Below are 57671 nucleotides of genomic sequence, written 5' to 3'. Positions count from 1 at the left end.
AGATAACGTAGTCACCTTGTAGCCAAATAACAAGGTCAGGACCAACAACAGGAATAGCACCAAATAGTGATACAATTACCTGCGCACCCCAGTAAGACATTTGTCCCCAAGGTAGAACGTAACCCATGAAAGCTTCTGCCATAAGCGCTAGGTAAATAAACATACCAAACACCCATAGAAGCTCACGAGGCTTCTGGTAAGAGCCGTAAATCATGCCACGGAACATGTGTAGATATACCACAATAAAGAACGCTGATGCGCCAGTACTGTGCATGTAACGAATGATCCAACCGTAGTCGATCTCACGCATGATGTATTCAACAGAAGCAAATGCGCCTTCTGAAGATGGAACGAAGTTCATGGTCAACCAAATACCAGTAACAATCTGGTTGACCAAAACGATAGTTGCTAGAAAACCGAACACATACCAGAAGTTCATGTTCTTTGGAGCAGGATATTGAAGAGCGTGCATATTCGCAACGCGCATCATTGGGATGCGTTCTTCAATCCAACCTAGGAAAGCATTCATATTACACGGCCTCCGCTTCTGAACCGATGATGATGTTATTGTCATCAACGAATTGATATGGCGGTACAACCAGGTTCAACGGTGCAGGAACGTTTTGGAATACACGTCCAGCCATGTCGAATTTCGAACCGTGGCACGGGCAGAAGAATCCATCTGGAACGCCTTCAACCACTTCTTCAAATGCACCGTCTTTAAGATGCTGTGGAGAACAACCCAGGTGAGTACAGATACCAACAAGGATAAGGTACTCTTCCTTCATTGAACGGAAACGGTTTTGAGCAAAGGCAGGCTGCTGCTCAGCTTCAGAGTTAGGATCTTTCAGCTTATCTTCGTGCGCGCCTAGTTCTTCAAGAATTTCAGGCGTACGACGTACAATCCACACAGGCTTGCTTCGCCACATCACACGTACTAACTGTCCAGGCTCAATCCCGCTGATATCTACTTCAACGTCAGCACCGGCGGCTTTCGCTTTGGCGCTTGGATTCCAGGACGCAATAAAAGGCACAGCAGCACCAACGACACCTACACCACCAACTACCGACGTGGCAACGGTCAAGAACCGACGACGAGTGTTGTTTTCTGGCTGGTTTTCATTGTGTGCAGACTCTGTTGCATCTACAGATACATTGCTCATCCACATTTCTCCAGGTTTGGATAATTATGATGTGTAACCCAAGCTTATACTGGTTTTATCACGCTTGCGTCATGCATCATATGGCTTGTCATGACAGCGACGTAACAGTAAAAATTTACTGGTTTACGAGGTCACGAAAGTTTTCAAAATTTTCGACCGCAAATGATAAAAGAAAAGCCCTTATAAACACAAGGTTTTACTGATATTTAAGCAATAAATTAATCTAGAGCTTAGATAAAGATTTAGCGAGTGATATGAGTAAAATCAAGAAATTGCCACATATCTAAGCAATTTCTTGATTCAATATTAAAACATTGTTAGCTATAAAAGTGTTTTAATCAGCGTTATTTAATTATTTCCTGTAGTCCAATGCAGGTGCTCTCTGTCCAATCATAGGTATGTAATTTGCGGTTGATGAGCGGGTTTTAAATTCATTTTTAGCATTCTTAAGGTGAACTGGCTCTTTAAGTAAAGAAATTGCCGTTTTTGTTAAAACCTCTGCTGCTTGATACATTCCTTTATGGCCTATTTCCATCCCACTCATTGATGACGCTTGCCAAGTATGAGGAGGCGTACCCTTAACCCATGTCGCAGCAGACAGGCCAACAGTAGGAATCTGCCAACTGACATCCCCAACATCTGTAGACGCAGACCATACCGCTACTTCTGAACTAAACTTCTGTGGAACGCCATGCTTTGAGCTATCAAACTCCATATTGCGGGTACTGCTAATTTTTTTACCAAACTCAATTTCGTCTTTGGTGAGTGGTATTTGAGGTGTTTCGGTGAGTAAATCATGCATTAGTGAAGAAAGATAAACGTTTGGAAGCACATTCCAAACACCTCCTGTAACTTCAGACTCTACTCTAGTTTGTGTTCCTAATGCTGCACCTTCGGCAGCTAGCTCAAGTCGCTCCCAAAGCGATAGAACAACATCTGGTTTCGCTGACCTGACGTAGTAGTATACTTCCGCATAATCGGGCACGATATTAGGGGCGGTGCCACCATGTGTAATCACGTAGTGAATTCTAGTCCCGTCTGGAACATGCTCTCGCATTAAGTTTACCATCATGTTCATCGCTTCAACGCCATCTAAGGCAGAGCGCCCTTTTTCAGGTGCCGCTGCAGCGTGTGCAGCTTCTCCGAAGAACCGAAACTTACCACTTTTGTTCGCAAGTGATGATGAAGGAGAAGCAGACGATGAATCGGAAGGGTGCCAATGCAACGCAACATCCACATCTTTAAACTTACCTGCTCTTGCGAGGTATACTTTTCCAGAGCCCCCCTCTTCTGCAGGTGTCCCATAAACTCTCACTGTACCCGTTGCTGAGGATTTATCTAAGAAGTCTGCAATATTCAAAGCTGCGCCTACTGCACCGCCTGCAAACAAATTATGACCACAAGCATGGCCAGACTGTACCAGACCGCGTTTCATTACAGGCTCTTTGTGCGTCTTCGCAGCTACTCCCATCCCTGGCAGCGCATCCATTTCAGCTAGCAGAGCAATTATCGGCTTCCCATTCCCATACTCCGCTATAAACGCTGTAGGCATGCCAGCAACGCTTTGTGTGACAGAGAAGCCGCGTTTAGATAGTAGTTCTTGCATCAAGCTAGTACTTTTGTCTTCTAAAAAACCAAGTTCAGGTTCACTCCACAAAGCTTGGGCCAACGTTTTCATCTCGCTCTCGTGAGAAAAAGAAACAGTCCCTACATTATGCTTTTTTGCTTCGAATTGTGCGCATAATGCAACGTTAGACAGAAGCATTAATGCGCCAACAAGAAATAGTTTACTCATTATTTTTCGAACCTTCCGTTGCTGTGTGTTTGATGTCAAAACCTTCTGGCGGGACAGAAAGTAAAGCGGGAATAAGGGCATTTGCGGCTTTTCTTGCTACATATCGCGTTTTTTCATTTGGCTCGTTATCCCCTACTTCGTAAGTTACACCATGGACATTGTATGTGTCAGCGATAAATTGCTTAAACACTCCCTTACCTGGTGACGTGCCGGGCTTATCAAGAACTTTGAATATACCTTTTGTTTTTTCTTGTAGCTCTTCTAACCAATCTACCACTAATTCACTAGGCGCTAGCGGCTCAGAGGAAGGAATGGTGTAAAAAACATTTCCGTGGGTAGAGTGAAAATCCATCCCAAACACAATTTTTCCACCTTTATCTGAAATCGTATCCAAAAATGTCTTTACTGAAGCGGTTTCAGGCTGAGAGAAGTCGTTCCAATCTCGATTAAGATCCTTATGGCCAAGACTATGGCGCCAATGACCATTAGCAACACCATCGGGGTTAATGTTTGGGACCACGAGTACATTAAATCGTGACAAAAATTGCTTTTCGCTAGCTGTTTGTTTTAAGAACTCTTCTAGAAAAGAGAACATTGCTACAGCCCCGGTAACTTCCGGTGGGTGTTGGCGTCCTACGAAAACAACCCATTCGCTATTACTAGGGCGTGAAAGTGTAAAAGCATCTATTACTCTGTTCTCGGTAGACTTGCCAATAGTAAATAGGTCAATATCAAACTCGCTTTGTTTCTCCTTCAACCATTTTTTATATTGCTCGTTTAAAATAGGTGGCTGAGCTGAAACAAAGAGGGGCTGTTTCGAGCTTTCTAAAGCTATAATCATCCCTCTTTTGTCCGTATCAAAAGGTATGGGCGTCCAGTGCTTTTTGTCTCTGCTCATTTTTGGAAGATATCTTGGCGAATAACCATCAAAACTAAGCACTATCTTTAGCTCTAATTCATTTTTTGATGTGACACTAAAATAGTACCAAGGGCTAGGGTTGATGGGTTTGTCTTCAGGTAAAAATGATAAAATATACTCTCCATTATCGGTGAGTTCACAACTATCTAAACGTCCGCCTTCAAAATCCGCTGCAAATTCAACGTCACTGAAATTACAAGCTGCCACAGGGAAGGACAAGCACGAAAAAGCGAATAATAAAACTCGAATCATAAATTTCTCCAAAGAAAAGGGCGCTCAGTGAGAACGCCCTTTTTAACTAGTAAGTATGTTTAGAATGAACGCAGGTTAGAACTTATGATTTAGAGTTACATAAGTGTATCTTCCCATTGATGAATGCAACGCACTATTGAAACCGAATGTCTCGTCTGAAAAAGGCGGTTCTTCGTTAGTTAAATTTCGCATACCTAAGGTTATCTTAGTGGTACCACTAAGAAGTGAATCCTCACTTAATGTAAAACTCAAAAAAGCATCAATCGTCGACCAATCATCTAACACATAAGTAACTAACTCACCTTCACCATTGGTGTAATTCAGGCTTGTATCTTCGACATCACTTACGAACCGATACTTCAATCCCGCTCTTACTGCACCTAGTGAATAAGTTAAAGCAAGGTTAGCTCGCCATTTTGGGCGTTCATTTTGCCTTATTAGAGAGCCATCACTCCCGAAAATAGAAACTAGTTCACCCTCATACAAAAGTGCTTCATTCCCTTCGTTTTGAGCTGCAACAACAATATCTGTAACAGAGTCAGAGCCCTGATCAAACTTCTTCAGATTTGCTGCATTTAAGTTGATTGAGAATTTTCCGATATCTGTTTCCAATCTGTAATCAATACTGTAGTCGATACCAGATATTTCTCGGGGGAGGAGGTTTGTATAGTCGTTACGAACAAACAATATCTCACCGTTCTCGTCACGCACAACGTTATTGTTTTGGCTTCCTTGAGACCGAAGTAATGCATCGTAGAGAATTTGAGTTTGGCTATTTAAAATCCCTACTGTGTTCTCCTGCTTTATTTCCCACCAATCGAGAGTGAACGTCAAGTTCTCAGTTGGTGTAATAACTACGCCAAACGAATAATTTTCACTTTCTTCAGGACTCAGCGTGTCACTTCCATTTCTTAGCTCTAAAGTACCTCTATTACTTTGAGTAACTGGATCTACTCGCGTATTTGATCTTGCAACATCAACTGCGGTAACTTGCGGTAACCCTGGCGCTTTGAAGCCGCCAGAATACGCACCTCGAAATAGCGCGTTCTCGTTGACCCTCCACGCTAGAGCAAACTTAGGTTTAAAAACGCTCCCTACATCAGAAAAATCTTCATAGCGCCCTGCAACCTGCAAATCTAAGCTCTCAATTAGAGGTAAATCAGCGATTAGTGGAATCGCAAATTCTGCAAAAGCGGATACAACGTTGCGGCTCCCGCTTGCATCCGGCGTAGGACTACTGCCCAGCACCTGACTTGCAATCTCTGTGGATGTTAGGCCTACCAGATCAGTAAAAAACAACGTGCCATTCAAGTCGTCACTACGTTTATCAAAAAAGCTTTCATAGCGATATTCCACTCCTGCGGCAAATCCAACTTCGCCAGCAGGCATAGAAAATAAATCTGGTCTGGAAACTTTGGCATCGATCGAAGCAAGCTCAGTTTCAGATTCGCGCTCAACATTTATCATAAAACTTTCAATTACACTCTGAGGGACATCAGTATCATCTACGGAGTTAGGATCGCTTAAACTTGCGCCACTAAAAATGTTGTATGCTGTTGATTCATCAGTGCTATTTACTGCTTCTTGAAAAAGGCTCGTGTTAATCCGATTTGCAGAATCAAGTGTGTTCGCTTTTGAGTACAATACTGCTGAGTCAAAATCCCAGCTTCCTAAATAGCCTCGTGTACCTGCTAAGAGGCGATAGCTATAATCGTCCACTTTTACATTTCTTGGTCCAGTATCTATTGGACGGTATCGACGAACAGTAACCTCTTCTCCAAATGGGTTGTAAAATGCATCAGCAGACACTGTAAACCGTTGAGCTGTTAAGTTTCCCGATTGTTCTCGAATACGCTTTGCAGTTGCTGAGTAATAAAGCGCTTCTGCATAGATTTCTACATCATCGTTCAAGTAATGATTGACAAGGGTGTATAAATTTAACCTATCAACTTCTGAACTTAAGCTACGTTGACTATTTGAGTCAAAACGAAGATCTCTAGGTGTGGACCCTGAGGCGGCGCATATATTGTTATTCAACACTGCAGCACATTCACCGAAAGAGGAAGGCTGAATATGAAAGGTTCCCAGTGAGTCTGATGAAAACTCTCCCCAAGGAGTTACCGTCGTGCGGTTATCTAATTGTGTATCTCCGACAAAATCTTCAGGAACTTCTGAGTAATCACGCAAATCTGATGTCGCGGAGTAATCTCGCTCATTAGCCATTACCATATCTCTATGGTAATACCCCCCACTAAAAGTTACATGGGTACTGTTGTCATTGAATAACCACCCAGCTGCACCAGAAAGATTTACCTGGTCTCTACCAGTACCTTGGCTACTCCCGTATTGCGCCTGAACTTCCGCACCGACATACTTTTCATCGAGAACGTAGTTAACAACGCCAGAAATTGCATCTGTACCGTAAATGGCTGCGGCACCGTCTCTTAAGACCTCTACTCGCTTCAAACCTTTAACTGGAAGCGTGTTAGAATTAACGGTTGTTACAGGAACTAAATTTTCAGCTTGGGTGCCTGGATGTAATACAAGACGGCGACCGTTTAATAAAGTAAGAGTGTAGCCCGTCCCTATTCCTCTAAGGTTCACAGATGATACATCACCACGGGCGTCATTGACGCCACCAACAACTCGCTCGCTATTAAAATTTACAGCGCCTTGTTGGGGTAGTTCGGCAAGAATTTCAGCGCCGCTGGTTAAGCCGAGACCATCAATGTCTTCAGAAGACATCGTAGTAACTGGAAGCGCTCCAGTGTCTTGCATCCCACGAATATTAGATCCCGTTACTTGGACTCTCTCAATACTGGCTTCTTGGTTGAGGGGCTCGTTTGGTGACCCATCGCTACTTTGTTTCTTCGCTGGAGTGTTAGGCGAGTTGTTTTGCGGTACAACAATAAACGTACTATCCGACGTCTTTTTATAGATGTAATCACTATCTTTAAGCAGTTGCGAAAGCGCATCCTCAACACTCATGTCACCCGATATACCAGAGACAGAAGTCCTCTTAATTTTTTCGTCTGAAAACAGTATTTGAATTTCACTCTTTTCTGCCAATAGCAACAATGCATTATCGAGTGTGGTGGCTTCTATGGACAGGCCTTCTATTGTTTTTGCGTTTGCGCCGTTCGATATTGCTAGCGCAATGCAAAGTGCGAGTGTACTTGTTGTTTTTGGCAACATCATGGCTGCTCCTTGTATATTTATTATGCGTCCTTTGATTAATACGCAGCCAGAATTAAAAGCCTCCGCTATTTTTTCACTATTTTTATATTTTTTTCAGTTTCTTCTATTTTTATCGGCAACGTTGCTTCCAACGCTGTCAAAATCGCATCGCCATCTGTTAGTTTAAACACACCGCTAATTTTGAGGTTTGCCGCACTTGCATCAATTGTAATTTTTTTGCTTCTATAACGATTAAAGTTATCAATTACATTCTCTAATTGTTCGTCGTCGAAACGTAAATATCCAGAACGCCAGCTATGCGCTTTTTCAACTTTTTCATCATTTTGCTTTGTAATAAGTGAACTAGACGCTTTAAAAGAAGCGACGGCTCCTGCCTCAAGATAAAGAGGCGCTTGATCGGGTAGGCTTGTGAGCGGATTTTCACTTTCGACAGCAACAATACCTTCAGCTACAGAAATGTCGAATCCGCTCTCAGATAGCTTTATATTGAATTTAGTCCCTACAACTCTAACAATCTTAGAGTTAGTATAAATAAGAAAGGGTCTAGATTTATCTTTGGCAATATCAAAAAAAGCTTCCCCTTTTTCTAGCCATAGCTCTCTTCTATTAGGCGTGAAGTTGACTTTAACTTCAGTCGCCGTGTTTAAGGTAATTTGAGAACCGTCGGAAAGACCTATATTGCTAACCTCGCCAATTGCGGTTGCGTAGCGCTGAACAAGATTCAATGAATGTTCAAGTACTGTATCTTCACCTTTCAAAAATAAAAATAAACATGCAGTGACCAAAAATAAACTGGCTGCAATATATCTAAAGTGATAAAAGCGTCTTTCAAGCTTATCTCGCCAACTACTTTTTTGAGGTAATTCAGGAGCAGCTTCCCATATTGCTAATGCTTGTTCGAACGCAGCCTGATTATCATTACTCGCTTCACACCAAGTAGTAATTTCTGTCTCTTCTTTGGCTGTCAGCTCTCCGCTATACAAGCGGATTACATATTCACTTGCCTGCTGACTGATTAAATTTTGCCTATTTAGCTCAGAACTCATTAGTCTAAAACCTTATTTCTGATTGCAGTCAGCGCCGCTGCTATGTATTTTTCTACTGTGCTAACGGATACACCTAACGTATCACTAATTTCGCGATAGGATTTCCCCTCTACACGACATAGTATAAAGGCTGATTTATGGTAAGGGTTGATACCATTTAAAACGTGCTCAATTTCAGAGAGTTTTTCGAATATTCCAGCCTGTTTTTCTGGCCCGTGGTCTTTTTCCCCATGGTCAGCTTCTGAAAAACTTTCATGAGCATCACGTGCTCGGACTTTTGCTCTTCGTTCTCGGTCAATAATCAAGTTGGCAACAACGGTGAAAAGAAAACTTCGAAAAGTATCTTGTCGCTCTTCTGACTTAGCCGCCAGTCCTTCCATTGAAAATAGCTTTGCGTACATTTCTTGTAAAATGTCTTCGATTTCATGCGTGCTAACCCGAGCACGAACGCGAATAAATCGACGAAGCGCAGACTCATGCTCTCGCACTAACGCATACAGTGAGGAATTGTCGTCTTGTTCTGAGACCGTTACTGGCGGCTGGGCTTTGAGGTAAACTACTTTCACATTTTCGACATAGTTGAATTTCAATAAGTACTTATACGCAGCTTAAACCAAAACCCTCCATCTTTTCTGCCTTTAGAAAATAAAAAACCCGGCATAAGCCGGGTTTTTGCAATACAAAAAACGTAAAAATTAACGCTTTGAGAATTGTGGACGCTTACGCGCTTTGTGTAGACCAACTTTCTTACGTTCAACGCGACGTGCGTCACGAGTAACGAAGCCAGCTTTACGAAGTGCTGGACGTAGTGCTTCATCATACTCCATAAGAGCACGAGTAAGACCGTGACGGATTGCACCCGCTTGACCGTTAGAACCACCGCCTTTAACAGTGATGTATACGTCAAACTTTTCAGTCATTTCAACAAGTTCAAGTGGCTGACGAACAACCATGCACTCTGTTTCACGACCAAAGTACTCGTCAAGAGCGCGTTGGTTTACTTTAATGCTACCTGTGCCTGGACGTAGGAACACACGAGCAGTAGAACTTTTGCGGCGGCCTGTGCCGTAGTATTGAGTATCTGCCATGTTAATAGCTCCTTAAATGTCCAAAACTTGTGGTTGCTGTGCGGTGTGCTTGTGCTCTGCACCTGCGTAAACTTTCATTTTACGGAACATTGCGCGACCTAGAGGGCCTTTTGGCAACATGCCTTTAACTGCTTTTTCAATAACCATTTCTGGCTTGTGAGCAATTAGTTTTTCAAAGTTTGTCTCTTTAAGACCACCTGGGTAACCAGAGTGCGCATAGTACATTTTGTCTTGCGCTTTACGGCCTGTTACCGCAACTTTCTCAGCATTGATTACTACGATGTAATCACCAGTGTCCACGTGAGGTGTGTACTCTGGCTTGTGCTTACCACGAAGGCGTAGTGCGATTTCAGAAGCCAAACGGCCTAGAGTTTTGTCTGTGGCGTCTACCACATACCAGTCACGTTGTACCGTTTCTGGCTTAGCAACAAAAGTTTTCATTTTCAAATTCACCCGAATAATATCGTCGTTACTGATTTCTGAACACCAGAAATCACCTTAAAATCAACACAATGACCCCTTCGAGCCGGCTGATTCTTCCACCTTCCCAAAGGTGGGCGTAACTGGGCAGGGCGCGAATTATACAGGAATTGAAGGAAATGCGAACCCCTAATAACAAAAAATATGGATAAAATTCCATCATCTGCCGATGACATAGAAACCGATTTGAGGTAACGTCAAAACGTTATATTTGGAACCGCTATAAAAACAAAATGAAAATGTCTCGCTTCGTAGCTTCAATGATGATGCTACACACGCTATTTATAGCCAGTGTAAATGCTGAGGAGTTAGTATATACACGTGCGTTTGCCGATGGTGATTATGGCAATTATCATGTAGCTGTGCTCAGTGCAGTTATCGCAGCAACACCAGAATACGGTGATGTTGCTTTAACCCCTCACCCCCATCCTATGAGTCAGAGTCGTCAGCTTGTTACTTTGCTAAAAGGCGATGCGGATGTAATGTGGAGTGTCACCAACAGTAACCGAGAGCAGCGTCTTCTGCCCGTTAAGTTACCACTGCTGAAAGGTTATTCAGGTTATCGCGTATTGGTGATTAACCCTTCTGAGCAGTCCAGTTTTGCCCAACAAACCGGCGAAGCATTAAAGCAATCAACCATGGTTCAAGGCGCAGACTGGCCAGATTTAAGTGTACTTAAAGCAAATGGCTATAACGTAAGTGGTGAAGATTGGAGCCTTTGGTTCCATTCTATGTACTCTATGGTAGATAAGGGGCTAGTTGACGCTTTCCCCAGAAATATCATAGAAGTACACCTCGATTTAGAACGCCATAAAGATAAGCATATCTCTTTAGAGCAGTTCCACCTATTAAAATACCCCAACTATGAGTACTTTTTTGTTAGCCCAGATAACCCTGCCCTCGCGAATAGATTGAGATTAGGTCTTATCAGAATTCTAGACGGTGGAGAACTCGAACGTATCTTCGATAGCTTCGAAGGGCACAGAAAAGCAGAAATGCTTGCCGATGCTGAAAGTAGAAAAATTCACGAACTCGGCAACCCAACAATACCTTATAAACTAGATTACGCGCGGTGGGATAAATACAAAGATTTAGCAATACGCGCGCTCGAAAAAGAGATGTCAGAGTAAAACACTAAACACTTAAGGTTTTCTTAAGGTCTCTCGTTTAGTGTTTTGATTTGTTTTTTATCAATGAGTTTTTTATGCGTGTACTGCTCGTAGAGGACGATAGGCCGTTGTCTGACGCCCTCGCCCTTTCACTAAAGAATGCCAACTTCACGGTAGACTGTGTTTATTCAGGCGCAGATGCCCTTGCAACGCTTCGAGCGGGCCAAAGTGACATCGTCATTCTTGACTTGGGTTTACCTGACACAGATGGCCTCGACGTACTAAAATCTATTCGAAAGAAAAACGCAACGCTTCCTGTGTTGATACTAACTGCACGGGATAAAACGCTAGACAAAATCTCTGGCTTAGATGCAGGCGCCGACGACTACTTACCAAAACCGTTTGAAATAGAAGAACTGTTAGCTAGGATTAGAGTACTTGAGCGTCGTCTGAGCACAGCATCTCACACCATTGTTAGCGTTAAGAATGTCAGCTTTGATACTGCCCATCATACGCTTACTATCGACAATCAAAACGTTCACTTACCTCGACGTGAACTCATGCTAGTAAAAGCGCTTATTGAAAACGCAGGGCGCATACTGAGTAAAGATCAGCTAGAGAATAAACTTTATGAGTGGGGAGAGGAAGTGGCAAGCAACACGATAGAAGTACACGTGAGTAATTTGCGTAAGAAAATGCCTCCTGAGTTTATTAAGACTATTAGAGGCGTCGGTTATTGCATTTCAAAATCGGGGGAGTGAATTGTCTTCAATTCGCCGCTTTCTAATTCTTACACTGATCAGCGCGCTTGTTTTAGTGATATTTAGTGCAGCACTTAAAGGCTACCGCGCAACGCTGGGTATATCGAATACCTTGTTAGATAACGAGTTAGTTGAGCTATCCCGCGCAATCTCTTACGTAGATAGCGGCACCCGCACACAGCAACAGACACTTTTCTTCCAGGTATGGAAACAAGGTAAGCTGGCCAGCTCATCTACTGACGCGCTAAGCACGCCGTTAACCAGCTTTTCCGAGGGCTTTTCTGAAGTAAACGCACTGGGCACACGCTGGCGGGTACATACCCGGTTTAACCCGAATAATGATAGCTGGTATATGGTGGCTCAACCCGTAAGTAGTCGCTTCACTTTAACTGACTCGCTAACTGTAGCCGCCATCACCCCTTTTATAATTAGTGTGCCAATTCTTGCACTCATTCTCTTTTTTGGCATAACTTGGGGACTATCGCCGTTAAAACACCTATCAAAACTCCTTGCCAGCCGACAGGGTAATGACTTTTCTACCATTGCGTTATCCCGTGAGCCCAGTGAACTTACACCTGTTGTTTCTACGTTAAACACCATGTTCACGCGACTGAATTCAGCGTTCGAACGAGAGCAGCAATTCGCATCCAATGCGGCGCATGAGCTTAGAACTCCGCTCAGCGTGATGAAAATAAACATTCACAATATAGCGAACGAGTTAGGTGAAAAAGGCCACGTATTGGCTCCCCTCAAAGCAGACACTGACAGAATGATCCACGCGGTAAACCAATTCCTTTTGCTTACTCGCACCAGTCCAGAAACGTTTGCAGAACAGCGAGAACCTGTAAATGTGCATGTGGTCTCGCAAGAGGTAATTAGTGACCTATACGGCGCTATAGAAAATAAAAACCAAGAAATAGCACTGGAAGGAGAAGAGGCCTGGTTGCTAAGTTCTCAATTTGTCCTTTACACCTTGCTTCAGAACTTAGTGAGCAATGCAAGTAAATACTCTCCTAGCGGTGCACAAATAATAATTAGGATTGAACGACGGAAAAACGAACTAGCTTTAAGCGTCTGTGATTCTGGGCCAGGCATTCCTGCTGACCAGCACGCTGTCGTGCTAAACCGATTCAAAAGAGCATCTAACAGCTCCCCTCATTCGGGAAGCGGCTTGGGGCTAGCAATTGTAGAACAAATCGTTGTATTACACGGGGCTGAACTCTCTTTACATGAAAGTTCGCTAGGGGGATTAGAAGTTAGGGTGGCATTTTCCAATGACTACATACTCTAAGATTTCTTTATTCTGCTTTTCAACCCTTTGTGCTTTTTATACGCCCCTTGCGTTCGCCTTACCTGAAGTGGTGGTGGAAATTAAAGAGCACTTATTCTTTCCTCAGGAAGTGATTGTGCCTGCTGGGCAAAAAGTAAAACTAACCTTTGTTAATTTCGATGATACCCCCGAAGAAATAGATAGCTTTTCTTTGAACAGGGAAAAAGTGATATTTGCGAAAAGTCGAGGAACCATTTTTATTGGCCCATTAAAAGCCGGTGAGTATCCTTTTTTCGGCGAGTTTCACCCTAATAGCGCAGTAGGAAAGGTAATAGTTAAAAACAAAGAGGACACGCTGGATGCTAATTAATACTGTCGTTCTCTTCTTGCGTGATACCTTGCCCATATTCCTGCTCATTAGTGTATTGCTGGTGCTGCCGCGTGTATCTACGCTTGCCGTTGCGTGGCGGGTGTTGCTGCTGGTATTGCTCGCTGTATTTACCTACCCCCAGCTAGGACTGGTATCGCAGCTATCAGAAGGTGCCGGATTTGAGTATCTCAAATCAATTCTGTTTTTTATTGCGTGGTTGGGTATGTGCCTTGTTGTCCTTTTGCCGTCACGTATCTCAAATTGGTTCAGTCTAGGCCTCACCCTACTAGTAATAGGTATTGGCTTACCCAATTCGCTGCACTTTTTAGTTTATTTTGTTTCCGAGTTATCACGTAATAGTGATAGTACGTTATTACTCTTGGGCACTATCATTGGTCTGGGTATAAGTATTAGCATCGCTATTCTACTTAATATTTTGCTCACCCACTTTGTTAGCAAGCGAGCAACATACTTTTTTGCAACCACATTTGTGGCAGCTCAAACCGCTAATATCGCATTACTATTGGAACAAACTGACACCTTCCCACCGCCAAGGCAGCTATGGGATAGCAGCACAATAATTAGCGACAATAGCGAATATGGTCATCTTCTGAATTCTCTCGTTGGCTATGAGGCTACGCCCTCGACGAGCTATTTATTGGTGTTTTTCTTCGCACTTATCGTGCCTAATTTAATTGCTTTCTTTTCTTCAAAAAAGAGATTCTCTGATGAAATTCAGGAGGTCGTACAGTGAGACGTTTTCTCCTTACTGCTATCGCATTATACGCCGTGTTTTCAAGTAACGGTTATGCAGATAATTTTACCGTAGATAAGGTTTATCACCCTTATGTATTACCCTTTGAACGTGAGTTTGAGTGGCGACTTACCTCAAGACAAAATGACGATGGCAATGTTTTAATGCAACGCTTCTCGTTCGGCCATGCACTTTCAGAGTTTATGATCCTCGAGACATACCTTGTCGGTGCGCGAGATGAAAATGAAGATTTTGGCTTAGAAAGCTACGAAGTAGAGTTACGCTGGATGATGACTGAACAAGGGCGATACTGGGCTGACTGGGCAACGCTGTTTGAGCTGGAAAAGCAGCACAATACCGATGACTGGGAAGTTAAAGCGGGGTTATTAACAGAAAAAGAATTTGGCCAATTCAGTTTAACAACTAACATTAGCTTGGTGTACGAGTGGGGTCAAACTGTTGAGAATGAATGGGAAAGCGAATTTAAAGCCAAGTTTAGGTATCGCTGGATCCCTGAAGTACAACCTGGATTAGAAGTGTATGTAGCAGAGGACTTTATCGGGGTTGGTCCAGCATTCATGGGCATAAAACGCTTTGACCGACAGAAACAGTTAAAATGGGAACTGGGCTTTATTGCCGGACTAAATGGTGACAGTAAAGATCACACACTTCGCATGTCGTTGGAATACGAATTTTAATGCAAGTTTGCACTTTAGCGCCTAACTTAAGCTTTCCTTAAGGTTCAACATTTAAAGTGCACGTCATTCGATGATTTACCAAATATTCTTATGCACCAGTTTGACGTCAGTGTTGTTTTACCTGCTAAAAATGAAGCCAAAAACCTTTCTGCTTTGTTACGAGAAATTGCAGAAGTGGTTCCAAGTACAACAACAGAAATTATTGTTGTTGATGACGGTAGCAGCGACGACTCCCTAGCCTTGCTGCATAACCTTTCAAGCACCTTGCCGGTAAGTTGTCGTGTCATCGTCCACCCTATGAGCTGCGGTCAAAGCACTTCGGTTTTTCACGGCGTTTTACAGGCAAAAGGAAAGTGGATCATCACCCTTGATGCTGATGGGCAAAACGATCCTGCTGATATACCGCGACTGATTCGCGCAGCTAAAGAGACTAATGCAGGGCACTTCTGCGTTATCGGACATCGAAAAAAGCGAAAAGATACCCCGTGGAAGCGATTTCAGTCTAAAGTTGCCAATCGTGTTCGCCAGTGGATCCTACAAGACGACACACCAGACACGGGCTGTGGCTTGAAACTCCTCCCAAGAAGTACCTTTTTACTTTTGCCCTACTTCGACCATATGCACCGATATATTCCCGCTTTAACTAAAAGACTTGGGGGAGAAGTGGTATGTGTATCGGTCAATCATCGCGCGCGCTTAGAAGGTAAATCAAATTACACAGCATGGAATCGTGGCTGGGCAGGGATCATCGATATGCTTGGCGTTAGATGGCTAATGTACAGAAATAAGCTTAATCACATTGCCAGCGGAATGGGTCATGAAGACTAATATTCGCCGCCTCAAAAGCTTCATCCAGTTTTTCATCGGGGCAGCAAGCATCGCGCTTGTCTGCTATGTGTCGTTTGAGGTCACTGGTGAAGTATGGAAGCACGGTGATGATACAGATTGGTTGAATGCCTATACTTCAAATTTAAATTGGCAATCGCTGTGCATGATACTGAGTGGTTGTGTTGTACTTTTAACCATGGGTTTTCCCCGTCAGGCTGTCAGTTTTTTTTGCGGAGTGGGCTTTGGCGCATTGCAGGGAGGATTAATTGCCTTGTTGCTAACGGTATTGTCTGCATGCATAGCCTACGCATTAGCAAATGGCCCTCTGCGCTCACTTGCCATCCGTCTTTTAGGCACAAAATTAAAGCCTGTTGAAAACAAACTGGCCAAGCGAAGTTTTCGCAATGTGCTAATTGTTCGTTTATTCCCTGTTGGCTCCAACCTAATCACAAACGCTGTCGCAGGAGTGCTAAGCGTTCCGTTTGTCCCGTTTATTACTGCAAGTGCAATCGGCTTTGCGCCTCAAACTTTTTTGTTTACTTTACTTGGAAGCGGTTCTCGCTTTGTCAGTTCCCTTGAACAGCCTTTACAAATAGGTGGCTTGATCATAAGCCTTCTTCTACTTCTATCCTTATCAGGCATTTCTCGTAGGAGTGAGCCGTCGTGAGGCTTGTGCTTAACTCAAATAGCCATGCATCTACCCTGTTCTTTTTTGCCTGTGCTCTGATATTTGTTGGTCTGGGTTTCAGAGATGCTTGGCCCCCCGATGAGCCTCGATTCGCATTGGTCGCAAAAGAGATGGTGAACAGCGGACAGTGGCTTGTGCCCATGCGCGGTGGCGAAATTTATCCGGACAAGCCTCCTGTGTTTATGTGGTGTATTGCCTTCTTTTACCTTATAACGGGTAGCTTGAAGGTGGCTATGCTCCTGCCTAACGCAATCGCAAGCCTTGTCACTTTGGGGCTAACCTACAACCTATCGCTACGACTTGCCAGCGAAAAAGCGGCGATGTTGAGTATGCTCGTACTTCTACTGAGCCCCCAGTTCCTCATTCAAGCCAAATTTGCTCAAATCGATGCCCTTGTCGCCTGTTTTATTTGGATTGGCGTCTACGGGTTCATTCAGCACTTTTACGTGCGTGTTAGTTGGCGATGGTACTTTACAGCATGGTTCTTTATGGGGCTTGGCATCATAACGAAAGGCGTTGGCTTTTTACCTATTCTTTTGTTTATTCCCATTGCGTTTTTCGCATTTACTAGCGGCTCACATCACGGTAAGTGGTCATTGCGCATGTTGTTTGGCCCCTTAGTCATGCTATCAGTTGTGGCGATGTGGCTTGCACCTCTGCTTTATATTGGTTTGATAAAACAAGAGCCTCAAATACAACAATACTTGTCGAATATTTTGTTTAAACAAACGGCTGAGCGATATGCCAATGCCTGGCACCACATAGAGCCCTGGTATTACTATATTGTTGAAGTTATTCCTCTATTTTGGATAACTCCAATTGCCATACTTGTATCAAAAACTAAGTCGTTAAAAGATGTACTTATTCACAACCCCGCTTACTCATCATTGTTGATATGGGTAATATTAGTCGTCATTTTTTTTAGTATCAGTCCAGGTAAACGTGGTGTTTATGTTCTACCGGCACTGCCAGCGTTGAGCATGATTGCAGGTCTGATACTTGCAAATTCAACTGTATCAAGAGGATTAGCGCTGTTTGCGCGCGCAGTGACTTCGTTAATCTCTGGCGCTTTATTGATTGCTGGCTTAGCACTGCTGTTTCACGAACCCATCGCCAGTAAGTTGATTACGCGCTTTGACAGCGACAGCGAAACCCTTGTTCGTTTAAGCATAGTATTACTTGTACTCGGTTTCGCTGGGCTTTGTACTCATATCGTCTACTATGTTTACAATAAAAAGCGCAACGCAGGGGATGGAGAATTACTCGCCCGCCAATTACTTTCATGGCTTTTCATTTTAACTGTAATCCCTTCCACATTCGGAGCATGGCTGCTAAATGACTACCGTACTCCCCGTATAGTCCTTCAAAATGCAGAAAGCCAGATAAGTGATATGTTGACAAAGGATTCAACTGCCTTCGAGGTAGGGATAGTCAGCTTTAAAGAACAGTATTTGCTTTTTTCACCCTTTCAAATGACTCATTTTGGTTACCATACCCCTAAAGAGCTAGAAAACGGTACAGCGTGGGCTTGGCTAACTGATACTTCCGAGCCTTCCCGCGGGCTAACAAAAGCTTCAGGCCAGCGGATTAGTCCCCCAATACGTCAACGCTTTTTGTTAGTTCCAAGTGACTACAAGTTTCAATGTGTAGACTTGTCACAAGCAACTTCACTGGGCATAGCCCACCGTGACGAATGGTTATTGCTTCCTGCCAGTGCTGCAAGCGCTACCTGTGATTTACCGACTAACGGCCCAGTTTTTAACAGCTATAAAGGCTCAAGCAATTAAATGGCTTGGGCGTTCTTAACATTAACCTTTATAAAAATTTTTCACACTTAAGGTTCTCTTAAGGTCTCGCGTTAATACTCATAACATCGCAAAACCAATGAGCATGTTTATGAGTTACGTTTTAGCTTCTGTTCCAACCCAGGTTGCTGGTAAGCAATCTGCGATTGTCTCAAAGGAAAAGCCCGCTATAACCTTTATCGAGGCAAAACATGGACATAATGCCCGTCGCCGCATTGAAGCGTTTATAGCAAGTGGTTTTAAAGCTCGCTACAACGCACGAGTGACTTCTTTTATGCCTATGCTGTTTGCTATTGAAGCTAATGGAGTTAAAGCCGCCGCAGGCGCAAGATTTGCCGCACATGATGGTGAGTATAATTCTCTTTTTATAGAGCAATACCTTAACACTTCGGTAGAAACTGCCCTCACCTTACAAGGGATAACCGTAAACAGAGCGCATATTGCTGAAGTTGGTAACCTTTTTAGCAGTGCATCGCGCTATACCCTCCCCTTATTATTTGCCCTGTTCTTCGTTTTAAGACGATGTGGTAGCAAATACCTGGTTTTCAGTGCGACTTCACAACTCACCGCTTTACTCTTGGGCGCGGGTATTCAGCTCCTCCCCCTTGTTAGAGCTGATGCATCAAAACTTAAAGGAAATAGCGATGACTGGGGTACCTACTATGATACCGCTCCTTCGGTTACTGCCCTGTCGCTAAATCACGTAACCCAACACATCATTGGATGCCCTGAACTAAATGCTCATTACCAAAGAGCAATTGAGCTTATTTCCGAAAATGTGGATGCGTTGACGCAAAGTATGTGCACCAAGAAGGAAACGGCGTATGTTGCTTAATCAGTATATAAACGGGCACGAAGATGACGTTGCGCTGAAATGCAAAGACGGTTCAATGACTTACCGCGCCCTTTTGAGCGCCGTCGAGAACCTCGCAAGCTGGATAATAAACCACAATGCCGAGAGGGTGGGCATTGCCTTTGACAATAGCTTTGCATGGGTGATTGCTGATTTAGCCTGCCAACAGGCTAACGTCTGCTGCGTCCCCGTTCCGCTATTTTTTAGCGCTTCCCAACAAGAACATGTATTAAATGAGAGCCAGTGTCACTTTTTGTTGACCAATCGCGGTGGCGAACTAAGTGAATGGAGTGAGTCTCCGACAGTTATTGATAGCGAAAACGACATTGTCGCTCATCCGCTCAAACATGACGCTCGTGTATATATGCCTTTAGGTACTAACAAAATAACCTTTACTTCAGGCTCTACGGGTTCACCGAAAGGCGTATGCCTGTCAACTGAATCACAATGGAAAGTTGCCTATTCTATTGAGCGTGCAGTTCAACCGGAAATAGTTAACCACCTATGTTTGCTGCCATTGTCTACTCTACTTGAGAATATTGCCGGCGTATACGCCCCTCTATACCACGGCGGCACGGTTTATTTAGCCACGGCGTCTGAGCGCGGATTTCAAGGGAGCAAACTCGTCAACCCAAATGCACTGCTCTCACTGATAGACCGCGTTCAACCAACGTCTGTGATCTTGGTGCCCGACTTACTAATGGTGCTAGTACAGGCATGTAATCAGGGCTGGACACCGCCTTCATCACTAATGTTCATTGCTGTTGGCGGTGCGCATGTATCGCCCACTTTGCTGGCGCAAGCTCAAGCGAAGGGACTACCAGTATTTGAAGGTTATGGCTTATCTGAGGCGGTATCAGTATCAACATTGAACACGCCCAATTGCAATACGATGGGCAGTGCCGGAAAAACGCTTGGCCATAATCAACTGCACATCGAAGAGGGTGAAATTGTAGTTACAGGCAACCACTTTCTGGGCTATCTGAATCAACCTTCCTCATTTTATCCGACCCAGGTCAGAACCGGCGATTTAGGCGTTTTTTCTGACAACACACTTACGCTGAATGGGCGTATAAAAAACATAATGGTGAACAGCTTTGGCAGAAATGTATCGCCAGAGTGGATTGAATCTTTATTGCTGGGAACAGGACTGTTTAGACAGGCTTTGGTGTATTGCGAAGCTAAACCCTACTGTGTCGCGCTCCTCGTACCCGCTTCCAATACTATTTCTAATACACAGATTCAAAGCACCGTGGCGCTTATCAATAAGCAGTTACCTGACTATGCGCAAGTTGTTAATTTCGCGACCATCGGTCTTTGTACGCCAGAAAACCAACTGCTTACCCCAACGGGAAAACTGAAGCGTGACGCAATAATTGCCCGCTACGCGACCAACTTAGACATGCTCTACCAGGGCCAAGACCAACACCAGTACAGCGTTCAAAGTACAACAGCATCTTCTTCTCAATTTGTTATCAAGGAATAATTTATGGATTTCTATCAGCAACTTCAAAGCAACACCGAGCATGCCAGAGAGACATTCTTACAGGCGCCGATTATACAACGCTGTTTTAACGGTGATTTTAACCTAAACGACTATATTGCCTTTCTTCAACAGGCCTATCACCACGTTAAGTTTACTGTTCCACTGCTTATGGCTACAGGTGCCAAACTCAACGAAGATAAAGAGTGGCTAAGAGAAGCAATTGGTGAATACATTGAAGAAGAAATGGGTCACCAGGAGTGGATCCTTAACGACCTTGCAGCCTGTGGCGTTGATAAAGAACAGGCGAGGATAAGTCAGCCTGCACCCGCCACCGAATTAATGGTTGCCTATGCTTTTGATGCAATAGCACGCAAAAGTCCACTGTATTTCTTCGGCATGGTATTCGTTTTAGAGGGCACAAGTATCGCGCTTGCCGACGCCGCTGCAAAACAAATCAAAGACAAGTTATCACTGCCTAAATCAGCATTTAAATACCTTACCTCTCACGGTGCGCTAGACCAAGAGCACATTGTTTTCTTTGAAGGGCTTATGAACAAAATTACCGACCCCAAAGAGCAACAAATGATCATTCACAGCGCGAACATATTTTATCGCTTATACGGAGATATCTTTCGCGAATTAACACCCGAACACGGCTTGGAGCAGGTTGCTTAAATTCAAGGGTGTACTTCTGGTGCTTATCTCCTGAGGTAAACGGCTAACACGTTAAGGTAAATACAATGAATATTGAGTGGCGTAATCAAGTGGTACTTCTTACAGGTGCTACTGGCGGTATTGGTAAAGCAATAGCCAAAGCGCTTGATGAAAAAGGCGCACACATTATCCTAACTGGCAGAAGTAAGGCGAAGCTCGAACAGCTGCAACAAAATTTAACCCTTCATCATACTGCCATTGTGGCTGACATTACGTCAGATGAAGGCAGAGATAGAGTAGTAAGTGCCTGCCAACGACTTCCTTTAAGTATCCTGGTTAACAATGCCGGCATTACCTATGTTGGCGAGTTTGAGGGCACCCCTATCGAGTCGATTGTGTCGACAAATATGCTGGCACCCATGCTACTAACACAACGCCTGCTGCCGTTACTAGAACGTAGACCGTCTGCGCACATTGTGAATGTAGGCTCTGCTTTTGGAGGTATCGGTTTTGCTGCGCACGGAACCTACTGCGCAACTAAATTCGCGTTGAAAGGCTGGACGGAAGCTATGCACAGAGAATTCAGCGATAGCAAAATCAAATTTCATTATCTAGCGCCACGTGCAACGCGCACCGACATAAACGACCAACGCGCTATTGCGCTAAACGACGCATTAGGCAACCAGACAGACGAGCCTGATGCAGTAGCGCAAGCATTCATTAAACAGTTAGAAAACAATTTGCCAAGGGTCGCGCTCGGACGTGCTGAACGCTTGTTTGCCAAGCTTAACGCACTAGTTCCCAGTGTTGTTGACAATGCGTTGGCAAAGAAACTTCCAACAATTAAACGCCATGCCTTTCAAAAAACGCAATCACAAGACAAACAGACCAGCGCTCAAAACGATACCCGCCTGGGTAACAAGCTGGTTTAACACAAGGACATTATCATGAAGAAATTAACCACGCTTAGCACCACGGTAATTCTGGGACTCGGTCTGGCATTAAGTCACACTGCTATGGCTCAAGCTAACGAAGTCACAGAAAGTACAGCGCCGACATCAGCCTTAAGCGAAACAGCTACCAGCCCTTTAAAGACACTTCAGCATCAATGGGCACATATTAACTACGAACTTGATGATGCAGAAAAGGAAAAAGCATTCGTCGCCCTTATTAATACCGCTAAATCTTTCGTAAAGGCAGAACCCAATAACCCTGAGTTATTGATTTGGCAAGGCATAATTCAATCCAGTACAGCCGGTGCCAAGGGAGGACTTGGTGCTCTGGACTACGCAAAGGATGCTCGTAAGAGTTTCGAACATGCAATGCGACTAGATGAAAATGCACTCTCGGGCTCAGCGATGACCAGTCTAGGCGTGCTGTACCATAAGCTTCCGGGTTGGCCTATTAGCTTTGGTAACGACAAAAAAGCTGAGAAATTGCTGAAGCATGCACTTGAAATAAACCCTGACGGGATAGACCCCAACTATTTCTACGCCGAGTACTTGTTCGATAATGGAAATTACGAGCAAGCGCTCAAGTTTGTCAAGAAAGCGCTCGACGCCCCAGCGCGCGCAGATCGTCCTATTGCAGATTCAGGTCGCAAAAGAGAGATCGCTTTATTGGAAGCGAAAATAGCGAGAAAAAGTTAGTCACCCTAAAGGTATACAGGGAAAGGCAATGCTCTTATTGCCTTTCCATTTTCAACAAGTATTAGATTTTCGCTGCAAATACCGTTAGATTAGCCGCCGATTCAACGATAATTCATGAAATTACTAACAATTTCTTCGAGTTATCTCGTTTATTCCTAACTACTTCTACCTTATAAAGGCGACTTTTCATGCAGAAAAAGAACTTCTTCTCTCCTTTTCTATTCATCCTTCTTACTACGTTGTCGATATTTACGGTTCATGCAAGCACCCCTGATTTACTGCCGTTGCAACACGCGTGGGCAAAGACGAACTATGAGCTTGAAGGTGAAGCCCAGTTAGAAGCATTTTCTGCACTGATAGCGCAGGCGAAAGTGTTAGTCGAGCAATCAGAAAATAGCGCTGAAGCACTGACCTGGCTAGCTATCTCTCAATCAAGTACAGCCAGTGCGAAAGGCGGTTTAGGTGCCCTGGACTTTGCTGAAAGTGCAAAGGAAAACTTAGAACGTGCCATTGAAAAAGAGGAAACGGTATTAGAGGGGACGGCACTCACTGTATTAGCGGCACTTTATCATAAAGTACCAGGCTGGCCAGTTAGCTTTGGAAGCGATAAGAAGGCAAAACAATTATTTAAGCGTGCATTAGAAATTAACCCAGAAGGTATGGACCAAAACTTCTTTTATGCTGAGTTTCTTTTCGACGATGGTGAATACGAAGAAGCCCAAGGGTTCTTAATCCGTGCTCAAAACGCGCCTGAAAAAGCCAACCGCCCTCTAGCCGATAAAAAACGTAGAGAAGAGATTGCTATACTTCAGGCAAAATTGGATAAAAAAGCATAGTATCATTTGCTTTATGCGGGGCTATTGCGCGTCGCTTATGAGTTCGAAATAAGCAACCCCCCCGCTTTTTGCGTGTAGAAAGGTGAATTTAACGCCTTTCTACATAAAAAGCGCATACATAGGTGGCACTTATCCTCATGTATAAATTGTAAACAGTTCTCATTCGGTATCAGCACTCCTATTATGAAAGAAAAAAGGAGTGGCCCAATGCCTAAAATCCCACGTTCCTCAGACAACGACTATACCCAAGAGATGAGCCGAACACGCCGCGAGTTTATTGCGCGCGAAACCGGCACCCAGCTAAATCACTTAGGACACTATTCTATCCCGCCTGAAACATTGTCGGGAAACATAGAAAACTTCGCCGGTGTTGCACAGGTACCTATTGGCTTCGCAGGGCCAATGCTAGTGAATGGAGAGCACGCCAAAGGTGAGTTCTACGTTCCAATGGCAACAACAGAGGGCACCTTGACCGCCAGCTACAGTAGAGGCATGCGCTTAACAAGAGAGGCTGGGGGCATAACTACCACAGTCATTGACGATGCTATGCAGCGGGCGCCTATGTTCGCGTTTTCTAACGCAAGAGAAGCCCTCGAATTTGGCAAATGGGTTGAGCAAAACTTTGAAGCCATCAAACGCGCCAGTGATAACACCACCAGCGTGGGCAAACTAAGGGATATCGAGCAGTACGCTGCGTCTAAGCTTCGCTGGCTAAGATTCAATTTCACCTGCGGTGATGCAGCTGGGCAAAACATGGTAAGCAAAGCTACCAAAGCAGGCTGCGAGTGGATACAGGCAAACTACTCGGGCCCTATTGAACACTTTGTGCTGGCTGCAAACCTTGATACCGATAAAAAGCACTCGCACTTAAACTCGCTGCATACCCGCGGAAAGCGCGTTGTAGCAGAAATAACCCTGCCAAAAAAACTAATGACGGACATTATGCATTGCCCGCCAGAAGCATTATTTAAACAGCGCCAGTATTCAAATATGGGCGCACTAATGGCAGGTAGTGTTAATAACGGCGCCCACTTCGCTAACGGTATTACCGCCATGTTTATCGCTTGCGGGCAAGATGTCGCTAATGTGGCGGAGTCGTCGGCGGGGTTTACCTACGCTGAAATTACGCCAAATGGAGACTACTACTTCTCTGTGACTATTCCATCGTTAATCGTTGCTACATACGGTGGTGGAACCGGTTTAGCTACACAAAACGAATGTTTAAGCATACTTGGCTGCACAGAAAGGGGCAGCGTAAATAAGTTTGCGGAAATTGTCGCTGCGACTGTATTGTGCGGCGATCTGTCGCTGGGTTCTGCAGTCGTCGCAGACGAATGGGTAAGCAGTCACGAGCGACTGGGTAGAAACCGTTAAAGGTTTTTAAACCTGTCACCTAACGCTTAGCAATGCAGTTCGAATAAACTGTGCGCTACTGCCGAAGGTAACTAAATTCTGTATAGAGAAATTATACAGCAGGCATGCTGGGGCGTGTAACAACAAAGTACGCGCCTATTCCCATAAATAGACCTATGCCTATGTAAGCAGGAATAGGCATTGATGCGAACAGGCAAACCAGAATAAAGCTCACCAACATACTGCAGCACGCTATGCATTTCACTTTTTTCGAAATTGCTCCATGTTTTCGCCACGCAACAAGACTGGGGCCATATTTAGGGTGTTGAAGTAACCAGTTTTCAAGGCGCGGTGAAGATTGAGTAAAACAAAAAAGCGCACCTATCAAAAAAACAGTTGTTGGCATTACCGGCAAGAATGCGCCAATAATACCTAGAAGGGTAAAAAACAACCCGAGTGATAAATACAGTACTTTTTTCATGAAATACCAACGCCCAATGCTAGCCGATTCCTTGGTAGGTGCTGTGACCACACACCCGCTGAACACTTTTCCGAAGTGCTAAATTTATACAGTCATTTTAGATAGTATGGATCTATGTAGCCTTGTCGTAAATCAAACCTACCTTTTAACCATACGCCAAAATAACTAGGTTTCCACCTTCATTGATCTAAATTTGTAGTACTAACATTTGCCCGGTCAAAAGTGATGAGCAAATCCGAGACCTTACTATCTGGCTGATTTTCAGCCTCAACGGTGAAGTTGTAGCTGGATAAACTACTTCCTATCGGACGACTGTTTAACCTGCTGCCACAGCGCTTCCATTTCATCAAGCGTCAACGCGTCGAGCTTGTCGCCCTGTTCAGCCGCTAAGCGCTCTACGCCTTTAAAACGGTTAGCAAACTTGTTACTGGCGTTTCTAAGTGCGGTATCAGCATCTACCTTGCAATGTCTTGCCAAGTTAACCATGGCAAAAAGTGCATCACCAATTTCTTCTTCAATTGCTTGTTGGTTGTCGGGCACGCCACTGTTTAAAGGTACAACACCAGTCTTCAGTGCCCCTTGTGCTCGCTGTTTGAAATCCAGCTCTTGCTGAATCTCTTCCACTTCTTCACGCACTTTATCTATGACAGGTGCGGCATCAGGCCAATCAAATCCTACCTTAGCACAGGCATTCTGCAGCTTTTGCGCGTACATAAGTGCTGGCATACCTTTGGGCACATTATCTAAAATACTGTTTTCTATTGCTTCGTTGTCTTGCTTTAAACGCTGCTTTTTAAGCTGCTTTTCCTGGGCTTTGATAGCATCCCACTGCGCGTTTAAAGCACTGTCGTTCAATTGGGTACGTTCGACCGTGACGTTTTCATTTGTATCGCCAGAGCCTTCAGATGCAAGCGCATTCGCAAACACATGAGGGTGGCGACGCACCAGCTTATCGCTAATGCTTTTCGCCACATCGTCAAAAGAAAATGCACGCGATTCACTGGCTATCTGTGCGTAGAACACCACTTGAAAGAGCAAATCACCCAACTCATCTTTAATGTCGTGCATATCACCATTGGCAATAGCATCGGCCACTTCGTAGGCTTCTTCTATGGTGTAGCGAGTTAGGCTTTCCATGGTTTGTTTTACATCCCACGGGCATCCAGATTGCGGGTCGCGCAGCTGCGCCATAATTTTAAGCAGCCGCTGCATTTCGCTAAGCTTAGCTTTGTTTGCGTTTTGCATCGGTCACGCCTTTAAGCTGTCGCAATCGGGTTAACACTTTAGACACCGTATCGAGGTCCTGAACCTCTATCGAAATAGTGATAAGCGCCGTCTGTCTATTTTTATCACTTAGGCTGTTCACGCCTAGAAGAGGCACGTTTTCATTCGCCAATACCGTGGTAATATCGCGCAACAGGCCAGTTCTATCGTGACAAAATATATCAATACCCGTCTCAAAACCTACTTTAAGCTCTTGTGACCAATTCACTTCTATCTGACGCTCAGGGTGCTGTGACAACAAGTGTTGCAGCTGGTCGCAGCTTTCTTTATGAACGCTTACACCACGGCCTTGTGTGATATAGCCTAAAATCGCTTCGCCGGGAACCGGCTTACAGCAGTTCGCCAGCTGGCTCATTAAGTGACCCACGCCCTGCACCACCACTGCATCTTTTTTGCCTGATCCGGCCGCAGTTTTGCGCGTTTTAACCTTAGGACTAATTTCGGGTTCTGGAGCTGGCGGCTCCTGCAAGTGATGAATAAAGTTAATCACCTGCATAACGCGCACATCACCGGCACCTACCGCAGTGTACAAGTCATCGAGGGTTTGTAAGTTAAACTTCTCAAATGCCTCATTGGGTACTTTGGCAGGTAAGTGGGCACGCTGAAGTTCGCGTTCTAGCAGCTCTTTACCGGCAGCAAGGTTTTTATCTCTGTCCTGCTTTTTAAAGAAGGAATGGATAGTGGCACGCGCCCGTGATGAATGCACATAGCCAAGACCTGGGTGCATCCAGTCGCGGCTTGGATTTGGCTCTTTTCCGGTAAGTACTTCTATCTGGTCGCCACTTTGCAGTAAATAAGTGAAAGGCACTATTCGCCCATTCACTTTTGCGCCAATACAGCGATGTCCCACATTACTGTGAATATAGTAAGCAAAATCAAGCGGCGTAGCGCCTTGGGGAAGGTCAATAACATCGCCTTTGGGTGTAAACACGTACACCCTATCGTCAAACACCTGACTGCGAAGCTCTTCAACCAAATCGCCAGATTCGGCCACTTCCTCTTGCCACGCAAGTATGCGGCGAAGCCAGTTTATGCGCTCGTCATAGCCTGACTGCTTGCCCGTGCTACCCTCTTTATATTTCCAGTGTGCAGCCACACCCAGTTCTGCATCCTGATGCATTTTCTGCGTGCGAATTTGAATCTCAACCGACTTCCCTTCTGGCCCCACGATAACCGTGTGAATAGACTGGTAACCGTTAGGTTTGGGGGTTGCGATATAGTCGTCGAACTCGTTAGGTAAGTGCTTATAGCTGGCGTGAACCGTACCAAGCGCGGCGTAACAGTCTTGAAGTCGCTCGGCAATAATACGCACCGCACGAATATCAAAAAGCTGCTCAAACGTAAGGCGCTTTTTCTGCATTTTTTTCCAAATGCTGAATATGTGCTTAGGACGGCCGTAAACCTCTGCGCGAATTTCTTCGCTATCAAGCAAGCCTTGCAAGTCGCCTACTATGGTTTCTATGTACTCGGCACGCTCTCGGCGCTTGCCGTCAAGCTGATGAGCTATTTGCTTGTAGGTGATGGGGTGTAGATAGCGAAACGCAAGGTCTTCAAGCTCCCACTTTAACTGACCAATGCCCAAACGGTTTGCCAATGGCGCATAGATGCTAGCGCACTCGCGGGCCACCATAACGCGGGTTTCTTCATCGGCTTTCTTAACCTGCTGCAATGCACAAATGCGTTCTGCCATTTTGATCACAACGGCACGCACGTCTTCTACCATCGCCAGCAGCATACGACGAATACTGTCTATGTGCTGTTCGTCCGACTTTTCGGCAAAGCCAGAGCCTTTTACTTTACGCGCATGTAACGACTTGATAGCATCCATTCGGCGCACGCCAACGATCAGGTCGCGTATTTCCCCGCCGAATTCTTCATAAATATCGTCTTCACTTAAGGCGTGCTGTTCGCAATATGGAAAAACCAAGGCTGCCTGAAGCGTTGCGTCATCCATATTGAGCTGACACAAAATCTCAACCATTTCCTGACCAACCAACAGTCGCTCGGGAATAGATGACACTGCACTTAGTTTTTCTTTTGTTTCTACACTTAACTCAAGGCTATCTAACCACGCTTCAAAGGGTGGTCGGTCGGCTTGGTGGACCTTTCTTGTCGATACCATATCCTTTACTCGTTACTGCTGCTTTCGCGTAAACAAGGCCATCATTTCCATGTGATGGGTGAAGGGGAACATTTCTGCTACGCCCGCTTTTTCCATTTCATAACCTCCGTCTATCAACACCTTCGCGTCTCTAGAAAACGTACTTGGGTTGCAAGAAACATACACTATCGTTTTTGGTAGTGCTTTTACAAGCGCATGACAAACGGTCAACGCCCCTTCTCTTGAGGGGTCGAGTAGTACCTTATCAAAGCCCAACTGTAATGAAGCCTCGACGTTGGTCTTATCAGCCAAATCTAAATGCAGCCACTCTACATTTTCAATGCCCTGTTGCTGTGCATTGTCTTTAGCGCGGCGCACCATCTCTGCCACACCTTCTACCGCCTGAACCTTTGCACCTAACTTAGCAATAGGTAAAGTAAAATTGCCCAGCCCGCTAAACCAATCAGCGATACGTTCGCTGGGCTTTGGGTTTAGCCAACCTATTGCCTGATTAACCATTTTTTCGTTAACCACTCTATTAATTTGAATAAAGTCGTTAGCACTAGGTGAAATTGAGCAGCCATTTACCGTGTTCATCACCATATCAGTACCACGGCCCACACTGCGAATTTGCCCCTGCTTATTTTCAAGCTTTAATTCAATACCGTAGACACCAACTGATGAACTCGTGTTCACCAATTCGCTCACTGCATCAATAAGCTCAGCTTCAAGGGCTTTGGTGTGTTTAATAACAAGATGCGAGGTGTTGTCGCCCGCAATAAGGCTGATATGTCCAATATGACGCGCTGACTCGAACCCTGTAAGCGCATCTCGTAAAGGGCCAATAAGTTTAGATAGCGGGTCGACCAGTATTGGGCAGGTTTCTACATTGATAACGTTACTGCTATTTGCTTCACGAAAGCCCAACTTAATTTGATTGGGGTTGCGGGCATCTATAGCCAGTCTTGCTTTCCTGCGATATTGAGGGCGCGGCCCTGCTAAAGGTGCTTGCCAAACGTGTGGCTTCATTGAAAGCTGGCGTTCCATCATCACTTTAAGAGCACGGTCACGTTGCTCAAGGGCAGCGTCAGGCTTTATGTGCTGTAGCTGACACCCACCACATGCATCAAACACAGGGCAAAAAGGCGCTTGTCTTGCATCACTTGGCGAGTGAATGTTTGTCGCCTTAGCGTTAATGACTTTCTTTTTGCTAGATACCATCTCTATGTCGCAGGTTTCTCCTACAAGGGCACCTTCCACAAATACCATCGGATTGCCGCGCACTACGCCATTGCCCATCCAGTCCAAATCTTCAATGGTGACCGTGTTAGGCTTTTGACTTTCACTGGTATCCGCTGCTTTTTTGCTTTTCCCAAATCGAAGTCCTGCGACCTGCGCGTTGGCTCTGGCATTCCCTTTTTTGGAAGCGCCACGCTCAGTAAGCGACGTTTTGCCTTTTTGCTTGCTACGAGATTGTTTAAAAAGGTTTGCCAAGTGTGACTCCGGTTACTTGCTTTACGTGGTTTGATGTTAGTAGAGGTTTTTGCGCGCGCTCACCAAATAGAAGTCGCCCACGTGGGTTAGGGACAGTTGCTCTATTCAGACTCTAGTATAACGGTGGCGACAGCATAATGCTGCTCATCTGAAATACTGACCACGCTTCGCGTAATACCTCGGTTTTTGCACATTGCAGCAAACTCGCCAGAAAAATGAAGCTCTGGCGCACCTAAATCGTTATTGCGCACTTCTATATGCTGCCAGCTGATCCCGTTTCCAATCCCTGTCCCAAGGGCCTTCACTGCCGCTTCCTTGGCGGCAAAACGTTTGGCTAAGAAGCGGACTGGCGTACCGTGTTCGCTGAACTGCTGCCACTCGGCAGGCGTAAGTACTCGCTTGGCTAAGCGTTCATTAGCACCATCGCCTTTACCAAGTCGCGCTATCTCTACAATGTCAGTACCTAGCCCTGCAATCGCCACGTTATCTACACCCTTTTGAATCTAAGGTTAAATGCCCGCTCGTGCTTCTAGCATAAGTTTACGCATATCAGCTACAGCCGTATGAAGGCCATCAAACGCGGCGCGAGCAATGATAGCGTGGCCAATATTAAGTTCGATTAACTGAGGGATAGCCGCAATAGGCTTAACATTGTGATAGTGCAAGCCGTGACCTGCATTCACTTTAAGTCCTAAGCTATCGGCGTATTCAATGCCTTCAACTAAACGCGCTAGCTCTTTATGCTGTTCTTCTTCGCTGGTGGCTTCTGCATATTGACCGGTGTGAATTTCAATATAAGGGGCGTTACATGCTGCGGCCGCGTCAATTTGCGCTTTGTCTGCATCAATAAATAGCGACACCAAAATGTTCGCATTAGCGAGTCGCTCGCACGCCGCTTTGATGTTGTCAAAATTCCCTGCCACATCAAGACCACCTTCGGTAGTCAGCTCTTCGCGCTTTTCTGGTACTAAGCAACAAAAAACAGGCTTCACTTCTTCGGCAATGGCCAGCATTTCATCGGTTACCGCCATTTCCAAATTAAGTCGGGTATTAATGGTCTGCGCTAAAATGCGTACATCGCGGTCTTTAATGTGACGGCGGTCTTCACGTAAATGAACAGTAATGCCATCTGCACCTGCACGCTCGGCAATATCCGCTGCGTGCACTGGATCTGGGTAATGCGTACCGCGCGCATTGCGCAGCGTTGCAATATGGTCGATGTTAACGCCTAATAAAATCGTGCTCATTTCACCACCTAGCCTGTAAGAGCGATAGAAGAGGGCTGCTCTTCCTGTTTAATACGTTGCTTTAAGGGTAAAAATACCCTTTTAAGGAAAGTCGCAATTGTAGCAAATTTTTTTGTAGAACGTGCTTATTAAGCGTTTGAGTTAAGAGAAAATAATTTAATGCTATTACCGCGGCTTGGGCATAAAAAGCTCGCGGCTTTTAAGTGGCTTGTCACCAATTAGCGGTTTCAGCAAGTCCCGGCAAAGCACCTTAGCCACTTTTTTACTAAGCGGCGTAAATTCCCCCTGTGACAAACTAAGCAGCGCTTGTCCAGGAAAGCCTCGCATACCCCTTGCACCAGCCATATCTTCGGGAATAGGCACAAAGCCCGCATCTATCTGAAAGTTATAGCTGCCTGTTTCTTCTATGGGCATTTCGTATTCTACGTCAGTAGTAAAGTCGGGCAGTAGCCCCATTTCGTCAAGCAGTGCAAATTCGAACTGTCGCAAGGTCACTTCTATATCGCTATTATCACGAAGGGACAGCAGCGCATTTTCATAAGCGTTGTGAACGCCATCGCTGGCAAGCCCTGCCGGCATAACGCGATTAGTTAGCTCGTTAACGTACATGGCGCAAAATAACGCCGTGCCCACAAGGTTGATGGAAGGCGAAACGCTTTCAACGTGACGTAAGTTTTTTAACTCTGACTTTCCGCTTAACTGTAAACGAAGATGCTGAAAAGGTTGAAGCAGGCTTTTCTTGTCAGATTTACTATTCTTCACCCCTTTCGCTACCGCACTAACACGCCCTTCTTCTAAGGTAAAAAAGTCAACAATATAGCTGGTCTCCCTGTAAGGGCGTCTATGCAGTACATAGGCATTTAACCATTCATTATTCATTGTTGCTCACTGTGTGTTAATTGTTGTCGAATTGGTGCCTTTGGCAACGTTAATATCAGCTGCGCTTAATTCGTACCACTTTCATGGTTTCAAACTCAATGCCAGCCACCTCTTCAACGTGGCGATAGTAGGTTACGTTCACTCGCGCGCCTTTTAAGCTTTGGTATTGCTGTTTACGCCGATAGATAAAAGGGACATCAATACCTTCTAGCATAATGGTGTGGCGTACCCAGTCGCTGTCTTTCTCTTCCCGCTGAACGTGGGAAATCACTTTAGCATTGTCGGTTTGATTCAGCTGACTATGCTTTTCCACCAGCTTTTGTCTTTCGCTTTTCACCTTTGCCTCTTCTTTCCTACTTTGCGCTTATCGTCTGTTAGGGTTATTGGCTTTTTTCTGCGTGTGAGCTTACTTCTGCTAACGCGCTTCTATTTGCTCGACAATAAGTTGCACGGTTTCCTGACCGCGAAATACGTTGATATCAAGTCGATAGGCAATATGCACGCGTTTGACCATGGCATTCGGCCATGATTTTAAATCAACGTTGAACGCAATAGCATCGACCTCGTTAGCACCGTCACTTTTCAACACCATTTTTAAGTGCTTTTGGCCAACTAAGCGCTGGTCAAGTAGTGCAAATTCACCATCGAATAGCGGTGATTCAAAGCCCTGTCCAAACGGACCTGCTTGACGCAGTAAATGCGCAAAGGGTAAACACAGCTCTTTCGATGACAAGTCACCGTCGGAAAGTAAAGCATGATTTCCATCAAGCTTTGCCATGTGCGCTCGCGCAATATCAACAAAAGCCTGCTCGAAGTCTTGAAGCTTAGCTACGGGCAAGCTTAATCCAGCAGCCATGGCATGCCCGCCAAATTTTTCGATAACGCCAGGGTAGCGCGTATTAACTTCATCAAGTACATCGCGAATGTGCACGCCAGGAATTGAGCGTGCCGAACCTTTAATAATCTCGTCGTCTTGATGGGCAAAAGCGATAACAGGCTTAAGATATTTCTCTTTCAAACGCCCTGCCACAATACCAATAACCCCTTGGTGAAAGTCTTCGCGATAAACCACCAGTGCGCTTGGCATATCGCCTTCATCCAGCGCCATTTGCTCTAGTACGGTTTCCGCTTGTGCTTTCATGCCGGTCTCAATTTCACGGCGTTCTTTATTAAGCGCATCGAGTTCCGCAGCGATCATTCGCGCTTGAATGGTTTCATCTTCTAATAAGCACGCAATGCCTTGCGACATGTCGTCTAATCGACCCGCGGCATTAAGCCTTGGCCCAACCACAAAGCCTAAGTCAGTTGAGGTTAAGTGAGCGCAATCGCGATTCGCTACTTCGACCAATGCTTTAATGCCAGGTCGACACTTACCCGCCCGAATCCGCTGAAGGCCTTGATGAACTAAAATTCGGTTGTTTTTATCCAGCACTACTACATCGGCCACGGTGCCAACCGCAACAATATCAAGTAGCGACGCTAGGTTTGGTGGCGCTAACCCCGCTCTTTCAAAATGCCCTTGCTGCTGTAACTCGGCTTTAAGTGCTAGCATGATGTAAAAGGCAACGCCAACGCCAGCCAAATTTTTAGACGGGAATTCACAGCCAGGTTGGTTAGGATTTACTATCGCATCAGCAGGAGGTAGAACATCGCCTGGCAAATGGTGATCGGTAACAACAACCTGCATTCCCAACGACTTTGCATGGGTCACACCGTCAATACAGGAAATGCCATTGTCCACTGTGACAATAACCTCTGCGCCCTGTTTGGCAGCTTCATCCACAATAGGCACGCTAAGTCCGTAACCAAAGTCAAAGCGGTTAGGTACAAGAAAATCAACGTTGTGATAGCCCATGGCTCGAAGCGCCAATATACATACCGATGTACTGGTTGCTCCGTCGGCATCAAAATCGCCCACAATAATAATACGTTTATTTTGCACAACAGCATTGGCGAGAATTTGCGCGGCCTGCGGCATGCCCTTCAAAACATTGAAGTGTGTTAGCCCTTTTAGACCATTCTCCAAGTCATCTAAATTCGCAATATTACGACCGCGATAAATTCTATCGATAACAGGATGTAAGTCGGAACTAAGCGAGGCGCCGGTAACCTCACGGCGAACAATAGGCAAAATCATGAAATACCACTAACCAATACTGTAAATGCAGTTGTCGATGCCAGTTCAAATAGGCTTTAAATAAAAAGACTGGAGTCGGGACACTTGATAATTAGTGCAGATTCCAAGTAAACGCCCGAGTGAACTGCAAAGCAAAACTGTACGAAAAAACGCTAGAAAATATGAGGACGAATCATACCGCAGAAAACAAAAAAACGCACAAAGCGTGCGTTTTTATCATATATAAGGTTAAGGACTGAATGGCTATTCAGCTTCCTCCAATGCTTTAGCAAGCAACGCAGCTGGCTGATAACCAGGAATCAATGAACCGTCTGGCAGTACGATATTTGGCGTGCCATTCACGCCTAATTTTTGACCTAACATGTACTGCTCTGCCACTTTATTTTTACAGCTTGCGCTAGCTACGTCGTTACCCGCTTTAGCTTTAGTTAACGCTTTTTGCGGGTCTTTCGCACACCACACCGACACCATATCGTTGTAGTTTTCACTGTTTAACCCAGAACGTGGAAACGCAAGGTAGTGTACGGTGATGCCCGCATCGTTTAGTTCATCAATCTCTTTGTGAAATTTACGGCAGTAACCACACGTAATATCAGTAAATACGCTTATTTCATGCTTTTCGTTTTTGGCCTTAAACGTAATAGACGATGATTCCATCTCTTTTACGCCTTCTTTGCGCAGCCCAGAAAGTGCCAGCTCTGTTTCGTTACGCATCTCTTCATCAATGTTAAAAACACGAGCCTGAAGCAGATACTGCCCGTTTTCACTTACGTAAAATAAACCGCGGTTTGTTGATACCTGAACCAGCCCTGATACTGGAGAGTCAGCAATAGTTTCTACATCTAACCCTAGCATTGAGGTTAATTTATCACGGATAGCCGCTTCATCAGCCGCTTGCGCACTAAGCCCTAATAGAGAACCTGCCGCAACTACACTGGCTAACAATACTTTCTTTACTGCTTTCACTAAATACTCTCCATTTTGCCATTTAAGTTCGCTTGTACTTACTGGCTTAACATGCAACTGCTTGAATCGGTATCTTTCCATTTAAAGCAATTGCTAAAAACTTTTACATTCATAACGTTCAGACCGTTAAACTTAGCAAAAAATTGCACGTTAAACGCTAATTTTCTTTTAACCTCAGTACATTTAACGTCAACATTTAAACTCAGCCGCGTTAAAGCACTAACGGAAAATGTATTTTCTAAACGCTTTGCATGGCTCGTATCCTACCATAGACCTTTTTATTTTATATACGTCGTCACTGAGCCTCGTCGTATACAGCCCCCAATTTATAGCATTCTTTATTTGTATATTTAGCCAATTTAGCCACGTGGGTGATGACTGTGGATTAAAGTTTGAAGTCGCTCTGTCGCAACATGGGTGTATATTTGAGTCGTTGACAAATCGCTGTGCCCCAATAGCATTTGTACCACACGTAAATCAGCACCGTGATTCAAAAGGTGTGTCGCAAAGGCATGACGCAACGTGTGGGGAGAAAGGTGCTGCTCAATTCCCGCTTTCACCGCATAGTATTTAATGCGATGCCAAAATGTTTGGCGCGTCATTTTCTGTCCACGCTTGCTCAGAAATACCACATCAGAAGCTTTACTGGCGAGTATCGGTCTTGCTGTTTTAATATAGGTCAGCAGCCATTCTATTGCATCTTCACCAAGGGGCACTAAGCGCTCTTTATTCCCTTTACCCACAACCCTAACTACGCCTTGCTGAAGGCTTATTTGATCCATTGTTAACCCAATAAGTTCACTTACACGAAGGCCGGTTGCGTAAAGCACTTCAAGCATGCTCTTGTCCCGACATTCAATAGGGTCGTCGGTAAGGGGGGCATTTAGCAAATCTTCAACTTGTTGCTCACTGAGTGAAGAAGGCAAAGCTTTGGGTGTTTTCGGATTAGACAGCGCGGAAACTGGGCTATCAACGCGAACCTGCTTACTAATTAGGAATACGAAAAACGCCCGGATAGCGCTAAGCGCACGTTGGGTGCTGCGTGTGGACAGCCCCTTGTCGTGACGATAGGCTAAATAGTCCTGAAGCTGCTCAGTGGTCAGCACAGCGATATCTTTTACGCCTTGATTGTTGCTGAAGATAGCAAGCTTAGTAAGGTCGGTGCGATAGCTCTGCTGAGTATGATCGGACAGTCCTTTCTCAAGCCAAAGCATCTCGATAAAACCATCGATATGCGCCTGACTCGCTGCAGGCACATAAGTTAACTCACGTTGAGTTTTTGCCATCTAAAAGCCACGCTTTTGCTTAATCAGCTCGTAGGCTGATTGAATATCTTGCGCTTTCTTTTTCGCAATTTCCATTGCCTGTTCAGGTAGCCCTTTAGACACCAGCTTATCTGGGTGATGCTCAGACATGCGCTTCCTGTAGGCACGCTTTATTGTCTTTTCATCGTCGGATGCCGCCACACCTAATATGTGATAGGCATCATCTAAACTTTGCTGTTCTGAATAGGCTGATTGGCTGTGCTGACGTTGACCTGAATGAGTGCGTTGTCCTGAGCCAGAGTTAGACCGCTGCCTAAAGCGTATTTCAGCTTCATACATTGAAATTAGATAATCTAAATCACGACGCCTAAAGCCTAGTGGCTTCGCTACTTTTTCAAGTACGTTGTATTCTTCCTGTGAAAGCTGACCGTCGGCGAAAGCGGCTTGAATAAGAATCTCTAAGAATACTTGAAGAATATCCCGTCTACCGTGGCTGGCGTCGTAAAAACCTTTCAACGTATCGACTAAAGGAAAGTCTCGCGCTTTGCCTTCTCTAAATGCATCCTGAGCTTCACGACGGGCATCCCCAGTTAAACGCATCTCGTCCATTAATGCTGTGGCGATTTGAATTTCTCTGTCCGTTACTTTGCCGTCAGACTTAGCAAGATGGCCTAACGCACTAAACAAACTATGAAAGAAAATAGCTTGCTGCTTCAGATTGTCCTGATCGGTAAAAAAGCGCCCAAAGCCGCCTAGCTGATTGAAGTCTTGGCGATAGGCTTTATCAAAAAAGTGCCCGACTAACAGCCCTAAGATCGCCCCAGGTATTTTAAGAAACATAAAGCCGAACAAGGCGCCGAGGATTTTTCCCCAAATTGACATCGCGTCATACTCCGTTGGTGCACTGTTTAGAAAGTTGATGTTACTGTAGTGAAATCACGCCGTGCAGAGCGCGTTATACCAATCATCATATCAAATACATAAGTTAATTAACTAGGGCTTGTGCAGCTTGAAATCAAGCTTACTGCCACTAATTGCCTCCGTCTTTGATGTGTTGTGCATATAAAAGTGCATTTTTTTGTCTGAATGGTTGGTAATTACGACAGAAGTGCTTAGAATTGAGCGCTTATATGAATAGTAATAGCGAGTGAAAGCTACATTAACTCTTTGCCAAGAAGTAATGTGCATTATCACTGTTTTTTTAAACGTTATGTCGAACTAACCGAGACGGACGTCGTCTTACTTGGGTTTAAAAGCAACATACAACAAAACAGGCCGCCCATTAACGCATGAAAAACACCTGCGCCATGCTTGTTTCCGCGACTCTTTTGCCTACAGTCGCGTTTGCACAGGAAACGACAGCTTCAAATTCTAAACCAACGTCAGATGCAGCCCCTCTTGCATTCTGCTCAGTCGAACCTGTTACTTTCAGTAGCCAGGCATTAATGCCCAAAGGCCACGTTAAAGTTGAAGCTAACCGTACTGAAATTATCCAAGATACCGTAGCGCTGTTTTCTGGTAATGTTGATATCACGTCAGATACTGCGGTAATTAGTGCATCTCAAGCACAAATTAACGGAAGTGGCAGAGACCTTATTGCGAAAGGCGACGTAACGTATCAAGACTCGCAGTTAAAAGTAGAAAGTGATGCTGTGACCCTTCGCTCTGAAGAAGAGCGCTTAGAAATGCAAAATACCCGCTATCAGCTGACGGGTTTTGTGGGTCAGGGAGCCGCAAAAGATATTGTATTGGATACAGACACGGGAATTGTGCTCAAAGAAGTTAGCTTCACTACGTGTCCTGAAGGCGATGAAGACTGGCTAATACGCGCCAGTGAAATTAGTTTGGAAAAAGGGACCGTATGGGGCCAAGCCAAACACACACGCTTCTACATTGCCGATGTTCCAGTGTTTTATTTGCCGTATTTTGCGTTCCCTGTTAGCAACGAGCGCCAAACGGGCTTATTGTTTCCAGAGTTAACCAGTTCGAGCAGAACGGGCGTCGACTATACGCAGCCCTTTTACTGGAATATTGCCCCCAACTATGACATGACCATCTCACCGCGATTGATGACCCTTCGCGGTCTTCAACTGAATACTGAGTTCCGCTATCTAACGGAGCGTAGCCAAGGCAAAGCGTACGTGGAGTACTTGCCGAGCGACTCAGATATTAGTGGGAACCCTGACCGATATTTTTATCGCTTGGAGCATCAAGGGCTTATAGCTGACAACTGGCTACTAAACGTTGATTTCAACGGATTAAGTGACGACAACTATTTAGTTGACCTTGGTTCAGATTATTATAGTCGCGCTGATACCCACCTATATCGTAGCGTTGGATTAAGTTACTACTCGCAAAATCTATCCGTAAATATGCAGATAAAAGATTTTGAAGTACTGGGTAATACTGCAGATAGCTATCGCGCCGTACCTGAAATCAAAATCAACTACAACAAAGCGTTAGGTGAATATTTAGAGTTCAACCTAGACTCAGAAGTCGCACACTTTGACAATACTCTCGATACCGCTCCAACGGCTACTCGTTTTCACGTTGCACCTACTTTAGCGGTGCCGCTTCGCGCAGCATGGGGTGAACTTGTCGCAGAAACCACGCTTTTTCAAACGGTTTATCAACAAGACAATGTTGAAGGAACTGACTTAAAAGAAGATGTTGAACGCACATTAGGACAAGCTCGCCTTTATGGCGCATTATACTTTGAAAGAGATACATCGTGGTTCAGCGACGATATGTCGATGACTTTAGAGCCAAAGATTCAATATCTTTATACATCGTATGAAGACCAAACTGCGATTGGATTCTATGACTCAACGCCGCTGTTAACCGACGTTGAAGGATTGTTTAGAGGTCAGGAATTTACTGGCCTTGATAGAATAAGCGATAACAACCAAATCACCCTTGGCGCGACCACACGCATGTTGGATAAAAACAATCGGGAACAATTTGTTCTTAGTGTGGGTCAGATATTCTACCTTGAAGATAACAAAGTCATTGCGGCAACCAAGAATCAAGATCGTTCAGCGCTCGCCGCTGAAGTGGATTGGCGCTTTAATAAAAACTGGTTCTTCCATTCTGATGTGCAAGTGACCACTGACACAGACAAAGTTGACTTAAGCAGTGTGGGTATTGAATACCGCAAAGATGATTCGCGCTTTATTCAATTAAGTCATCGCTATGTTCGCGATCTCAGTGGTGAAACCATAGATCAAATTGGTATTTCGGCAAGCTGGCCTATTTCTGAAAATTGGCAGTGGGTTGGCCGTACTTACCGAGATCTTGAACGCAATAGAAGTGTAGAAACCTATGCAGGTATCCAGTATGAATCATGCTGTTGGGCGGTGCGATTAGTTGCGCAGCGCAGTCTGAACAACCGTTACAATGCTAGCGGCGAACAGACAACAGACGATTTTGATTCTGGAATATCGCTACAATTTATTTTCAAAGGCATCGGGTCATCTGGTACCCAAAGAAGCATGCTTCAAGACGGTATGTTTGGCTATCGTCAGCCTTATAGTTTAAATTAACCCGCAGTTGAGCGCTTAAAGCGCTTAAATGCAATCAACCAATAATAAAAGAGTGTGTATGAAGTTCATTATCCGTGCATTGATGTTAGGTGCCCTACTCTCGTTTAACAGTATTGCGCAAGAGGTCATGCTTGACCGCGTGGCTGTAATTGTTGACCAAGGCGTAATACTTGAAAGTGAAATCGATGCGCTAATACAAGACGTTAAACGCAACGCAAAAGCGAATAATCAACAACTACCGTCAGATCGTGCGCTTCGTACACAGGCTATTGAGCGCTTAATCTCAAAAAGTCTTCAACTACAAATGGCAGAGCGTATGGGTATTCGTATCAGCGACCCACAGCTAGAGCAAACCATTAGTAATATTGCAGCAAATCAAAATGCAACAATTGAAGAGCTACGTACTCAGTTGGCAGCAGAAGGTATTGCATACGATGATTACCGCGAAGACATTCGCGAAGAAGTTATCATGGGTGAAGTTCGCCGCGCCAACGTACGTCGCCGTGTCTATATTACACCTCAAGAAATCGACACCTTGATTGACCTGATGGAACAGCAAGGTGCTGAGCAAGCTGAATACCGCTTAGGTCACATTCTTATTGGTTTCCCGCCAGAGCCTACAGATGAAGATATTCAATCGGCGCGTGAACGTGCAGACAAAGTCATTTCACTATTAGAGTCAGGCTCTGATTTTGCTAAAATCGCCATTGCGTCATCATCAGGTAACGAAGCGCTCGAAGGCGGTGACATGGGCTGGCTTAACATTAACGCCATGCCGACGCTTTTTGCTGAAGCTATTCAAAACAAAGACAAAGATGCTCTTGTTGGACCTATTCGAAGCGGTGCAGGCTTTCATATCCTAAAAGTATTAGATACGCGCGGTATTGAGAAAGTCACGGTGGAAGAAGTAAACTCTCGCCACATTCTTGTTAAGCCGTCAATCATTCTTAGTGAAGACAAAGCTAAGGCCATGCTAAACCGCTTCAAAGAAGAGGTGAAAAATGGTGAAGCTGATTTCGCAGAGCTAGCTAAAGAGTATTCAGAAGATCCTGGTTCAGCCCTTCGCGGTGGCGAGCTAGGCTGGTCGGGTCCAAATAACTACGTGCCTGAGTTTAAAGACGCACTTGCACAGCTTCAGCCGGGAGAATTTAGTGATCCTGTGCGTACTGTTCACGGCTGGCATTTAATTCAGCTTATTGAACGTCGTATTGATGACGCTACCGATAAGCGCAAAGAAGATAAAGCTTACCAGCTTATCTTCAACCGTAAATTTTCAGAGGAAACCGAGAACTGGTTACGTGAGATGCGTGATGCCGCTTACGTAGAAGTTGTCGACTCGTAACAATAAGTTATTCATGAGTACACCAATTAAAATAGCAATAACGCCGGGAGAACCGGCAGGTATCGGGCCAGATTTGATCATAAAACTGGCCCAGGAAACATGGCAAGCTCAGCTTGTCGTGTTTGCCGATGGCGAAATGCTCAAAGCACGAGCAAGCGCCTTGGGGCTGCCATTAACGCTAATCGATTACGATGCCACTAACCCGCAAATTCAAGATGCGGGTTCGTTGTTTATAAAGCAAATAGATAAATCCGTTGACGTTACGCCAGGTGAGCTTGATAGCGAAAACGGGTTATACGTAGTAGAAACTCTGCGCCAGGCGTGTCAGGCAAATATGGATGGCGACTTCGACGCCGTCGTCACCGGCCCCGTACACAAAGGCATTATCAACAAAGCAGGGGTATCATTCAGCGGTCATACTGAGTTTTTTGCGTATCAGTCCAATACCATTGATGTGGTTATGCTTCTGGCAACTGAAGGCCTTAATGTAGCGCTTGCCACTACGCATATTCCCCTTGAGTATGTAGCGAAAGCTATCACCCGAGAGCGTCTGCATAAGGTCATTCATATCATCAACACCGACCTTAAATTGAAGTTTGGCGTTAAAGAACCTCACATTTATGTGTGTGGCTTGAACCCTCACGCAGGTGAAGATGGTCATATTGGCACTGAAGAAATTCATACCATCATTCCGGCGCTTAACGAACTAAGAGAAGAAGGCTTGAAGATCACAGGCCCTCTACCTGCAGACACCATATTTCAACCGAAATATCTGGAAAATGCTGACGTAGTGCTGGCTATGTATCACGACCAAGGCTTACCCGTGCTAAAATATAAGGGTTTTGGGGCGTCAGTGAATATCACGCTAGGGTTACCTTTCGTTCGCACATCGGTAGATCACGGTACTGCATTAGACTTAGCAGGAACAGGTGAAGCCGACGCCGGTAGTTTCAGGAAAGCATTGGAAAAAGCCATCGAGCTTGCACATCATCAACAATGAGTAAAACACACTTAGGCCATACGGCCAGAAAGCGATTCGGACAAAACTTCCTTCACGATGATTACGTGATAGGTAAGATTGTTGCGGCCATCGCGCCAAAAAATGAACAAAACCTGGTAGAAATTGGACCCGGTTTAGGCGCATTAACAGATCCTGTTTGTGAAGAAGTAGATGCACTCACAGTCATTGAGCTAGACAGAGATCTTGCTAAGCGATTGAGACACCATCCATTTAACGGCAATAAGCTAACGGTTATTGAACAAGATGCGATGACCATGGACTTTGGCGCCCTTTCTAAAGAAATGCCAGTCAAAGACAAAAAGCTTCGCGTATTTGGTAATTTGCCCTACAACATTTCGACACCACTAATGTTTCACCTTTTTGATCATGCTCACTGCATAGAAGATATGCACTTTATGCTTCAAAAAGAAGTGGTAAACCGCTTAGCAGCAGGACCAGGTTCTAAGAATTACGGCAGGCTTTCCGTTATGGCGCAGTATTACTGCCATGTCATTCCGGTACTCAATGTTCCGCCGGGTGCCTTTAAGCCACCCCCGAAGGTTGATTCTGCAGTAGTGAAGCTAGTGCCGCATCAGGCTCCGCCAGTAGACGTTGAGTCTGTAAATACGCTTGAGCGCGTCTGTGCACAAGCGTTCAACCAGCGCCGAAAAACCATTCGCAACTCGCTGAAAGACAGTTTAAGTGAAGAGGAGATCCGTGAGCTAGGTATCGATCCTACCTCTCGCGCAGAAGTATTATCACTTAACGATTTTGCCACAATAGCAAACGCTGTGTCGGCAAAAGAGCACCAACAAGAGCAGTAAGTTCTCTATGGATGTACTTGATATTAAGGTGCGGGTGAAAACCCGTCACCTTCCCGACCACCTTCCGTCAGATTCAAAGCAATTTGCCTTCGCGTACCACATTACGATTGAGAACAATAGCGTCCATACGGTGCAATTACTCAGTCGCTACTGGAAAATTACCGATGCAAATGGCAAAACATCAGAAGTTGAAGGTGATGGGGTTGTAGGCAAGCAACCTATCATGAAAGCGGGCGAGCATTTTGACTATACCAGTGGCGCTGTCATTGACACACCGGTTGGGAATATGGAAGGCTACTACGTAATGGAATTAGAGAGCGGCGAGCGTTTTCGCGTTCCTATCGACGTTTTCCGATTAGCCATTCCAAGTATTCTTCATTAAGGTTTCTATGTCGCAAGGTAACACGTACGTCATTGGTGATATACAAGGCTGTTACGATGGTCTTCGTCGCGCGTTAGATAAAGTAAAATTCGACGAAGAAAACGATACGCTACTCGCAGTAGGTGATTTAGTTGCTCGAGGAGAAGATTCTTTGAGCACATTGCGCTTTTTAAAGTCTCTCGGCAGCCAGTTTAGCAGTGTTTTAGGAAACCACGACCTTCACTTACTTGCCGTTGTAAACGGCATCCGCAAAGCAAAAAAATCCGACAAATTAGAGCCTCTACTTAATGCTCCAGACTTGACCGAACTTATTGACTGGTTGCGTCAGTTCCCGTTGGCAATGAAGTTAGATGAGCAATCAGTAATGGTGCATGCTGGGCTCTATCCTAAATGGTCTATCGATGAGTGCGTTTCACTTAGTGACGAAGTTAGCAACATCCTAAAATCCGCCAATTACGCTGCTTTTCTTTCAGAAATGTATGGTAATAAACCCAACAACTGGTCAGATAGACTTAAGGGTGATGAGCGACTACGTTTTATTGTGAATGCGTGTACGCGCATGCGTTTTGTTCATACCGATGGCACACTCGATTTTGATAACAAATCTCATCCCAGCGCAGTATCCCACAGCACCAGTAGCACGTTAAAACCATGGTTTGAAGTAGAGAATAAAAAGCTCGGTGACGATAAACGAGTGGTATTTGGGCATTGGGCAGCTCTGTCGGGCCAAACGAACAGTCATCAATTTATCGGCTTAGATACAGGCTATGTTTGGGGGCAAAGCATGACTTTGCTAAACCTGAACTCCGCTTCGCTTGTGAACGTTTCTGCCTAAAACCAGAGTTTACTGGCTCCGCAATTTTCCAATTCGCACTTGTTTACGCGTATAATTTTACGCATCAACTGGTATTACCAGTTAAACTTTCTACACTTAAGTGCTAAATAAAATAAACATTAAGTTATTGTAGCCGATACACTTACTTACGATAGTAACGATAATGTCTTATTATCTACTCAGTAATTGAGCAAACTAGCTTCTTTAATCGCTATATTTTGTTTGCTGAGACGGGTAATATCGTTAGGGATAAAAATAAAAAACACTCATCCAGGAGTTCCGATGAAAATAACGGTAGCCACACGCGTAATCGGGGGATTTGTAGCGATTAGCGCTCTTCTGATCGTCATTAGTGTTGTTTCACTTTATAACCTCAACTCAATAGGCTCAGCAACGGAAGAAGTAAATGACGTTGCATTACCCACAGTAGCAGGCAGTAATGCACTTAAAGCCAGCTTTCTCAATATGGGCCGACTTACCTTCGAGAGCTACATCGAAGAAGATCTAAACGGCTTAAAAGACAAACGAGCGTCTTTTAACTCTGCCAAAGATACCTTTGAGAGTGAATATAAGAAACTGGCGCAGGCCGTTAATAATGAGCCTGAACTAAAGAGCACGCTGAATACTGTACGTGAATCATATGAAGCATATATCACTAATGTTGAAGCGATGTACAAAAATCACCAAATGTACCTTGATATACGCAACACAATTCAAGACAGACTGGGTGACGCCGAAGACAACGCAGACGATGCATCTACCTACCTCCTAGACTTCTCAGACTTAGACGCAGTTCAGCGCGACCCTAACCTACGACGTGCGGCAGAAATCGGCGGCCAACTTGAGACGTCGCTGCTTTCTTTGCTAACGGTTTCATACGAGTACATTAAAACAGAGACACTGGTTCGTTCGCAGACGCTAGGCAACGAAGTTGATTTGGTTGTCGAGAAAGTGGTCACGCAATTAAGCGACATGATGCAAACTGCGGGCGGCCGCGATGATTCTGGTACTCTTGATGATATTAACGACTTGGTTAACAACGCAATCAATGCGATTAAAGCTAACGATGGCGTGGTTCAGCTTCATGTTGATCGTCTAGAGCGCAGAAATGATGCTGAAAAAGCGCTTAACGCTTCAGACTCAAATATCGCGCAAGCGGTTGTCGCTCTAGAAAACCTGCTCAATCTTGCAGACAAGAAAGCGTCACATGTAGAAAGTCAGGTTAACGGCGCCATTGCGACGGGCAACACGTTCGTTATTGTGGTTGTTATTATCTCGATTGCAGTAGCAGCATTTATTGGCTACGTGACCGTTCGCGCAATCACACGTCCGCTTTATCGTGTAAATGAACTTCTGACGGTGGCTTCATCGGGTGACCTTACTCACCGTCTAGACGATTCGGCGCAAGACGAATTTGGTCTTTTAGCCCGAAACTGCAATACGCTAATTGGAAACCTGAAGGAGCTCATTACAGCCATTAACGTTCGTGCTGAACAGCTGGCAGCCGCCTCAGAACAAACGTCTGCAGTGACGGCGCAAACGACGCATTCAATTCAGGATCAGAAATCACAAATTGGCCAAGTAGCAACAGCAACCACAGAAATGCACTCTACGTCGCAACTGGTTGTGCAAAACGCTGAAGATACACTAAGTCAAATTCGCCATGCGGATGCTGAGGCTGAGAACGTGCGCCAAATCTCACTAGAGAATAAGAACACCATTGAGATCTTATCTCGTGACGTTCAAGAAGCGGCAGACGTTATCAATAAGCTTCATCAAGACAGCGCAAGCATTGGTGGCATCTTAGACGTTATCCGTGGTGTTGCAGATCAAACCAACCTGCTCGCCTTGAATGCTGCTATTGAGGCAGCGCGTGCCGGTGAACAAGGTCGAGGCTTTGCGGTTGTTGCTGATGAAGTAAGAACCCTTGCCAGCCGAACTCAAGAATCGACACAAGAAATCAACGCTATGATTGAAGTGCTTCAAGCGGGTGCTGAAAAAGCGGTATCGGTGATGAATCAAGGTAAAGAGCAAACTGCGGCGTGTGTGGCACAAACTGAAAAGGCTACACAGGCGTTGGATATCATCTCAGACGCCGTTCACAAAGCCCATGACGTGAGCTCTCAAATTGAGCAGTCTGCCCGTGAACAGAATACGGTATCACAAGAGATCAGCGAAAAGCTTGAAACTATTGTGGGTATCGCTGAAGAGACGACAGCTGGAGCACAGCAAACGTCTGAGTCTAGCCATGAAGTGGCTCGACTTGCTGAAGAGTTACAACAGTCTATCAGACAGTTTAAAGTGTAACGCTTTTTACAAACCTGTTTTAAGAAGGGGCTTTTAGCCCCTTTTTTGTGTCTAACAATTAATCTGGCACACTTTAGGAATGCATAGATAGTTACTTTAGAAGCGTTTAACTGAGCATTAATCGGCTTTAATTCGTATAAGGACTATTCGTAACAAACCACTAAAAAAGAATGATATTTTCCCGTTTTCGCTTGCCTCTTTTCATTACTACTTTATTGGTGTCAACAATGATCCAGGCTGAGCCATCATATTACAAAGATACAGAAACCCTTCCCTATTCCATTATCGAGACCCTTGATGAAGATATTGAAGTGAGGCATTACAATGAAGCGTTAGGCGTAATGTCTAGTGGGAATGAAGATAATGGAGCATTTCAGCTACTCTTTAATTATATCTCTGGTGAGAATACATCCAGTAGCAATGTGTCAATGACGTCCCCCGTAGAAGTTGGAAAGCGCTCTCAAGAAATTGCAATGACCTCTCCTGTCGAAGTCTCATCTTCAGAAACAATGATGTTTTTCTTGCCCAGCAAATATGACATTAAAAGCGCTCCTGTGCCTACGCACAAAGATGTATCGCTGGTTACTGTACCAGCGAGAACGGTAGCCGCTATTCGTTATTCAGGTTTCAACAAGGACAGCGATAAGAAGCAGTATACGAATAAACTGCTTAAAGCCCTTAGGGACAATAATATTGAGCTTGATGGTGAACCTAGCTATATGGGCTACGACTCGCCTTTCACCCTACCGTGGAATAAACGTCACGAAATCATTGTACCGGTCGACATTTTGAAATCATCTACAAACTGATGTGAAATAAAAACGGCCGCCTTTAAGGCGACCGTTTTTTGGGGTCATTCAGCACATTAGGTGCTTATTCAAATAACGCCGTGTGAAGCTTGCGAACCACGTCGTCACTGTCGGTCTCGTTAACCAGGAACGATAGGTTGTGCGGGTTGGCGCCAAAGCAAATCATACGCAGGTTGAAATCTGAAACCGCAGCTAAAATCTTGCTAGAAACACCAACAGCTGTTTGCATGTTGTTACCTACAACCGTGACAAGGTCGTAACCTTTTTCTACTTTCACATCACAGATAGTTTCAAGTTCAGCAATGGTTTCTTTGTTTAGTCGCTGAGCCACAGAGTTTGCAGGGTTATCAAGGGTAAAAGATACCGAGATTTCTGACGTGGTAACCAAATCAACACTTAGCTTGTGCTTAGCGATGATGGCAAATACCTGCTGTAGGAAGCCTTGCGCATACATCATCTTCGGTGTTTTCACTGTCACCATTACCTGCTCTTTACGGCGAGTAATAGCACGATACGGTGGTTCGTGCTCGCAGTCGCGTACAATCCACGTACCGCCCTTTTCAGGCTCTTTGCTTGACCCTACAAACACTTTAATGTCTTTTCGAAGCGCTGGTTCCATAGTGGCAGGGTGAAGAACTTTGGCTCCGAAGGTGGCCATTTCCGCCGCTTCTTCAAAGCTGAGTTCAGGTAACGGATGAGCAGCTGGTGTGATGCGCGGGTCAGTTGTGTACACCCCTGTTACGTCAGTCCATATCTCACACGATTCGGCATCAAGCGCTTCAGCAAGTAGCGCCGCCGTAAAATCAGAACCACCACGACCTAGCGTTGTAGTACGGCCTTCCTCATCGGCTCCAACAAAGCCTTGAGTAACCACTATCGCGTCTTTAATTTCAGGTGCCAGCAATTGTTTAGACAGCTTTTCGATTTCTTCGATTTGCGGCGCTCCTTCTCCAAACTCACTGTCCGTACGTAACACCTTACGTACGTCAAAGTTCATGGTTTTTACGCCCTGCTCTGCAAGCACTGAAGAGAACATCAGCGATGACATCCGCTCACCCATTGAAAGCAGCTGATCTTTTAAATCATCACGGTGAAGGATTTCTTCATGAAACGCTAAGCTTCGCATTTCATCTAACAAGTCGTTGAGTTTTGGCTCAACCGCGTCTTTATCTTTCAACTTGTTAAGAATGGCAAGCTCAATATTGATAATGGCCTTACAGGTCTCTTCAATTTGCTGTTGCGTCATAGGTGTGTGCGCTAAGCTTACTAGGTGATTGGTTACACCTGCCGCAGCGCTCACTACCACAATGCGCGTTTTGTCATTACCGGCAACAATTCGGGCGCAGTTTTGCATTACTTCGTAATTCGCAACGCTAGTTCCACCGAACTTAGCTATCGATAAGGCATTTGTCACTATATTTAACTCCAGAATAAAACTAGCATTTCGCTAGCAGCAACCGCGCGTTTTGCGCGGTTAATCAATCGTTATTTGGTCGCCTACTTTAATATTATTCTCGGCAAACCACCCTTGGTTCATTTCCAACGCGTAAAGTACCTCTTTCGATGATCCGACCGACTCCAAACTATGCGGAGTGAGAGGTTTTATATCCGTTATTACGCCTTTTCTGTCGATAAATGCTACGTCTAGAGGAACAAAGGTATTTTTCATCCACATGCCCGCAAACTTTGGGCTAGAAAACTTAAAAAACATACCACAGTCTTCACACAAGGCTTTGCGAAACATAAGGCCCTGTGCGCGTTGTTCAAAGGTTTTGGCATACTCAACTTCATAGTGCTTGCCGCCAATCTCAAGTGTAATGGATTCAAAGTCCACTGAATTCAGCGACGATACAGGGTCTACCTGCGCTTTTGCACACCCTAAGGTTAATACAAGTGCAGCAACAATAAAGAAAGATTTTCCCATTAGACATTCCTTTTCGCCATAAAAAAAGCCGGTCACCTTAACGGTCACCGGCTTTGTAGTTTATACACTATTTTAAGCAACATTCAATGTTGGAATAATGCGCGCTTTTGCTTCTTCCTCAGCCTTTTTAAAGCTAGGCATTTTGTCGAAGTTTAAGTAGCGGAATACTTCACCCGACATTGCATTAATTTTGCTAGCGTATTCCATGTACTCTTCAGCAGTTGGAATGCGCCCAACAATGGCACCCACTGCAGCAAGCTCTGCTGAGGTCAAATATACATTCGCCCCATCGCCCAAGCGGTTAGGGAAGTTACGAGTAGACGTTGAAAGTACGGTTGCTCCCGCATCCACCCTTGCTTGGTTACCCATACATAGTGAGCATCCGGGCATTTCTGTACGTACGCCTACGCGACCATAAATATTGTAATAGCCCTCTTCCATTAACTGGGCTTTGTCCATCTTAGTCGGTGGTGACATCCATAAACGGGTTGGCAGTGTTTTGTTGTACTGCTCAAGTAGCTTACCCGCTGCGCGGAAGTGACCAATGTTTGTCATACATGAACCAATAAATACCTCGTCTACCTTATCGCCTGCAACGTCAGATAAGGTTTTCGCATCGTCAGGATCATTAGGGCAGCACACAATTGGCTCTTTAATATCGTTAAGGTCAATTTCGATTACCTCAGCGTACTCAGCATCTGCATCTGCACGCATCAACTCAGGGTTAGCTAACCATTCTTCCATTTTTTGCGCTCGACGCTCTAGCGTACGAGGGTCGCCATAACCTTCGTTAATCATCCAGCGAAGCATGGTAATGTTTGAACGCAGGTATTCAGCAATCGACGCTTCAGATAAGTTGATAGTACAACCGGCTGCTGAACGCTCCGCCGATGCGTCAGAAAGCTCGAACGCCTGTTCTACGGTTAAGTTCTCTAGTCCTTCGATTTCTAAAATACGGCCAGAGAAGGCGTTGATCTTGCCTTTTTTCTCTACCGTTAACAGCCCTTGTTTGATGGCGTATAGCGGAATGGCGTGTACTAGGTCGCGTAGCGTAATGCCCGGCTGCATTTCTCCCTTAAATCGCACCAATACCGACTCGGGCATATCTAGCGGCATAACGCCAGTAGCCGCAGCGAACGCGACCAGGCCAGAACCCGCAGGAAATGAAATACCCAATGGGAAACGAGTATGCGAGTCACCACCCGTGCCTACTGTGTCAGGCAGCAGCATGCGGTTTAACCAGCTGTGTATAATGCCGTCACCAGGACGAAGCGATACGCCGCCGCGGTTCATTATAAAATCAGGCAGCGTGTGCTGCGTTTCTATATCCACCGGCTTTGGGTAAGCGGCAGTGTGACAGAATGACTGCATGGTTAAATCGGCAGTAAAGCCAAGACAGGCTAGGTCTTTAAGCTCATCGCGGGTCATTGGCCCTGTGGTATCTTGCGAGCCCACGGTTGTCATTTTAGGTTCGCAGTAGGTGCCTGGGCGAATACCGTCGACACCGCACGCCTTACCCACCATTTTCTGCGCTAGCGAGAAACCCGCGCCGCTGTCTTTTGGCTGTTCAGGCGTACGGAATAAATCCGTTGGGCCTAAACCTAGTGTCTCACGCGCCTTCTCGGTAAGGCCACGGCCAATAATCAGGTTGATACGTCCACCTGCGCGCACTTCATCCAGAATCACCTTCGACTTATAGCTGTATTCAGCGAGAAGTTCACCGGTTTCGTGGTTGGTGATTTTTCCTTCAAACGGGTAGATGTCTATCACATCACCCATGTTCATTTTGTCTACATCAGCTTCAAACACCAACGCACCGGCGTCTTCCATTGTGTTGAAGAAGATAGGCGCGACTTTTGAACCAATGCACACACCACCGCCTCGTTTATTAGGCACACCCGGTAAGTCTTCACCAAAGAACCACAATACAGAGTTAGTTGCCGACTTGCGTGACGAGCCGGTTCCAACTACATCACCGACAAACGCTACGGGATACCCCTTACTTTTGACTTCTTCTATCTGCGCCATTGGGCCTTTAACACCTGGCTCTTCTGGCTCTAAACCTTCGCGGGGCATCTTGTAAGCTGCGAGGGCGTGCAGAGGAATATCTGGGCGAGACCATGCGTCCGGGGCTGGCGACAAATCATCAGTATTGGTTTCACCAGTCACCTTAAATACGGTATAAGTGATTTTATCGTCCATTAACTTGCGCGATGTAAACCATTCACCTTCCGCCCAAGATTTAATGATGTCAGTGGCGTACTCATTACCCGCTTTGTGCTTTTCTTCCACATCGTGATAAGCGTCAAACATTAAAAGGGTATGTTTCAGCTCTTTCGCTGCCAACGGCGCAAGCGCTTTATCATCAAGTAGCTCCACTAAAGTGGCAATGTTGTAGCCACCGTGCATATTTCCTAGCAGTTCAACGGCTTTCTCTTTAGAGATAAGCTCACAACTGTCTTCACCTTTTGCGATTGCACTTAAAAACCCAGCTTTAACGTAAGCTGCCTCATCAACCCCAGGCGGTACACGTTCTGACAGCAGTTCTAAAAGAAAGTCCCCTTCGCCTGCTGGCGGGTTCTTTAATAAATCAACCAGGCCAGCTACCTGTTCAGCGTTAAGCGGTTTAGGTGGAATATTTTGAGCGGCACGTTCTTCAACGTGATTGCGATAGTCTTGTAACACTGTCTCTTCCTCTAAGTTAGCTTGCGCAATGGGAGTAAACGGTCTTGTACGCACTTGACGCAAGGTGTGTTTAATAAATCATCAACAGTATAACTTCACGGGCTCACTTTTTAAATTTAGCGCCCTTTTAATTCACTTATAATCGCTATTCATACCATTACTTTTAAACGGCAAAAGCGATTAAAAAGAAATAAGCAAAGTAACTTTAGCAATTAACACGTAGTAAAGTTATAGGGCTTTATGACTTAAAGACAAGGGGTTAGCTGTACACAATGCTTCTTCATTTGAAGCAAACCGTAAACGATTAATACCAGTCCGCATAAATAATTACCCGTCTGGCAAGCTTCCTAGCTTCATTCTGGGAATTTGAAAGGGAACAACCATTCCTGCATTCCCACGCTTTGCTAGGAAACTTGCCAGCGCCTTCTGAGTGGGCACTTATCCATGCGGATTGGTATAACAACAGTAAGTGAGAGGCAGTTCATTGTGACTATACTGGCAGTAAGTAAGTGTTAATGGGGCAAGTCTGTCTGAGGTCTGGTGCGAAGATAACTTGCAAACTTTGGCTTTCCATTTTTAGTTAAGCCGTAGTACTTAAAGGTTACCCAGCTACCGATAGCGGGCGGAGATTGGCGCTCATTTTCTGAAAAGCCCGTTCCTAATTTAAATTGAATGCCTTCTCGCGTTTCTACAAGAAGCGAGCCCATCATTCCCTTAAATCGTCCTTTTCCCGGAAGCAATGCCAGTACTTTCCCTTCTGCATCTTCAAAGCGTTTTACTTTGAGCAACATGTCACTTCGCCCGGATGTGTACAGCGCTTGTTCATGATGAAGCATTAACCCTTCTCCGCCTTCCTGGGTTACTTGCTCCAGCTTTTCATCAAGTGAAGCAATAGACGTAAGCTTAAATTGAGGGATAACTGCAAACGTTGGATTAGGTGTAGATTTACTTAGGCTGTTAAGCCTGCTGAGTCGCCGACCAAAGGGCTCACCCATCATAGGCATGTCAAAGGCCATAAATCTAACTTTGGCCCAGCGTTTTGCAGATAGAGAATTTGCTGCGGCTATAGTGTCTGCTGAAGACACTGTGCTAGATGAAGCGTTAGCGACAGAATGCAGCTCGATGTTTGTCATCGTTGAAAGCACAATAGAAGCTGTACGTTCAAACTCCCCTCTTCCTATCCAAAGTTCGCCGTCAATAGTGGTTTCTGGCCAGTTGGCGGTGAACCATGTTGGCGCGAATATCTTGTTCCCATTACGGGTAAGTAGTTCAGTACCGTTCCATCTTGCGCGAATACCGTCTAGCTTCTCACTAACCCAATAGTCAGCTACGTTAATATCAGTGCGACTTTGATCGTATTGCTTAGCAAGCTGCAGCCCTTCGACAGTATCGAGCATGTGATTAGCATTAACGTTAGCTATGGCGGTGATTGAAAGTACATATACAGCAGTCAAAAAATTTCGCATCGGCTCTTCCTATAACGTGTTACCCTTTGCTTGCTTTAACGCCTTTAATAGAGAAGCAAAAACAAAGAAGGCAGAGTAAATTACTCTGCCTTCTTTGCTTTTATAACTGTACGTAGGAAGGTTTTTTCGCGTAAAGAAACTTTAGTCAGTAATTATATCGATGACAGAGATAAGTACGTCTCCTGCAAAAGCTTCCCCTATAGTTTTTTCTTTGCCTCGCCTTAACTGATTGGTCTCTAAGCAAGCATTTAGCTGCTCATCGGCACTGTAAACGCCGTGAACATCTGCATTACGAGCTTGCTCAATACAGTGATCGGTTTGTCCTGTCGTTACGGTACTGCATCCGCTCACACCTAAAGTGCTACCAATTAAAACCACTGCGGTAGCGAACTTGTTTAAATATTTACATTTGCCAGTGTGTTTCAAGGTAACTTATTCCTTTAATAAAGACTGTAAGCGTTTTTGTCTATTTACATAAACCTGATGGCCATCGTGCTCAGACGTGGAAAGTGCTAAAGCTTGGTTTACGCTTTCCAGCGCTTTTTTGTACTCGCCCATCTGCTCATAACCATAGGCTAAGCCATTATAAGCGTCTGGCGTTTGAGGATACTCAGCAATATCGTATTTAAACAAGGCGATGGCTTTGTCGTAGTTTTGTTTACCCACATAGTGATAACCTAACTCGCGAATAACCCATTCCGGCGCGTCGAGTTTCTCGCCTCGCTGCTTTGAAACACGGGCGTAATAGTCTTTAATACTTTTAATATCTCCACTGAACTGCTGTGGCCTTAAATAAGCTGATAAGAACAAATGATGGTAAGCGCTGAAAGTTGACGCAGCTGAGACCAAATTGTGGGTAACTCCCTCGTAGGCTTCGTTCTCCCATCTTAATCCGGCAGGTTGATTTGCCCGCATCCCAGAAATCATATCGTTATAATACGGGCGCATGGGCGCGCCTTCATTGCCGATAGACGTGTAAATGAAGTGGTCTAATTGATTGGCAGATTTTAAGAATGCAACCGTACTTTTTGCAGATGCGCCATAGTTCCACCACACCGCAGCACTGTAAGTCAGCGCGGCGTTAAAAAGCTCAGGTTTCTGGGTAAGTGCGTACAACGCGAATACACCTCCGGCTGATGCACCCTCTATCACTCGAAAGTCATGCACGCGATATTTCTTCTCTACCATCGGCATAAGCTCAGTGGTTATAAAGGAAAGAAAGTTTGCACCGCCACCGCCATAGCCTACAGGCCCGTTTGGATCTTCATTTGCCGTGGGATATAGATCGCGAAGTCGGTCGGTATTCTCAATGGCGACTATAATGACTTCCGGTGCGGCATTCTGAGATTGCAGCGATTCTAGCACTGCATTCATCATAGTAAGATTTCCCGCACCATCTAGACGATAAATAACGGGGTATTTCTTGTCGGGGTTTTCGGCGTAGCCTTTTGGAAGCTGAACAACCACTTCTCGTTGCTCGTTTAGCACTTTAGATTGGAGTTTCTCTACCCTTAATTCGTAATGCTGGCTGTCGCTGCCTGTTTCGCTGTTAGCCGGAAGGCTCGTGAAAGCAAGAAATAGCAGGGCAATTATAATATGTATTTGTGACTTCAAACTTAAATCCTTTTATAAGACGCTTTGCTTTTCACAGTAATACTATTTACTTGATTGGGCCAAGCGACCTTTTATTATTATCTATTGTATAACAGGGGTTTATTCGGATTAATGACAATTTCACAGCCACATTACTCTGTATATTCCCCTTTAGCAATACAGGAACTTTCTGTAGACATTTCTCCGCCCAAATATTTAGTTAGCACAGCGTGTAGTTCCGTTTTATTGACTGGTTTTGTGAGATATCCATTCATCCCGGATGCTAACGCTTTATCTATTTCTTCGGCAACCACCGCAGCAGTGAAAGCGATAATAGGAATAGTGATGTTAGCTTTTCGCAACGCTAAAGCAGCTTCAGAGCCATTCATTTCAGGCATGTGTAAGTCCATTAATATAAGGTCGAAATGCTGCTTTAGTGCAATCTCTAATGCTTCTTTACCGTTATTAGCAAGCGCAACTTTCAACCCTGTGTCTTCTAACAAGGATTTTGCTACGACCTGGTTAATGTCGTTATCTTCTGCAACCAAAACAGTAAGGTTTGAGAACGACGGTGCGCTTTCCTGTTCTTTCGCGCCAATTACACTATCTGCAATTTCAAACGGTAGCTCGAAATAAAATTCACTCCCCTGACCTACCGCGCTTTTCAGATAAACCGTGCCGCCCATTGCTTCAACTAAACTTTTTACTATCTGTAAACCAAGTCCCGTTCCCCCGTGCATTCGATTAATGCTGCTGTTGGCTTGGGTAAATGCATCGAATACGCGCTCTTGTTCAGAAGCATCAATCCCGTCCCCCGTATCCTTAACTGAAAACCTGACAAATTGATGGGTCTTTGACGCTTCACCTTTAGATAGCCCTAAAGTGACACTGCCCTGATGCGTAAACTTTATCGCGTTGCTCACTAGGTTGTTTAACACTTGAGAAAGGCGCGTTGCGTCCCCTACAACACAAGTATTTAATGTTTTATCTACTTCTATTCTCAATGAAATACCTTTGTTCTGCGCCAATTGTGCATAAAACGCCACGCAATCTTTGGCAGTACTTTTTAGGTCAAAGGGAATGATCTCCAGCGCAAGTTTTCCCGCATTCAGTTTGGAGAGATCTAATATGTCGTTCAAAATACGGTTTAGCGAGAGTCCTGAACGCTGAATCTTTTCTAGGTTGGGCCGTGCACTTTCCGAAATATCATGAGAAAGCACTACATCGGTCAATCCCAAAATACCGTTTAATGGCGTGCGAATCTCGTGTGACATAGTGGCGAGGAATCGTGATTGTGCAGCCGACGCTTGCTTTTCGCTTGCAAGTGCCCTGTTTAGCTCAAGAGTTTTGTTTTTACTCTCTACAAGGGCTTTTTCTAATTGGCTCGCTAGAGCATAGATAAGAAGGGACACAACAAGGTTGGTCACACAAAGCCTTAGCCAAAGGCCCTTGTCATAATCCCCTTCGTAAAACGGCACAAGAAAAGTACAGCATGCGAGTACTACCATTGCACTTATTCGCCAACCATTAGAAAGCAGTAAAATGGGAAAAATAGTAGCAATTGGAACTAAGGTTGCGGGCATAAGCCCATTGCTTATTACAAGGTAAGGCGCGACGGGAATGGTGAGTATTGCCCACAATTTCGCCAAAGGTTCTTTGTAGTTAGAAAAGATAATTCCCGCTACCGAAATTGCACACCAAGACAGACCGAAAAATACTGCCACATACACATTTTGGGGTTGGGCTATGACGATTACCGCTAAGATGAGTAAAGAAAAAACCAGCAGAATTTTGAAGCCAGCTTTTTGCAAGGCCGATGTGACTTCGCCAAATGATTCAGGCTTTGTAGAGTACTGCTTTGGCATTAGAGTTTCTAAGTATTATTAAATGACTAATAACTCAGTATAAGTGCCAAACAACAACTCTGCATAAAAATAATGGGGTCAGAGTACTTTTCTAGCTGTTTACCGCTAGCTCTATAACCGTACTAATGTACTCTGACCCCATTGTTTAATTTCGGTTGGAGAAAGCCCGTTCCAATATTGCCACCATT

The 57671-nt window shown here is 44.9% G+C and carries 53 protein-coding genes (2 of these 53 cut by a window edge); 24 read left to right on the top strand and 29 right to left on the bottom strand.

The genetic code is table 11. The annotated features are described in order from the left end of the window. The 9 genes from F0261_RS14905 to rplM form a co-directional block, all read right to left on the bottom strand. Positions 1-529 carry the 5' end (the start) of a cytochrome bc complex cytochrome b subunit gene (locus tag F0261_RS14905; protein WP_014948332.1) on the bottom strand. Its footprint begins 737 nt before the window's first position, so the window shows 529 of its 1266 coding nt (coding positions 1-529); the start codon lies at positions 527-529; its stop codon lies beyond the left edge, outside the window. A gap of 1 nt (position 530) precedes the next feature. Continuing rightward, the gene (gene petA, locus F0261_RS14900) at positions 531-1163 is read right to left on the bottom strand and encodes a ubiquinol-cytochrome c reductase iron-sulfur subunit (RefSeq protein ID WP_014948331.1); all 633 of its coding nucleotides are present in this window, start codon (positions 1161-1163) and stop codon (positions 531-533) included. A gap of 352 nt (positions 1164-1515) precedes the next feature. After that, on the bottom strand, positions 1516-2958 hold the full coding sequence (locus tag F0261_RS14895; protein WP_171338355.1) for an amidohydrolase: 1443 nt from the start codon (positions 2956-2958) through the stop codon (positions 1516-1518). Beyond that, entirely contained in the window at positions 2951-4129 is a 1179-nt protein-coding gene (locus tag F0261_RS14890; protein ID WP_171338354.1) for a M14-type cytosolic carboxypeptidase, read from the bottom strand. Before F0261_RS14890 ends, F0261_RS14895 begins: the two co-directional genes overlap by 8 nt. Positions 4130-4204: 75 nt before the next feature. After that, positions 4205-7327, bottom strand: a complete 3123-nt coding sequence (locus F0261_RS14885) for a TonB-dependent receptor (RefSeq protein ID WP_171338353.1) — start codon at positions 7325-7327, stop codon at positions 4205-4207. A 65-nt stretch (positions 7328-7392) separates the two neighbouring features. Continuing rightward, positions 7393-8373, bottom strand: a complete 981-nt coding sequence (locus F0261_RS14880; RefSeq protein WP_014978388.1) for a FecR domain-containing protein — start codon at positions 8371-8373, stop codon at positions 7393-7395. Then, positions 8373-8939 (bottom strand): RNA polymerase sigma factor, encoded by a 567-nt coding sequence (locus tag F0261_RS14875; protein WP_269350171.1) that lies wholly within the window; start codon positions 8937-8939, stop codon positions 8373-8375. The genes F0261_RS14880 and F0261_RS14875 overlap by 1 nt, the downstream gene beginning before the upstream one ends. 129 nt (positions 8940-9068) lie before the next feature. Further along, positions 9069-9461 carry a 30S ribosomal protein S9 gene (gene rpsI / locus F0261_RS14870; protein WP_014948330.1) on the bottom strand — a complete coding sequence of 131 codons (393 nt, stop codon included), beginning with the start codon at positions 9459-9461 and terminating at the stop codon, positions 9069-9071. Positions 9462-9473: 12 nt separating this feature from the next. After that, on the bottom strand, positions 9474-9902 hold the full coding sequence (gene rplM, locus F0261_RS14865; RefSeq protein ID WP_014948329.1) for a 50S ribosomal protein L13: 429 nt from the start codon (positions 9900-9902) through the stop codon (positions 9474-9476). A 272-nt stretch (positions 9903-10174) separates the two neighbouring features. Between rplM and F0261_RS14860 the strand changes: the two genes are divergently transcribed. The 16 genes from F0261_RS14860 (at position 10175) to F0261_RS14785 (ending at position 25076) form a co-directional block, all read left to right on the top strand. Next, on the top strand, positions 10175-11071 hold the full coding sequence (locus F0261_RS14860) for a hypothetical protein (protein ID WP_039219667.1): 897 nt from the start codon (positions 10175-10177) through the stop codon (positions 11069-11071). A gap of 74 nt (positions 11072-11145) precedes the next feature. Further along, entirely contained in the window at positions 11146-11811 is a 666-nt protein-coding gene (locus F0261_RS14855; protein WP_171338351.1) for a response regulator transcription factor, read from the top strand. A gap of 1 nt (position 11812) precedes the next feature. Next, positions 11813-13102, top strand: coding sequence for a HAMP domain-containing sensor histidine kinase (locus F0261_RS14850; RefSeq protein WP_171338350.1), 1290 nt, complete (start codon positions 11813-11815; stop codon positions 13100-13102). Further along, complete coding sequence (locus F0261_RS14845; RefSeq protein ID WP_171338349.1) at positions 13086-13451, top strand: cupredoxin domain-containing protein; 366 nt, start codon at positions 13086-13088, stop codon at positions 13449-13451. Before F0261_RS14850 ends, F0261_RS14845 begins: the two co-directional genes overlap by 17 nt. Continuing rightward, positions 13441-14205: an FTR1 family iron permease gene (locus F0261_RS14840; RefSeq protein ID WP_171338348.1), complete on the top strand. Its 765-nt coding sequence runs from the start codon at positions 13441-13443 to the stop codon at positions 14203-14205. Before F0261_RS14845 ends, F0261_RS14840 begins: the two co-directional genes overlap by 11 nt. Then, a complete protein-coding gene (locus tag F0261_RS14835) occupies positions 14202-14903 on the top strand; it encodes a hypothetical protein (protein WP_071817178.1) in 702 nt (233 codons plus the stop codon). The genes F0261_RS14840 and F0261_RS14835 overlap by 4 nt, the downstream gene beginning before the upstream one ends. A 90-nt stretch (positions 14904-14993) precedes the next feature. Beyond that, positions 14994-15731, top strand: a complete 738-nt coding sequence (locus tag F0261_RS14830; RefSeq protein WP_171338347.1) for a glycosyltransferase family 2 protein — start codon at positions 14994-14996, stop codon at positions 15729-15731. Continuing rightward, positions 15721-16398 (top strand): TVP38/TMEM64 family protein, encoded by a 678-nt coding sequence (locus F0261_RS14825; protein WP_171338346.1) that lies wholly within the window; start codon positions 15721-15723, stop codon positions 16396-16398. The genes F0261_RS14830 and F0261_RS14825 overlap by 11 nt, the downstream gene beginning before the upstream one ends. After that, complete coding sequence (locus tag F0261_RS14820) at positions 16395-18206, top strand: glycosyltransferase family 39 protein (RefSeq protein WP_171338345.1); 1812 nt, start codon at positions 16395-16397, stop codon at positions 18204-18206. Before F0261_RS14825 ends, F0261_RS14820 begins: the two co-directional genes overlap by 4 nt. A gap of 109 nt (positions 18207-18315) precedes the next feature. Next, entirely contained in the window at positions 18316-19059 is a 744-nt protein-coding gene (locus F0261_RS14815; RefSeq protein ID WP_171338344.1) for a thermostable hemolysin, read from the top strand. Beyond that, positions 19049-20563 carry an AMP-binding protein gene (locus F0261_RS14810; protein WP_014978376.1) on the top strand — a complete coding sequence of 505 codons (1515 nt, stop codon included), beginning with the start codon at positions 19049-19051 and terminating at the stop codon, positions 20561-20563. The genes F0261_RS14815 and F0261_RS14810 overlap by 11 nt, the downstream gene beginning before the upstream one ends. A 3-nt stretch (positions 20564-20566) precedes the next feature. Beyond that, positions 20567-21238, top strand: a complete 672-nt coding sequence (locus F0261_RS14805; RefSeq protein WP_014978375.1) for a TenA family transcriptional regulator — start codon at positions 20567-20569, stop codon at positions 21236-21238. Positions 21239-21303: 65 nt separating this feature from the next. Next, a complete protein-coding gene (locus tag F0261_RS14800; protein ID WP_014978374.1) occupies positions 21304-22149 on the top strand; it encodes an SDR family oxidoreductase in 846 nt (281 codons plus the stop codon). A 15-nt stretch (positions 22150-22164) separates the two neighbouring features. Beyond that, a complete protein-coding gene (locus tag F0261_RS14795; RefSeq protein WP_171338343.1) occupies positions 22165-22866 on the top strand; it encodes a tetratricopeptide repeat protein in 702 nt (233 codons plus the stop codon). A gap of 188 nt (positions 22867-23054) precedes the next feature. Continuing rightward, positions 23055-23702: a hypothetical protein gene (locus F0261_RS14790; protein ID WP_171338342.1), complete on the top strand. Its 648-nt coding sequence runs from the start codon at positions 23055-23057 to the stop codon at positions 23700-23702. Between the two features lie 207 nt (positions 23703-23909). Then, positions 23910-25076: a hydroxymethylglutaryl-CoA reductase gene (locus tag F0261_RS14785; protein ID WP_081106061.1), complete on the top strand. Its 1167-nt coding sequence runs from the start codon at positions 23910-23912 to the stop codon at positions 25074-25076. A 91-nt stretch (positions 25077-25167) separates the two neighbouring features. Here F0261_RS14785 and F0261_RS14780 read toward each other — a convergent pair whose 3' ends face one another. The 12 genes from F0261_RS14780 to djlA all read right to left on the bottom strand — a co-directional run bounded on the left by F0261_RS14780 (position 25168) and on the right by djlA (position 37791). Beyond that, a complete protein-coding gene (locus F0261_RS14780) occupies positions 25168-25536 on the bottom strand; it encodes a YbaN family protein (protein WP_061094246.1) in 369 nt (122 codons plus the stop codon). A 294-nt stretch (positions 25537-25830) separates the two neighbouring features. Continuing rightward, a complete protein-coding gene (gene mazG / locus F0261_RS14775; protein ID WP_171338341.1) occupies positions 25831-26781 on the bottom strand; it encodes a nucleoside triphosphate pyrophosphohydrolase in 951 nt (316 codons plus the stop codon). Beyond that, entirely contained in the window at positions 26759-28942 is a 2184-nt protein-coding gene (gene relA, locus F0261_RS14770) for a GTP diphosphokinase (RefSeq protein ID WP_049586138.1), read from the bottom strand. The genes mazG and relA overlap by 23 nt, the downstream gene beginning before the upstream one ends. A 12-nt stretch (positions 28943-28954) precedes the next feature. Further along, a complete protein-coding gene (gene rlmD, locus F0261_RS14765; protein ID WP_061439576.1) occupies positions 28955-30415 on the bottom strand; it encodes a 23S rRNA (uracil(1939)-C(5))-methyltransferase RlmD in 1461 nt (486 codons plus the stop codon). A 101-nt stretch (positions 30416-30516) separates the two neighbouring features. Then, a complete protein-coding gene (acpS, locus tag F0261_RS14760) occupies positions 30517-30897 on the bottom strand; it encodes a holo-ACP synthase (RefSeq protein WP_014948318.1) in 381 nt (126 codons plus the stop codon). Positions 30898-30924: 27 nt separating this feature from the next. Beyond that, the gene (pdxJ, locus tag F0261_RS14755; RefSeq protein ID WP_061439574.1) at positions 30925-31662 is read right to left on the bottom strand and encodes a pyridoxine 5'-phosphate synthase; all 738 of its coding nucleotides are present in this window, start codon (positions 31660-31662) and stop codon (positions 30925-30927) included. Positions 31663-31827: 165 nt separating this feature from the next. After that, positions 31828-32541, bottom strand: coding sequence for a DNA repair protein RecO (recO, locus tag F0261_RS14750; protein WP_061439573.1), 714 nt, complete (start codon positions 32539-32541; stop codon positions 31828-31830). A 55-nt stretch (positions 32542-32596) separates the two neighbouring features. Continuing rightward, positions 32597-32878 carry a hypothetical protein gene (locus F0261_RS14745; protein ID WP_014997360.1) on the bottom strand — a complete coding sequence of 94 codons (282 nt, stop codon included), beginning with the start codon at positions 32876-32878 and terminating at the stop codon, positions 32597-32599. A gap of 78 nt (positions 32879-32956) precedes the next feature. Beyond that, positions 32957-34678, bottom strand: coding sequence for a single-stranded-DNA-specific exonuclease RecJ (gene recJ, locus F0261_RS14740; protein ID WP_171338340.1), 1722 nt, complete (start codon positions 34676-34678; stop codon positions 32957-32959). A 243-nt stretch (positions 34679-34921) separates the two neighbouring features. Then, a complete protein-coding gene (gene dsbC / locus F0261_RS14735) occupies positions 34922-35644 on the bottom strand; it encodes a bifunctional protein-disulfide isomerase/oxidoreductase DsbC (RefSeq protein ID WP_171338363.1) in 723 nt (240 codons plus the stop codon). Positions 35645-36003: 359 nt separating this feature from the next. Then, positions 36004-36930, bottom strand: coding sequence for a site-specific tyrosine recombinase XerD (gene xerD / locus F0261_RS14730; RefSeq protein WP_014975697.1), 927 nt, complete (start codon positions 36928-36930; stop codon positions 36004-36006). After that, positions 36931-37791 carry a co-chaperone DjlA gene (djlA, locus tag F0261_RS14725; RefSeq protein WP_014948312.1) on the bottom strand — a complete coding sequence of 287 codons (861 nt, stop codon included), beginning with the start codon at positions 37789-37791 and terminating at the stop codon, positions 36931-36933. 407 nt (positions 37792-38198) lie between these two features. Here djlA and lptD point away from each other — a divergent pair, with 407 nt between their 5' ends. From lptD to F0261_RS14685, 8 genes are all read left to right on the top strand, one after another. Then, positions 38199-40451, top strand: coding sequence for an LPS assembly protein LptD (lptD, locus tag F0261_RS14720; protein ID WP_014978356.1), 2253 nt, complete (start codon positions 38199-38201; stop codon positions 40449-40451). 28 nt (positions 40452-40479) lie between these two features. Beyond that, complete coding sequence (surA, locus tag F0261_RS14715; RefSeq protein WP_301338821.1) at positions 40480-41793, top strand: peptidylprolyl isomerase SurA; 1314 nt, start codon at positions 40480-40482, stop codon at positions 41791-41793. 13 nt (positions 41794-41806) lie between these two features. Next, positions 41807-42793 (top strand): 4-hydroxythreonine-4-phosphate dehydrogenase PdxA, encoded by a 987-nt coding sequence (gene pdxA / locus F0261_RS14710; RefSeq protein WP_014948309.1) that lies wholly within the window; start codon positions 41807-41809, stop codon positions 42791-42793. Beyond that, positions 42790-43617, top strand: coding sequence for a 16S rRNA (adenine(1518)-N(6)/adenine(1519)-N(6))-dimethyltransferase RsmA (gene rsmA / locus F0261_RS14705; protein WP_014948308.1), 828 nt, complete (start codon positions 42790-42792; stop codon positions 43615-43617). Before pdxA ends, rsmA begins: the two co-directional genes overlap by 4 nt. 7 nt (positions 43618-43624) lie before the next feature. After that, complete coding sequence (apaG, locus tag F0261_RS14700) at positions 43625-43999, top strand: Co2+/Mg2+ efflux protein ApaG (protein ID WP_014978354.1); 375 nt, start codon at positions 43625-43627, stop codon at positions 43997-43999. Between the two features lie 7 nt (positions 44000-44006). Continuing rightward, positions 44007-44834 carry a symmetrical bis(5'-nucleosyl)-tetraphosphatase gene (locus F0261_RS14695; protein ID WP_171338338.1) on the top strand — a complete coding sequence of 276 codons (828 nt, stop codon included), beginning with the start codon at positions 44007-44009 and terminating at the stop codon, positions 44832-44834. Positions 44835-45116: 282 nt separating this feature from the next. Then, a complete protein-coding gene (locus F0261_RS14690) occupies positions 45117-47141 on the top strand; it encodes a methyl-accepting chemotaxis protein (protein WP_014978352.1) in 2025 nt (674 codons plus the stop codon). A gap of 227 nt (positions 47142-47368) precedes the next feature. Next, the gene (locus F0261_RS14685; RefSeq protein ID WP_014975692.1) at positions 47369-47950 is read left to right on the top strand and encodes a heme-binding protein; all 582 of its coding nucleotides are present in this window, start codon (positions 47369-47371) and stop codon (positions 47948-47950) included. Between the two features lie 64 nt (positions 47951-48014). Here the strand turns inward: F0261_RS14685 and lysC are convergent, their stop codons facing one another. The 8 genes from lysC to F0261_RS14645 form a co-directional block, all read right to left on the bottom strand. Then, positions 48015-49364, bottom strand: a complete 1350-nt coding sequence (lysC, locus tag F0261_RS14680; protein WP_171338337.1) for a lysine-sensitive aspartokinase 3 — start codon at positions 49362-49364, stop codon at positions 48015-48017. A gap of 60 nt (positions 49365-49424) precedes the next feature. Beyond that, positions 49425-49874 carry a DUF192 domain-containing protein gene (locus F0261_RS14675; RefSeq protein WP_014948302.1) on the bottom strand — a complete coding sequence of 150 codons (450 nt, stop codon included), beginning with the start codon at positions 49872-49874 and terminating at the stop codon, positions 49425-49427. Positions 49875-49946: 72 nt separating this feature from the next. Next, the gene (gene acnB / locus F0261_RS14670) at positions 49947-52559 is read right to left on the bottom strand and encodes a bifunctional aconitate hydratase 2/2-methylisocitrate dehydratase (RefSeq protein WP_171338336.1); all 2613 of its coding nucleotides are present in this window, start codon (positions 52557-52559) and stop codon (positions 49947-49949) included. 512 nt (positions 52560-53071) lie between these two features. Next, positions 53072-54025, bottom strand: a complete 954-nt coding sequence (locus F0261_RS14665) for a DNA ligase (protein WP_171338335.1) — start codon at positions 54023-54025, stop codon at positions 53072-53074. A gap of 141 nt (positions 54026-54166) precedes the next feature. Further along, a complete protein-coding gene (locus F0261_RS14660) occupies positions 54167-54451 on the bottom strand; it encodes a DNA ligase (protein ID WP_171338334.1) in 285 nt (94 codons plus the stop codon). Positions 54452-54457: 6 nt separating this feature from the next. Further along, the gene (locus tag F0261_RS14655) at positions 54458-55639 is read right to left on the bottom strand and encodes an alpha/beta hydrolase-fold protein (RefSeq protein WP_171338333.1); all 1182 of its coding nucleotides are present in this window, start codon (positions 55637-55639) and stop codon (positions 54458-54460) included. A gap of 131 nt (positions 55640-55770) precedes the next feature. Further along, positions 55771-57483 (bottom strand): ATP-binding protein, encoded by a 1713-nt coding sequence (locus tag F0261_RS14650; RefSeq protein WP_171338332.1) that lies wholly within the window; start codon positions 57481-57483, stop codon positions 55771-55773. A gap of 145 nt (positions 57484-57628) precedes the next feature. Further along, positions 57629-57671 carry the 3' end of a hypothetical protein gene (locus F0261_RS14645; protein WP_014978343.1) on the bottom strand. Its footprint extends 224 nt past the window's final position, so 43 of the gene's 267 nt are visible here — the last part of the coding sequence; the start codon falls outside the window, past its right edge; the stop codon is at positions 57629-57631.

The organism is Alteromonas sp. 07-89-2 (assembly GCF_013113925.1).
GTDB lineage: Bacteria > Pseudomonadota > Gammaproteobacteria > Enterobacterales > Alteromonadaceae > Alteromonas > Alteromonas macleodii.
This window is presented reverse-complemented; position numbering and strand designations above follow the sequence as displayed.

Excerpts from the sequence above, each read along its gene's own strand:
- F0261_RS14885 (WP_171338353.1), bottom strand. The coding sequence starts at position 7,327 with ATGATGTTGCCAAAAACAACAAGTACACTCGCACTTTGCATTGCGCTA.
- pdxA (WP_014948309.1), top strand. The coding sequence starts at position 41,807 with ATGAGTACACCAATTAAAATAGCAATAACGCCGGGAGAACCGGCAGGT.
- F0261_RS14860 (WP_039219667.1), top strand. The coding sequence starts at position 10,175 with ATGAAAATGTCTCGCTTCGTAGCTTCAATGATGATGCTACACACGCTA.
- F0261_RS14685 (WP_014975692.1), top strand. The coding sequence starts at position 47,369 with ATGATCCAGGCTGAGCCATCATATTACAAAGATACAGAAACCCTTCCC.
- F0261_RS14845 (WP_171338349.1), top strand. The coding sequence starts at position 13,086 with ATGACTACATACTCTAAGATTTCTTTATTCTGCTTTTCAACCCTTTGT.
- petA (WP_014948331.1), bottom strand. The coding sequence starts at position 1,163 with ATGAGCAATGTATCTGTAGATGCAACAGAGTCTGCACACAATGAAAAC.
- F0261_RS14675 (WP_014948302.1), bottom strand. The coding sequence starts at position 49,874 with ATGGGAAAATCTTTCTTTATTGTTGCTGCACTTGTATTAACCTTAGGG.
- djlA (WP_014948312.1), bottom strand. The coding sequence starts at position 37,791 with ATGTCAATTTGGGGAAAAATCCTCGGCGCCTTGTTCGGCTTTATGTTT.
- F0261_RS14800 (WP_014978374.1), top strand. The coding sequence starts at position 21,304 with ATGAATATTGAGTGGCGTAATCAAGTGGTACTTCTTACAGGTGCTACT.
- recJ (WP_171338340.1), bottom strand. The coding sequence starts at position 34,678 with ATGATTTTGCCTATTGTTCGCCGTGAGGTTACCGGCGCCTCGCTTAGT.
- apaG (WP_014978354.1), top strand. The coding sequence starts at position 43,625 with ATGGATGTACTTGATATTAAGGTGCGGGTGAAAACCCGTCACCTTCCC.
- F0261_RS14840 (WP_171338348.1), top strand. The coding sequence starts at position 13,441 with ATGCTAATTAATACTGTCGTTCTCTTCTTGCGTGATACCTTGCCCATA.
- F0261_RS14895 (WP_171338355.1), bottom strand. The coding sequence starts at position 2,958 with ATGAGTAAACTATTTCTTGTTGGCGCATTAATGCTTCTGTCTAACGTT.
- rpsI (WP_014948330.1), bottom strand. The coding sequence starts at position 9,461 with ATGGCAGATACTCAATACTACGGCACAGGCCGCCGCAAAAGTTCTACT.
- F0261_RS14665 (WP_171338335.1), bottom strand. The coding sequence starts at position 54,025 with ATGCGAAATTTTTTGACTGCTGTATATGTACTTTCAATCACCGCCATA.
- F0261_RS14805 (WP_014978375.1), top strand. The coding sequence starts at position 20,567 with ATGGATTTCTATCAGCAACTTCAAAGCAACACCGAGCATGCCAGAGAG.
- lptD (WP_014978356.1), top strand. The coding sequence starts at position 38,199 with ATGAAAAACACCTGCGCCATGCTTGTTTCCGCGACTCTTTTGCCTACA.
- pdxJ (WP_061439574.1), bottom strand. The coding sequence starts at position 31,662 with ATGAGCACGATTTTATTAGGCGTTAACATCGACCATATTGCAACGCTG.
- F0261_RS14795 (WP_171338343.1), top strand. The coding sequence starts at position 22,165 with ATGAAGAAATTAACCACGCTTAGCACCACGGTAATTCTGGGACTCGGT.
- F0261_RS14810 (WP_014978376.1), top strand. The coding sequence starts at position 19,049 with ATGTTGCTTAATCAGTATATAAACGGGCACGAAGATGACGTTGCGCTG.
- F0261_RS14880 (WP_014978388.1), bottom strand. The coding sequence starts at position 8,373 with ATGAGTTCTGAGCTAAATAGGCAAAATTTAATCAGTCAGCAGGCAAGT.
- rsmA (WP_014948308.1), top strand. The coding sequence starts at position 42,790 with ATGAGTAAAACACACTTAGGCCATACGGCCAGAAAGCGATTCGGACAA.
- F0261_RS14825 (WP_171338346.1), top strand. The coding sequence starts at position 15,721 with ATGAAGACTAATATTCGCCGCCTCAAAAGCTTCATCCAGTTTTTCATC.
- F0261_RS14650 (WP_171338332.1), bottom strand. The coding sequence starts at position 57,483 with ATGCCAAAGCAGTACTCTACAAAGCCTGAATCATTTGGCGAAGTCACA.
- F0261_RS14780 (WP_061094246.1), bottom strand. The coding sequence starts at position 25,536 with ATGAAAAAAGTACTGTATTTATCACTCGGGTTGTTTTTTACCCTTCTA.
- F0261_RS14785 (WP_081106061.1), top strand. The coding sequence starts at position 23,910 with ATGCCTAAAATCCCACGTTCCTCAGACAACGACTATACCCAAGAGATG.
- F0261_RS14830 (WP_171338347.1), top strand. The coding sequence starts at position 14,994 with ATGCACCAGTTTGACGTCAGTGTTGTTTTACCTGCTAAAAATGAAGCC.
- relA (WP_049586138.1), bottom strand. The coding sequence starts at position 28,942 with ATGGTATCGACAAGAAAGGTCCACCAAGCCGACCGACCACCCTTTGAA.
- F0261_RS14815 (WP_171338344.1), top strand. The coding sequence starts at position 18,316 with ATGAGTTACGTTTTAGCTTCTGTTCCAACCCAGGTTGCTGGTAAGCAA.
- mazG (WP_171338341.1), bottom strand. The coding sequence starts at position 26,781 with ATGCAAAACGCAAACAAAGCTAAGCTTAGCGAAATGCAGCGGCTGCTT.
- surA (WP_301338821.1), top strand. The coding sequence starts at position 40,480 with ATGCAATCAACCAATAATAAAAGAGTGTGTATGAAGTTCATTATCCGT.
- F0261_RS14890 (WP_171338354.1), bottom strand. The coding sequence starts at position 4,129 with ATGATTCGAGTTTTATTATTCGCTTTTTCGTGCTTGTCCTTCCCTGTG.
- recO (WP_061439573.1), bottom strand. The coding sequence starts at position 32,541 with ATGAATAATGAATGGTTAAATGCCTATGTACTGCATAGACGCCCTTAC.
- xerD (WP_014975697.1), bottom strand. The coding sequence starts at position 36,930 with ATGGCAAAAACTCAACGTGAGTTAACTTATGTGCCTGCAGCGAGTCAG.
- F0261_RS14855 (WP_171338351.1), top strand. The coding sequence starts at position 11,146 with ATGCGTGTACTGCTCGTAGAGGACGATAGGCCGTTGTCTGACGCCCTC.
- F0261_RS14790 (WP_171338342.1), top strand. The coding sequence starts at position 23,055 with ATGCAGAAAAAGAACTTCTTCTCTCCTTTTCTATTCATCCTTCTTACT.
- F0261_RS14695 (WP_171338338.1), top strand. The coding sequence starts at position 44,007 with ATGTCGCAAGGTAACACGTACGTCATTGGTGATATACAAGGCTGTTAC.
- rplM (WP_014948329.1), bottom strand. The coding sequence starts at position 9,902 with ATGAAAACTTTTGTTGCTAAGCCAGAAACGGTACAACGTGACTGGTAT.
- F0261_RS14690 (WP_014978352.1), top strand. The coding sequence starts at position 45,117 with ATGAAAATAACGGTAGCCACACGCGTAATCGGGGGATTTGTAGCGATT.